This window comes from Jannaschia halovivens, assembly GCF_046452375.1.
Taxonomy (GTDB): Bacteria; Pseudomonadota; Alphaproteobacteria; order Rhodobacterales; family Rhodobacteraceae; genus Jannaschia; species Jannaschia halovivens.
The window spans coordinates 1,826,864-1,878,899 of the sequence record NZ_JBKFDJ010000001.1; the positions used below are offsets into that span (position 1 = coordinate 1,826,864).

The following is a 52,036-nucleotide window of genomic DNA, read 5'->3' on the forward strand; positions in this document are numbered from 1 at the left end:
CATGGGCTTCATCCACGCGCTGCGGAAGATCGCGGCCAAGCTGACCGGGCCGCGCCAGACGCTGCTCTTCTCGGCGACGATGCCCAAGGACATGGAAGCGCTGGCGGCGACCTATCTCGACCGGCCCGTCCGCGTGCAGGTCGCCACGAGCGGCCAGACCGCCGACAAGATCGACCAGTCGATCCACTTCATCGCCAAGGCCGAGAAGCCGGGCCTGCTGCTCGATCTGCTGCGCGCCCATGAGGGCGAGGCCGCGCTGATCTTCGCGCGCACCAAGCACGGCTCGGACCGGCTGGCCAAGCAGCTGACGAACGCGGGCGTGAAGGCCGTGGCGATCCACGGCAACCGCAGCCAGGGCCAGCGGATGCGCGCGCTGGAAGCCTTCACCGACGGGTCCGCCAAGGTGATGGTCGCGACCGACGTGGCGGCCCGCGGTCTCGACATCCCGGTCGTGAAGCACGTCTACAACTACGAACTGCCCAACGTCCCCGAAACCTATGTGCACCGCATCGGGCGGACGGCCCGCGCGGGTCGCGAAGGGGCGGCGATCTCGCTGTGCGCGCCCGACGAGATGAGCGAACTGAAGGATATCGAGAAGGTCATCAAGGGGCAGATCCCGATCGCTTCGGGTCGCCGCTGGATGCCCTCGGAAGAGGAGGCCAAGCCCAAGCAGCAGCGCGGCGGGGGCGGTCGTCGCGGCGGCGGCGGTGGCCGGCCCGGCGGGCGTGCCGGGGGCGGACGTCCCCAGGGGGCCAAGCCGCAGGGCGCCAAGCCGCAGGGCGCCAAGCCCGGCGGCGGCAACCGGCGCAGGCGCCCGCGCAAGCCTGCGTGACAAACGGCGGCGCGGCCTGCGGGCCGCATTGCCCCAACGCCGCCGGTCTGGCATGATTCGCCGCAAAACAAGACCGGAGGCAGAGCAGACATGACCCCGATCAAGATCATCATCGCCGTGACGGCGTTCGCGGGCCTGTCGGCCTGCGGCGGCGGGGGCGGCGGCGGCACCGTTTCGGTGCAGCGCAGCTACGCGACGGGTCCGATCCAGACCGCGTGCCTCCGGGCCGACCGCAAGGCGGCCAGCCGGTCGCTCTGCGGCTGCGTGCAGGCGGCGGCGAACCGCGAGTTGTCGTCGCGCGACCGGGCCCGCGCCGTGAAATTCTTCCGCGACCCGCACCACGCCCAAGAGGTCCGACAATCGGATCGCGGCGCGGACGAGGCGTTCTGGAAGCGCTACAAGAATTTCGTCTCGGTGGCCGAACGCTCCTGCGCCTGAAGGGGGCCGCGCCCCGATGGGGCGCGGCAACCGGTTCAATGCGGGAAGCGGCGCTCCCAGTTGCCGCGACGCAGCCGCTCCTCGTCCTGACGACGGAGGTGCTCGATCAGCATCGTCTCGTGCGTCATCATGGGCGGCTCGACGGGTCCGAGACGGGTGGGACGTGCGAGGCGGCGCAGCATGTTTTTAAGTCCGTTTGCCATGATCCATCTCCTGGTTACGGTGGCGATGTCTCTTTATGCTCTGTATTGTAGCTCTCGAGCAAAGAAATACGCCGACCTAGAATATAGGTGAGCTAAAGATATGGATTGGACCCGCATCCCCTCGCTTGCCGCGTTGCGCGCCTTCGAGGCGGCGGCCCGGCTGCGCGGCTTCACCCCGGCGGCGGGCGAGCTCAACGTCACGCCGGCGGCCATCGCGCATCACGTCCGCGCGCTCGAGGCCGATCTCGGAACCACGCTTCTGACGCGGGCGGGGCGCGGGCTGGCCGTAACGGCGCAGGGACGCCTTCTGGCCGACGGGCTGTCCGACGGGTTCGGCGCCATCGCCGACGTCATCGCGATCGTACGTGAGACCGAGGCGACGCGGCCGCTGACCCTTGCGGTGACGCCCGCCTTCGCGTCGAACTGGCTGATGCCGCGGATCGGCGACTTCTGGCAGCGCCATCCCGACCTGCCGCTCGCCATCCAGCCGGGGATCGAGTTGGTGGATCTCAAGCGCGACGGCGTCGACATGGCGATCCGCTATGGCGACGGCGACTGGGCGGGCCTGCAGACGGAGCTTCTGACCGACGGCCAGTTCTGGGTCGTCGCCCATCCCGACCTTCTGGCCGGTCGGGCCGCGGATTGCGTGGCTGACCTCGCCGATCTGCCATGGCTGATGGAGCATTACGTCATGGCGCGGCGCGACATGGTCGAGGGCGCGGGCCTCTCGCTCGACGGCGTGGCGATCCGGCCGATGAGTTCGAACACGCTGGCGCTTTCGGCGGCGGAGGCTGGGCTGGGCGTCACGGTGCAACCCGCCTCGCTGGTCGAGCGTCAGGTCGCGGCGGGGGCCCTCGTGAAGGTCTGCGAGTTGCGCCAGGAGCCGCTGGGCTACTACATCGTGACCCTGCCGGGTCCGCTGCCGCCGCGCGTGACGACCTTGCGGACGTGGCTCCGGCGGCAGGCGGCTCAGTAGCTCCAGGCGCGGTCGCGCATCATCGCGTAATGCGCGGCGATCGACGGGATGAACAGGAGGGCGTAGCCCGAGGTCAGCCACGCCCCGATCATCGCGGGCACCCAGAGCACCGCGAGCACAAGGCCGACCGCCCCGGTAATCCGCGTGGCGCGCCCCGCGTCGAGCACGCGGCCCAGCCCAAGATGCAGAAGCTTGCCGCCATCGAGTGGCTGCACCGGCACGAGGTTCAGCGCGAAGAGCACGAGGTTGGTCGTCGCGAAGAGTTCGACATACCAGCCGATATACCACGCGGCCTCGGCGCCCGTGGCGTAGTAGAGGTCGACGATCGCGCCCCCGATCAGGGATCCTGCGGCCCAGAGTGCGAGGTTGGTCAGGGGCCCCATCGCGATGATCAGTTCGGTCTCGCGGGGGGTCGCGGCCCGGTGCCGCTCGCAGAAGCCGCCCCCGCCCCAGAGGACGATCCGCCGGACGGACCGTCCCTGGACCAGTGCGCCCCACGCGTGCCCAAGCTCGTGCAGGAGGATCGAGACGGCGACGATACCGAAGAAGATCAGTCCGTGCTGGCTGGGGGCGACGCCGACGAAGATGAGCGCCAGCAGAAGGAAGCTGGGCGCGATCTCGATGGGCACGCCCCACGGGCCGCGAACGGTCAGGAGCGGGGTTTCGGTGCGGTTGAACATCGGCGGACTCCGATCGGGAATATCGCACCGAACCTGCCCGGCCAGGGCGGCGGGTCCATGGCCGGGTTCGGGCGATTTCAGGACCGCCGGGGGTCAATCGTAGGCCACCACCTCGATCTCGACGCCGTCGGGGCCGTCGAAATAGAACCGTCGTCCGGGCTCGTAATCGGCGTGGTTATGCGGCGTGAACCCGGCCTCGCGCACGCGCGTCTCGGCCTGCGCGATATCGTCCACGACGACGCCGATATGGTTCAGCGCCCCGGGCGTGACGTAGCTGTCCGGTGCCGTCCCGACGCCCGCGCCGGGCGTGTAGAGCGCGAGGTAGTCGTCGGGGCCGCCGACATGGACGCTGCGCCCGGCCCCGCCCAGCACCGGGCCGGACCAGCGGACGGTCCAGTCGAAGAGACGCCCCAGAAGTGCGGCGAAGGCATCGGCGTCGGAGACGGTCAGGTTGAGATGTTCCAGTCGGGCCATGGCGTGTCCTTTCACGGTTGACCCGCCCCCTATCGGAGCTCAACCATGGTCGAGGTCAAGGGGAGATCGGGATGAAACGCGAACTCACCATCGGCGAGGTGTCCGCCCGTTCGGGGCTGAGCGTCAGCGCGCTGCGATACTACGAGGGCAAGGGACTGATCGCACCGCCCCGCACGAGCGGCGGCCAGCGGCGCTATCCGCGCGCGGAGCTGCGACGGCTGGCCTTCATCCGCGTGGCCCAGCGACTGGGCCTCAGCCTCCGGCGCATCCGCGAGGCGCTGGCCGAGGTGCCGGACGGGCGCGCCCCGACGCCCGCCGACTGGAGCGCGATCGCCGCCGGGATGCAGGACGAGCTGACCGAGCGGATCGAGACGATGACCCGGCTGCGCGACAATCTCGATGGCTGCATCGGCTGCGGATGCCTGTCGATGTCGGCCTGCCCGCTCTGGAACCCCGACGACGCGAAGGGGGCCGAGGGGCCCGGGGCGCGGCTGGTCGAGGCCCGGACATGAAAAAGGCCCCACCGGGGGGCCTTCGTCGGTCGCCGTCGGGGGCGAATCAGGCTTCGAGCGCGGCCGGGGCGTCGGAGGACTTGGCGATGTCCTTCTTGATCTTCAGCGCGCGGGCCGAGAGATCGGCGTCCTTCGCCTTGGCGAGGAACGCGTCGAGCCCGCCACGGTGGTCGACGGTCCGCAGCGCGGCGGCCGAGATGCGCAGCTTGAACGCACGGCCCAGCGCTTCGGATTGCAGCGTGGTGTCGTTCAGGTTGGGCAGGAAACGGCGGCGGGTCTTGTTGTTGGCGTGGCTGACATTGTTGCCAGTCATCGGGCCCTTGCCGGTGAGTTCGCAGACGCGAGACATGATGGCCACTCCGGGGTCAGAAGGGTTGAAAACAGGTGCAGGGCCGAAAACGGCCCCGCGGTCGGGGTCCATTAGGGGAGGTGCGCGGTGGCGTCAAGCGGCGCGCGGCATCCGCGATGTGGTTCCGGCACGACGTCACGCCCCGAGGCGGGCCAGCATCTCGCGGGCGGCGGCGCGGACCGCCCGGTCCCCGGACGCCACCTCGCGCGAGAGCTCGGCCATCCGCGCGCGGGTCTCGGGCTCCGCCAATCGTGCCAGCAGACCGGCCCGCACCTCGTCGGCGAACCAGTGCGCGGCCTGTTCGGCGCGGGTGCGCTCCCAGTGCCCTTCGGCGCGCCGCCATTCGGCCAGGGCCGTCATCTCGTCCCACGCGCCGCCGAGGCCCGCGCCCTCGACGGCCGAGACCGGCAGCGCCTTCGGGAACCCGTCGGGATCGGTCGGCCGCCTGCGCAGCAGCCGCAGCGCGCCCGCGTAATCGGCCACCGTCCGGGTCGCCGTGCTCTTCAGGTCGCCATCGGCCTTGTTCACAAGGATCAGGTCCGCGATCTCCATGATGCCGCGCTTGACGCCCTGCAGCTCGTCGCCCCCCGCCGGGGCCAGCAGCAGCACGAAGAGGTCGCACATCTGCGCGACCATGGTCTCGGACTGGCCGACGCCCACCGTCTCGATCAGCACGACGTCGTATCCCGCCGCCTCGCAGAGCGCGACCGCCTCCCGCGAGCGGCGCGCCACGCCGCCCAGATGCGTGGCCGAAGGCGAAGGCCGGATGAAGGCGTTCGGGTCGCGCGCCAGCCTGTCCATCCGCGTCTTGTCCCCGAGGATCGAGCCGCCCGTGCGCGCACTCGACGGATCGACGGCGAGGACCGCGACGCGGTGCCCCTGCCCGGTCAGCATCGTTCCGAACGCCTCGATGAAAGTCGATTTGCCGACCCCCGGCGTGCCCGACAGCCCGATCCGAAGCGCCTCGCGTCCGGTCGGCAACGCGTCGAGCAAGGCGGCGGCGCGGTTCTGGTGGTCGGGTCGCGTGCTCTCGACCAGCGTGATCGCACGGGCCAGCGCGCGGCGGTCGCCATCCTGCAACGGATCGAGAAGGGGGTCGGTCATGGCCCGGTTGATGGCGGAGGCGGCGGGCCCGTGCAAGCGCGCCGCGTTCGCGCTAGATCAGGGACATGCTCCGACCGCTCGCCCTCCTCCTCGTGATCGCGTCGCCCGCGGGGGCCGAGACCATCCGCTTCGACCTCGTGCTGCGCGGCGTGACCGGCGGGCAGGTGGCGCTGGCCGCCGATGTCGCGGGCGGGCGCTACGCCGTCACGGGCCGCGCGCAAGGGACAGGCATGGTCGGCACGCTCGTGCGCTACAGCTACGAGGGGAGCGCCACGGGGGAACTCGTCGCCGGGACGCCCCGCACCATGCGGTATGTCGAGGTCGAGACCGGGCGCAGGGGTCGGTCCGAGACGACCACGACGTTCACCGGCGGACGCGTGGTCTCGGCGACCGTCGCGCCGACGCCCGAGCGCGACCCGTGGGATATCGACCCGGTCGGACAGCGCGGGATCGACCCGCTGAGCGCGCTCTGGGACCTGACGCGCACCGTGCCCGCCGACGGGGTCTGTACGCGCGGCTGGGATCTCTTCGATGGCCAACGGCTTTCGCGGCTCAAGCTTTCCGGCTGGCGCGTCGTGGACGGGAACAGCATCTGCGACGCAACCTACACCCGGATCGCGGGCTATTCCCCGGACGAGCTGTCGCGCCGCGACGGGACCCGCTTCACCATCACCTATGCCCCCGTACGCGACGGCATGGTGCGCGCGATCGAGATGCGTGCCGACACGCGGCTCGGCCCCGCGGTGATGCGCCTCAGATGACGCCGCTGCGCATCGACGACGCGTTGCCCGAACTCGTCGCGGCGGTGGCTACGCATGGGCTCACCGTCCTGCAGGCGCCGCCGGGCGCTGGCAAGACGACCCGCGTGCCGCTGGCCCTCCTGCCGGTGATCGAAGGCCGTATCGTGATGCTGGAGCCGCGTCGGCTGGCCACCCGCGCCGCCGCCGCGCGCATGGCCGAGACGCTGGGCGAGCCGGTGGGCCGGACGGTCGGCTACCGGATGCGCGGGGCCTTCGAGGTTTCGGACGCCACCCGGATCGAGGTCGTGACCGAAGGCATCCTCACGCGCATGATTCAGGCCGACCCCGAGCTGCCGGGCATCGGCTGCGTCATCTTCGACGAGTTCCACGAACGCTCCCTCAACGCCGATCTTGGGCTCGCGCTGGCGGTCGAGGCGCGGCAGGTGCTCCGCCCCGATCTGGCGCTTGTCGTGATGTCCGCGACGCTCGATGCAGGCCCCGTGGCCGAGATGCTGGGCGCGCCGGTCATCACCTCCGAAGGACGCAGCTTCCCGGTGGAGCGGCGCTGGCGCGACCGGCCGCCCCCGGAGGGCCAGCGGATCGAGGCGCAAGTCGCAGCGCTCGTAGTCGACGCGCTGGAGGCGGTCGAGGGCGACGTCCTGGCCTTCCTGCCCGGCGAGGGCGAGATCCGGCGCTGTGCGGGGCTCCTCGGGGGTGTCGCGGCGGACGTGCGCCCGCTCTACGGCGCCCTGCCCTTCGCCGAGCAGCGCGCCGCCATCGCGCCGGGGCCGCGCCGCAAGGTCGTGCTGGCCACGTCCATCGCCGAGACCTCGCTGACGATCGAGGGCGTGCGCGCCGTGATTGATGGCGGGCTGGCCCGGCGGGCGCGGTTCGACGCGGGCTCGGGCATGTCGCGGCTGGTGACCGAACGGGTCACGCGCGCCGAGGCCACGCAGCGGGCGGGCCGCGCGGGCCGGGTCGCGCCGGGCGTGGCCTTCGCCAACTGGATGCAGGGACAAGAGGGCGCGCTCGCCACCTTCCCGCCCCCCGAGATCGCGCGCGCCGATCTCACGGGGCTGGCCTTGGAACTCGCCGTCTGGGGTTCGGACGCGCTGGCCTTCCTGACGCCGCCGCCCGAAGGCGCGTTGGCCGAAGCGCGCGCGCTGCTGGCATCGCTGGGCGCGCTCGCGGACGGGGCCGTCACCGACCATGGACGCGCGCTGGCGCGGTTGCCCCTCCACCCGAGACTGGCCCATATGGTGACGACCGGCGGGCGCGGCGCGGCGGCGCTGGCGGGTGTGCTCGCGGTGCGGTCGGGACCCGGCCCCGTCGATCTGGGCGAGGTGCTGCGCGCGCCCACCTCCGAAGCCCGCGCGGAGACCAAGCGGCTGCGCCGGTTCGAAGCGGGGCCGCCCCGCTCGGACGCGCAGCGCCTCGCGCTCGCCTACCCGGACCGGGTCGGCCTGCGCCGCGATGGCGAGGCGCCGCGCTGGCTCCTGTCCGGCGGCAAGGGCGCAAAAATGGAGAAGGGCGATACGCTCGCCGGGGCGCGCCTGATCGTGGCCAGCGATCTCGATGGCGACCGCACCGAAGCGCGGGTCCGGAAGGCCCTCGCGATCACCGAAGCCGAGCTGCGCGAGGTTCATGGCCCGGCGATGGTCTGGGTCGAAACTTGCGCGTGGTCCGAGCGCCATCGCCGGGTCGAGGCGCGGCGGCGCGAGATGTTCGGGGCCATCGCGCTCGACGACCGCCCGTGGCCCGATGCCCCGCCCGAGCGGATCGCGGCGGCCCTTCTAGACGGCGTGCGATCCCTCGGGGTGGACGCGCTCGGTTGGTCCAAGCGCGCGCGTCTGCTGCGCGCCCGGATCGCGGCGGCCGAGTTGCGGGATGTGAGCGACGCGGGGCTGCTCGCGGCGTTGGACGAGTGGTTGGCCCCCTGGCTCGACGGGATCCGGGACGCGGGCGGGCTCGGGCGGCTCGATCCGACGGAGGCGCTGGTGGCGTGGCTCGGTTGGGAAGACGGCCAGCGGCTGGACCGGCTGGCCCCGGCGTCCTACCGCTCGCCGCTCGGCAACGGCGTCCCCATCGACTACGCGCCGGAGATCCCGACCATCTCGGTGCGCGTGCAGGAGATGTTCGGCGAGACGCGGCACCCGGTCGTGGGCCGCACCCCGCTTCGGATCGAGCTTCTGTCGCCCGCGCGCCGCCCCGTCGCGATCACGCAGGACCTGCCGGGCTTCTGGGTCGGTGCCTGGGCGGACGTCCGGCGCGACATGCGCGGTCGCTATCCGCGCCACCCCTGGCCCGAAGACCCGACCGTCGCCGACCCGACCCTTCGGGCCAAGCCGCGCGGCTAGGCGAGGATGTCGCGCATCAGCGGCGAGGCGGGGTCGCGCAGCGCGTCGATGACGTCGAAATGGTGGCGGTCGGGTGTGCGGTGGACGGGCACGTCCCATGCCGCCCCCAAGGCGTCGGCCTGCCAGAGAAAGCTCGGCCGCTCCTCGGCACCGACATGCACCGCAATCCCCGGCCCCGCGACCGGCTGACCCAGCGCCGGGCTTTCCGCCGCGGCCTCGGCGGCATCGGGGCGGAGGTCGGCATTCATGCTTTGTGGCACCAGCGGGCGCAGGTCAGCGACCGGACTGATCGGCACGCAGATCGCGATCCGCGCGACGCAGGCGGGCGCGGCGTCGGCCATAACCATTCGTGCGACGAGGTGCCCGCCCGCACTGTGCCCGGTCAGCCGGATCGGGCCGGACACCTCCTCGGCCGCGCGATCCACGGCGCGCGCGATGCAGGCGGTGATCTCGGCGACGCGGGCGCCGGGGGCGAGCGGATAGCCCGGCATCGCGACCGCGTATCCGGCGCTCAGCGCGCCTTCAGCGAAGTGCGACCAGTCCGAGCGGCCGAACCGCCGCCAGTAGCCGCCATGGACGAACACCACGAGACCGCGCGACGCACCGTCCGGCCGGAAGAGGTCGAGCGCCTCGGCCTCGCCCGGCCCATAGGAGATGGTGCTGACATCGCTGCGGGCGCGGAAGTCCGCGGCCTCGGCCGCCCAGCGGGGCGGATAGGCCGCCGCGTCGGCGATATGGTCGGCATTGGCATAGGCATCGTCCAATGCCGCGCGATCCATGTCCTGCCAAGACTCCATCCCGGTCCCCTCCCCTGTCCTGTCGCGCAAGGTGCCCGAGCCTGTCCCGAAACGCGATGCCCCAAACGCAGACGGGGCGCCCCGAAGGACGCCCCGACCCGGTACGTGTGCGACGCGGGGTCAGTGTAGCTTGGCGGATACCGTTTCGATCGACTGGTCGATCAGCGTGTCGGCATCGGAGGCGGTGAGCTGCTTGGCGACGACCTCGCCCGCCGCGGCGGTCGCGACGGCGATGGCCCGGTCCCGGACCTCCTTGACGGCGGCGTTGCGCGCACTGTCGATCTGGTCGATCGCGGCGGCGAGGCGACGCTGTACGGACGCATCGAGGTCGACGCGCGCCTGGTCGGCGGTGGCCTGCGCCTCGGCGCGGGCGGTGGCCACGATCTCGTCGGCCTGGGTCTGGGCTTCGCGGGTCTTGCGCTCGTAGGAGGCCAGCAGCGTCTGCGCCTCTTCGCGCAGTGCGCGGGCCTCGTCGAGATCCTTCTGGATGCCGGCCGCGCGGGTGTCGAGCATCCCCATCAGCTTGGAGGGCACCTTGAAGTAGAGGATGATGCCCACGAAGATCAGGAAGCCGATCGTGACGACGAAATCGGTGTTCCCGAGGCTGAAGAACGGGCCGGAGGCGGCCAGCGCGGGTGTCGCGGCCAGGGCGGCGGCTGTGGTCAGGAAGATGCGCATCGGATCAGGCCCCCTTCACGCGGCTGTCGACGGCGGCGTCGATCGCGGACCGGTCGGCCTTGCCGCCCAGCGCCTCGACGATCTCGGCGGCCACGTCGCGCGCGACCTCGGTCACGGACGCGGCGGCACCGGCGCGGATCTCGGAGATCTGCGCCTCGCTTTCGGCGGTCTTTTCGGCGATCTGCTCGTCCGCCTTTGCGATGGCGGCGTCGAGGTCGTCCTTGATCTCGGCGCGGGCCTCGGCCGAGATGCGCTGCGCTTCGGCACGGGCATCGGCCAGCGCCTGCTCATAGGCGGTCTCGGCATCGCGGGCCTGCCGGTTGAGGTCTTCGGCTGCGGCGAGGTCGTTGGATATGGTGCCCGACCGTTCCGCCAGCACGGCGCCGAGGCGCGGCAGGGCGATCTTGGTCAGGATCAGGTAGATGGCCACGAGCGTGACGATCAGCCAGAAGATCTGGTTGCCGAACCACTCGGTGCAGAGCTGCGGCATGCCGATGGCATTGCCGACGCTGTTGACGCAGAGGCCCGCGAGTTCGAGGTCGATGGGTTCGGTGGCCATGTCGGAATCCGTCCGGTCTGGGGTGGCGCGGGCTGGCGAGGGGCGTCAGAGCCCCCCGCCTGCTCGTAAGGATCGTGTCGTCGCCGGTCTTAGACGGCGAACATCAGCAGCAGCGACACCAGGAAGGCGAAGATGCCGAGGGCTTCGGCGAACGCGATGCCGATGAAGAGCGTGGCGGTCTGTCCGCCCGCGGCGGAGGGGTTGCGCAGGGCGCCGGCGAGAAAGTTGCCGGCCACGTTGCCCACACCGATGGCGGCGGCGCCGGAGCCGATCGCGGCCAGGCCTGCGCCGATGAATTTGCCGGTGTCGGCCAGAACGATGATGTCGCCTTCCATGGGGGTATCTCCTTACGATGGGAAGTTTAGGCGTTTCGTAGGGCGCCGCGCGGCGGCACCGTTACCTCAGTGATGGGGATGCAGCGCGTCCTTCAGGTACACGCAGGTCAGGATCGTGAAGACGTAGGCCTGGATCGCGGAGACCAGCACCTCGAGCCCGTAGATCGCGACGATCCCGAAGAGCGAGAGCGGCGCGACCGCGACGAGGGCGGCAAAGGTCGCGAAGACCTTCAGCACCGCGTGGCCCGCCATGATGTTGCCCGCCAGACGAATGGAGTGGCTGACCGGACGCACGAAATACGAGATGATCTCGATCACGGCGAGGATCGGGCGCAGCGCCAGCGGCGCGGACGAGACCCAGAAGAGCGACAGGAACGAGGCACCATTCTTGACGAAGCCGAGGATCGTCACCGCGAAGAATACGCCGAAGCCCAGCACCGCCGTCACGGCGATCTGGCTGGTCGGCGAGAACGACATCGGGATCAGCGCGAGGAAGTTCGAGAAGAGGATGAAGAGGAACAGCGTGAAGATGTAGGGGAAGTACTTCACCGCGTCCTTGCCGGTCACGTCCTCGATCATCTTGTAGACGAAGCCGTAGGCCAGTTCGGCGATCGACTGGATGCGGCTCGGGACGATGCCGCGGCCGCGGGTGCCCAGCACCAGCAGGAGCAGCACGCAGACCACCGTCAGCGCCATCCAGAACGTCGCGTTGGTGATCGTGTACCACGCCACGGGATCGCCCGCCTCGCCGAAAAGCGGCTTGACGATGAACTGGTCCATCGGGTGGAAGGACAGCCCGCCTTCGGTCGGTTCAGCCATGATCGCCCTCGTCCTTGGGCGCGCCGGCGCCCGGTTCCTTCAACGCCGCCGAAACCGACAGCTTGCCCTGCATCTCCTGCGCCGAGGAGATCATCGTCTTCACCCCGGCCGCGAAGCCCAGGAGCGTGAACACGACCATCAGCCAGGGCTGGGTTCCCAGCAGGGCGTCGAGGCCGTATCCGATGCCGAAGCCGATCCCGAGACCGGCGACGAGTTCGATCACCATCCGCCACGCCAACTGCGCCTGGGAGTAGTGCTCCTCCATGTGGTCCTTCTCCTCGGGCGGACGCTTGGCGGCCAGCTTGGCCTCGAGAGCCTTCAGGCGATCGGCGTCGTCGTCGGACATGGAAACCCCACGGATGTCGAGCTGGTGGATAGGATGGGGGGCGACCCGAGTCAACGCGGCCTCCGGGCGTTCGATTATCGTTACGTATCCGTATTTTGCAGGTAGTCCTCGGAGACCCTGCCGACCTCGCCGCGATCCCCCGACATTCAACGCCGCGGTTGAACGTTCTTGACGCCACGCACCCGTCCCGTCACCCAGCCCTCCATGACGGACACCCTCTCCCCGGTCTTCGCGGCGCTCGCCGATCCCACGCGACGGCGCATCCTTGCGATGCTGCTCGAGGACGACATGGCGGTAACGGACGTGGCCGCCGGGTTCGATATCTCGCTTGCGGCGGTGTCAAAGCACCTGGGCGCGCTGGCCCGCGCCGGGCTCATCGCGCAGGAACGACGCGGCCGCGTCGTCTGGTGCAAGCTGGAGCCGGACGCGCTGCGCGCCGCGAGTGTCTGGATGCAGGGCTTCGGGCAGTTCGACGGCCCCGATCTCGACGCGCTGGAGACGCTTCTGGACCGCCTCGACCCGCCGGACACCGAAGACCTTCTGGACGACCTTCTGGCAGCGGAGCGCGGCGTCTGGGACGCGCTCGTCGCGGGGGACGCGGCGGCGGATCGCGCGGCGCTCGATCCCGCGTTCCTCGGGGTCTATCCCGAAGGCCCCTCGGGCTGGGACGGCCATGTCGGAAAACTCGCCGACGGGCCGACCGTCGCCGCCTACGCGCTGACCGAGGCGCGGGTGGTGCCGCTCGGCGGAGACGTCGCCCTCCTGACCTACCGCGCGACCTTCGCACGACCGGGTGCGGCCTCCGAGGCGATGTGGGTCTCCTCGATCTGGCGGCGCGCAAGCGGCGGATGGACCAACATCTTCAGCCAAGACACCCCGGCGACCTGAGGCTCAGCCCGCAGCGATGATCTCGCGGTAGCGGCGCGCCAGATCGACGGCCTTGGCCGGCCAAAGCCCGTCGCGCAGCACCTGCGCCCGCGCCGCCTGCCCCAGCCGCGCGCGCGCCTCGGGATCGGCTGCAAGCCTGCCGATTGCCGCCGCGATGTCGCCCGCGAACCGGTCGGGATCGGTCACCGGCACCTTGATCGCCGCGTCGTCACCGAGAAACGCACCCGGCCCCCCGGCATCCGCGACGATCATCGGCAGGCCCCAGCGCATCGCCTCGTATACGACATTGCCCGCAGGCTCGCGGAAGCTCGGGAAGACGAAGATATCGGCCTCGGCATAGAGCGTCTCGACCTCGGCGCGGGGGATCAGCCCGTGGAACGTCACCCGGTCCGCGATCCCCAGGCGATCGGCCTCGGCGCGGCATTCGGGCAGCTCCGGCCCGTCCCCGGCCGAGATCAGCCGCAGGCGCGGGTCGTCCACGCGCGCCATCGCCCGGACGGCATCGCGCAGGCCCTTGGTCCGCACGCCACGTCCGACATGCAGGAGCCGGATTTCGCCGTCTCCTCGCGCGATCCGGGGCGGCGCCACGTCGTCGATCCCCAGTTCCAGCACGTCCGCATAGGCGCGCGGCGCGATCCCGGCCGCTTCCAGCGCGTCCCGCACATATGGCGCGACCCCGAGGATCAGCGCCGCCTCGCGATAGCTCGCCCGCAGAGTCGAATCATGGCGCAGGCGCAGCCCGTCCAGCGCGCGGAGACGGGCGAACCAACCGGGCGGCGCGACCTCGTGGGCGAAGGCCGGCGGGGTCGGCAGCGAGCCGCCCAGCGGACCCACCACGAAGGGCGCGCGCCCATGGCGCAGCGGCACGGCATAGCGCATCCCCTGGGGCATGATCTGATGGGTCAGGTCGTATTCTGCCCCCGCCAGATGCCGCCGGACATGCCGCGCGAAGACCGGCCATTCGGGCTTCAGCATCGCGCCCAGCCGCGTGTGCCGCCGCAACGCGCGCGGCAGGACCCAGGTCACCGCCCGCGCACCGGGCAGCTGGGCGGCCAGCGGCCTGTGGCCGGGGCTCTCGAAGGCGGCGACGGTCAGGTCGACCAGCGGGGCCAGCGCCTCGGCCCAGCGGAAGGCGATGAAGGCCTCACCCGTGGCCTCGCCCGACATGAAGGGCGAGATCAGGAGGATGTGGGGCTTTCGGTCGGGCATGGGCGCGCCTCGGGAACGGGTCGCACCCTTCCACCACGAACGTCGCGCCGGGGGAATCCCCGTCAGGCCTTCAGGCGCACCCGCAGCTCGGCGGTCAGGACATCCATGTCCTCGCCCGTGCTCTCGGCCAAGCGCATCAGGCCGAACTGCACGCGCGCCACCTCCTGGTAGTAGGAGGTGTAGATGTAGTTCGTCGCGGCCCCGGCGGCGGCCCCGATGACGGGCACGGCCTGCGCGGCGAGCTTCTGGCCGAGCGGAATGGCGAGGCGCGGGGCGACCTTTGCGATCAGGCCGTGGATCGCGCTGCCGGTTACCGTCAGGCGCATGGTCAGAAAGCTCAGATCCGTCCCGTCGTCATCGTCGAGCGGGCCGGCGGCGGCGAAGACCCGCAGGCAGGCGGCGCGGATCTCGGGACGCGCGGGATCGAAACCGTGCTCGTCCGCGATGGACTGGATCGCGCGCAGGATCAGCGTGGTGGTCACGGGAAGCTCGGCCAGCGCCGAGGGCAGACCACCGAATCCCCCCGCAGCACCCGTGCCCACCGTGATCGCCCGGGTCAGCCAGTCCGACCCGTCCGCGATCCGGCCGCGCGACGCCGCGGCGGCGGAAAACGACTGCTCCAGCGCGGCGGCGGTGGCCTTTTCCAACCCGGAGCGGACCGATTGCGGCAGCATGTCGATCATGCTCTCGGCCTGCGTCCCGATCAGCGACAGCAGTTGCAGGCCGACGCCGGAGGCCCCGCGCATGGCGGCGGCGAGACGGTCGAGCTCGGCCTCGCGGTCGAGCGGCGGAAAAATCTGTTCGGTCTGCGGCTTCATCATGCCACAGGATGTGGGGGCGCCGGGCGTCAGGGCAAGGCCCGTACGACCTCGCCCGTCACGCCGTCCCAATCCCAGCAGCCCAGCACCCGCGCCGGGTTCGTCGGCGGCGGCATGGTCACGCCCGCCAGCGGCGCGAAGCCGAACCGCCCGTAATAGGGCACATCCCCGACCAGCAGGACCCGGTCGACGCCCGCCACCGCCGCGCGGTCCAGACCCGATTGGATGAGATAGGCGCCCAGCCCCTCGCCCTGCCGCGTCGGATGGATCGCGACCGGTCCCAGGAGCATCGCGTCATGCGCCCCCACCCGCACCGGCCAGAAGCGGATCGCGCCCGCGACCTCGCCCGCCGCCCCCCGCGCCACGAGGCAGAGGTCGCGTGCCGCCGCGACGCCGTCGCGCAGCCGGTAGGACGAGAGCGCCGTCCGGCCCGGCGCGAAGCACAGGTCGAGAAGCGCCTCGACCTCCCATTCGTCCTCGGGTGTCTCGCGGCAGAGTTCCATGGCGCCGGTTGTGGCGTCTGTCGCGCGGCTCGGCTAGTCCTTCGCGCGACGCCAAGGAGACCCGCGATGTTCTACCGCCCCGAGGACGGCCACGGCCTGCCCCACAACCCGTTCAACGCCGTCGTCTCGCCGCGCCCCATCGGCTGGATCGGAACGCGCGGCGCGCTGGGCGACAACCTGGCGCCCTACAGCTTCTTCAACGCGGTGGCCTACGTGCCGCCGCAGGTGATGTTCGCCTCGACCAGCGCCAAGGACGACCGGGACGGCACCAAGGACAGCGTGGCGCAGATCCGCGAGAGCGGCGTCTTCTCGGTCAATATCGTGGAATACGCGTCGCGCGACCGCATGAACGTCTCGTCGGGGGCGCATCCCGCCGGCACCGACGAATTCGCGGTCGCGGGCGTGCCCAAGGCGGAATGCGATACGATCGACGCGCCGCGCGTGGCCGACGCGCCCGCGACGCTCGAATGCAAGCTGACGCAGATCGTGACCCTGCCCGGCGCGGCGAATTTCGCGGTGTTCGGTGAAGTCACCGGCATCCATCTGCGCGACGACTGCATCGTCGAGGGCCGGTTCGACGTGACGACCTTCGCGCCGCTCGCCCGGCTCGGGTATCGCGACTACACCAAGGTCGGCGATCTCTTCTCGCTCCAGCGGCCGGACGACTAGGCGCCCAGCACCAGCCAGCGGGTGATGCCGTAGACGTAGAGCGCGGTGAAGAGCAGGTTGATCAGCTTGAGCTGCCGCTCGCCGTGCAGCCAGGCATAGAAGATCCAGATCGTGCAGAAGGGCAGCCCCAGGATCATGGGCCACGGATGCCAGTTCTGGACGATGGCGATGGTGCTCGCGATGCCCAGCGCCAGCGCGAACCATTTTGCCCGCTGTTCTTGGGCGGCGAGCCAGTGGATCAGGCGGTCGGAGGACGACATGGGCGCACGCATTCGCGCAGCTTCCTTTCGGGACGGGTGACGATGTGGGGAGACGGGTCATCTCTGCCACCCGTCCCGGCCCGGATATCCGCGTTGCCCTGCCGGCACAAGTCCGGGCGCGACCTGTCATGTCGCGAACCGGCGCCCCTCCCCTGCGAGACACGCGCCCTCCCGCGCCGCCGCAAGAGTTTTCACCGAAAACTCTTTCCCAAGATCTTCGTCGAAGATCTTAGGCTCCCGGCGTCAGTGACCGCCTTCGAGAATCCCGGTCCGCACGCCGTAATTGGCGGCGATCGCGTAATCGGGGTCGTCATCGCTGTCGACCATCAAGTGCCCGGCCTTCGTCAGCAGGCGATGGCAGTCGCGGCTGAGGTGGCGCAGCTCGATCCGCTTGCCCGCCGCCTCGTACTTCGCGGCAACCGCCTCGATGGCCTGCAACGCGGACTGGTCGGCGACCCGGCTTTCGGCGAAGTCCACGATGACGACCGACGGGTCCGCCTCGGGATCGAAGAGCTCGACGAAGCCCGTGGCCGACCCGAAGAAGAGCGGGCCGTTCACCTGGTAGACGCGCGCGCCTTCTGGGGTCTCGTAGGTCGAGGCCCGGATACGGCGCGCGTTCTCCCAGGCATAGGCCAGCGCCGAGACGATGACGCCCACGACCACCGCGATGGCGAGGTCGGTCAGCACCGTCACGATGGTCACGAGGATGATGACGACGGCGTCGATGCGCGGCACGCGGGTCAGGATCTTGATCGAATTCCACGCGAAGGTCCCGATTACGACCATGAACATCACGCCCACCAGCGCGGCCAGCGGGATACGTTCGATCAGCGGCGCAGCCACGAGGATGAACGCCAGCAGGAACAGCGCCGCCGAGATACCCGAGATCCGCGTCCGTCCGCCGGATTTCACGTTGATCATCGACTGGCCGATCATGGCGCAGCCGCCCATCCCGCCGAAGAACCCGGTCACCGTGTTGGCCGCGCCTTGCGCGATGCATTCCTGCGACGCGCCGCCCCGCTGGCCCGTGATCTCTCCCACGAGATTCAGCGTCAGCAGGCTCTCGATCAGGCCGATCGCCGCGAGGATCAGCGCGTAAGGCAGGATGATCGTCAGCGTCTCGTAGTTGAGCGGCACCATCGGGATGTGGAAGGCCGGAAGCCCGCCCGCGATGGAGGCCATATCGCCCACCGTCGGCGTGCTCAGCCCCAGTCCGATCACCAGCGCCGCGGTGACGCCGATCCCGGCCAGCGGTGCGGGGATCAGGTTCGTCACCTTCGGCAAGCCCCAGATCACCGCCATCGTCACCGCGATCAGACCCAGCATCAGGAGGATGTCGCCCGCGGGCAGCCACGCGCCGTCGGGCGTGCGGAACTGCGTCAGCTGCGCAAGGAAGATGACGATGGCCAGGCCGTTGACGAAGCCCAACATGACGGGATGCGGCACGAGACGGATGAACTTGCCCCAGCGCATCACCCCCGCGAAAATCTGCAAGAGCCCCATGAGCACGACCGTCGCGAAAAGGTATTCCACCCCGTGTACCGCCACGAGGCTGACCATCACGACGGCCAGCGCGCCCGTCGCGCCCGAGATCATCCCCGGCCGCCCGCCGATCAGCGCGGTGATCAGACCCACGATGAACGCGGCATAGAGCCCGACCAACGGGTTCACACCGGCGACGAAGGCGAAGGCCACTGCCTCGGGGACGAGGGCGAGGGCCACGGTCAGCCCGGCCAGCACTTCGACGCGCAGCACGGGCAGGGAGAGGACGGAGGTCGGTGCGACGCGCAGGTCGGGGCCGTCGTAGCGGTCGGCGAGGCGCGCCAGAAGGGATCGGCTCATACGTCGGACTTTCGGGGGATGGGGTTGGGGCGGCCTTAGCAGGCGAGGACACGATGCAACAGGGGGCCCTGCGCGCGCGTTGCGATTCCGTTGCGTGCGGGGCAGTCTCGGGCGCGGGCCAGCGGAGAGGCACCATGGCGGACATCACCATCGGGATCATCGGCGGCTCGGGTCTCTATGGCGTGCCGGGTCTGGCGGATGGCGAATGGCGCGCGGCGGACACGCCGTGGGGGCCGCCATCCGACGCGCTCCTGCACGGCGCGCTGGGCGACATGCCGGCAGTTTTCCTGCCCCGCCACGGGCGCGGCCATGTCCACAGCCCGACCTCCGTGCCCTACCGCGCCAATGTCGCGGCGCTGAAAGGGGCGGGCGTCACGCATCTGGTATCGGTCTCGGCCGTGGGATCGTTCCGCGACGCGATAGCGCCGGGCGATTTCGTCGTCGTGGACCAGTTCGTCGACCGCACCTTCGCCCGCGACAAGAGCTTCTTCGGCCCCGGCCTCGTCGCCCATGTCAGCGCGGCGCACCCGGTCTGCGCGGCACTGTCCTCGGCATGCGCGGCGGCCGCGCGGGCGGGCGGCGCGACGGTCCACGAGGGCGGCACCTATCTGGCCATGGAAGGTCCGCAATTCTCGACCCTAGCCGAATCACGGCTCTATCGAGACTGGGGCTGCGACGTGATAGGGATGACCAACATGCCCGAAGCCAAGCTCGCCCGCGAGGCTGAACTGCATTACGCCTCGATCGCGATGGTCACCGATTACGACAGCTGGCATCCCGACCATGGCTCGGTCCAGATCACCGATATAATCGAGACGCTGCACGGCAACGTGGACCGGGCCGCCGCGATGGTCGCGGCCCTGCCGGAGCATTTGCGCGCAGGCTGCGACACCGGCTGCGACCGGGCGCTGAACCACGCGATCATGACCGCGCCCGAGGCGCGCGATCCGGACATGATCGACCGGCTTCGCATGGTGGCGGGGCGCGTCTTGTGATCCGCCGAGCCGTTCTGGCCTGCTGTCTCGCCCTGCCCGCGGGCGCGCAGGAATTCGTTACCGCACCCGGGCCGATGACCGACACGGAATTCTACCGCGCCGTGGCTTGCGCCGCCGCGCCGGGGGGCGAGTGCCGCAAGCCCTTCCTCCGTTGGCCCGAGGCCAAGCGCGGCGGGGTCACGATCGCGCTCGCCTCGGTGCCGCCCGGCCTGCCCTCCTGGCGCCTGGCCCTCTTCAACCAGGGGCTCGAGGCGGCGATCGCCCAGATCAACGGTTTGGGCATCGGCCTGCGGTTGGCGCGGGCCGATGCCGGGCCCGCGGATATCGACATCCACATCGTCCTTACGCCGCCGGGCGAGGTGATGCGCGACACCGGCGTCCCCGCGCTCGACGGCGCGACGCTGCCCTTGGGCCGGGTGGCGCTTCGCGCGAAGGGGGGCGAGATCCGCGACGCGCTGATCGCCGTTTCGGCCGAGGCGCGCCGCCGCGAGATCGCATCCGTCCTCCTCGAAGAGATCACGCAGGGCCTCGGCCTGATGACGGATATCAGCGGGCCCGCCTATGGCCGCTCGCTCTTTTCCGAAGACAGCAATTCCGTCGTGCGCCTCGAAGGCCAGGACGCCATGGCGCTGCGCCGCCACTATCCGCCCGCGGGCACCGACACGTCGGAAGGAAGCTGAATGCCAGACCAGAAGACCGTCCGGGACTACATCCGGACCATCCCCGACTTCCCGCACGAGGGGATCATGTTCCGCGACGTGACGACCCTGTTCGCGGATGCGCGGGGAATGCGGCTCTGCGTCGACCAGATGCTGGCGCCCTATGCGGGCACGCGGATCGACGCCGTTGCCGGGCTCGAGGCGCGCGGCTTCATCCTCGGCGGCGCGGTGGCGCATCAGCTCGGGACCGGGTTCGTGCCGATCCGCAAGAAGGGCAAGCTGCCGGGACCGGTCTTCGCGCAGGACTACACGCTGGAATACGGGCAGGCGACGGTCGAGGTGCATCAGGACGCGCTGCCCGCGGGGGCGCGGGTCCTTCTGGTGGACGATCTCCTCGCGACCGGGGGGACCGCGCGGGCGGGCATCGCCTTGCTGGAGAAGCTGGGATGCGAGGTGGTCGGATGCGCTTTCGTGATCGACCTGCCCGATCTGGGCGGGCGCGCCGTACTGGAAGGCATGGGCATGGACCTGCACACGCTCTGCAATTTCGACGGCGAATAGCCACATTCGCGCCGCGAAGCGTAAACCTTTTGGTAACCTTTGGCTGTCTATATTCGGGTGTGGTCTTAGCAGACGGCCACCCATTCCCCCAGCGCCTCGCCTCCCCCAGGGCGAGGCGTACTTCGTTCTGGGGGCGCGATCCTCGCGTCTAGCGGGCGCGTAACACCGCGCCGGGGTTCATAATTCCCGCCGGATCCAGCGCGTCCTTGATCGCGCGCATCGCCGCCAGCTTCACCGGATCGACGTAGCGCTCGAGGTCGTCGACCTTCAGCCGACCGACGCCGTGCTCGGCGCTGACCGATCCGCCGAATCGATGGACCAGGTCGTGGACGGCGCGCTTGATGTCGTCGCGCTGGTGCTCGTGATCCGCCCGGCTGCGCCCGGGCTGCGGGAACACGTTGTAGTGCAGGTTGCCGTCGCCGACATGCCCGAAGCAGTTGATGCGGAAGTCGCCGATCGCGGCCAGGACGCCGGGCCCCTCGGCGATGAAGGCGGGGATCGCGGCGATGGGCACGCTGATATCGTGGCTGCTGACGGCACCCACGGCGCGGTTCGCCTGCGGGATCGTCTCGCGCAGATGCCAGAAATCGGCGCGCTGCCCTTCGGACTGCGCGATGGTGCCGTCGGTCGCGAGCCCCGCCTCGGCCGCCGCCTCGAACAGCCCTTCCAGCGCGGCCTGCGGATCGCCGGCGGTGCCCAGTCCGAGATCGATCAGGACCGACCAGTCCGGCTCACCCATCGGGCGGCGCACATCCGGCATGTGCTCGGCCACGAAGCGCAGTCCCTCGCCGCCCAGAAGTTCGAAGGCCGAGACCCCCTCGCCGATCCGGTCCCGCGCGAGGTTTAGAAGCGCGATGGCCGCGTCGGGATCCGGCACGACGATAATCGCGGCCCCCGTCTGGACCGGGCGCGGCAGGAGTTTGAGGGAGGCGGCGGTGATGATGCCCAGCGTCCCCTCGGCCCCGATCAGCAGGTGGCGCAGATCGTAGCCGGTGTTGTTCTTCCGCAGGGGCGACAGCCCGTTCAGGATCGAGCCGTCCGGGAGCACCGCCTCGATCCCGAGGCAGAGATCGCGCGCGTTGCCGTAACGCAGGACATTCACCCCGCCCGCATTGGTCGAGAGTATGCCGCCGATCCGGGCCGAGCCCTGCGATGCGATCGAGAGGGGGAACAGGCGGTCCACGCCCTCGGCGGCCTCCTGGACGTGCTGCAGGATCGCGCCGGCCTCGACCACCGCGACGTTCTCAGACGGATCGACCGACCGGATTTCTGACAGTCGTTCCAGTGACAGGATCACCGGGTCGGGCAGATCCTCGGAGACCTGTCCCCCAACGAGGCCGGTGCCGCCGCCATAGGGGACAATACCGACGCGGGCGGCCTGAGCGGCGGCGACGATGGTCGCGACCTCGGCGGTGGATGAGGGCGCGAGAAGCAGGCCGCCGCGGCCGACATAGCGACCCCGCGGCTCCTCGATGTAGCGGGGTTCGAGATCGCGGAAGACAGCGGCCGGAAGGCGCGCGCGCAGGTCGTCGGCGAAGGCGCCGGTCGCGGGGCCCGGATCGGCCGGTCTGGGTGTCATTCGGGCTCCGACAAGAAGGCGGGGCGCAGAACGACGATGGTTGGCCGCGACGGCAAGCTGCGGAGCGATACCTCCATATAAGAGGTGGGCCGCACCTCGACGTCGAAGCTGTCGGACATGTCCGATAGGAACCGGTCGAGCGACCCTTGCCCCCACCAATGCATCGGGATCACGACCGAGGACCTGAGCCGGTCGAGCACCCGCTTGAGCGTCGGCCGGTCCAGCGTCAGCCCGCCATCGACGGGGGCCATCACCACGTCGAGCCGCCCCAGCGCGGCATAGGTTTCCGCATCGGGTTCATGATGCAAATGCCCCAGATGCCCGATGCAGAGCCCGCCGACCTCGAATACGAAGATCGAATTGCCGTTCTCCTCGAACCCTCCGGCGCGGCCGCGGATATCGGTCGAGACGGAGCGGACCAGCATCTCGCCGAGATCGAGGTGATGGCCCACCGGCTCGCCCACGCGATCGGACCAGCCGGGCAGGACATGGGGGATCGCGGGGTCGGGATCGGGCGTCCAATGGGTGATGTGGGCGCGGTTCATGGTCACGATGTCGGGCGTGTCGATGGCCCCGGCGAAACCCGAATAGTCAGTGATCGCGCGCAGACCGCCCGCCGTCTCGATCAGGAACATCGCGTGATCGACATAGTTCAGCCGGACGGTGAATTCGTCGGGCAACGGTGCCCGGTAGGACGCGCGGTGAAGATACTCCACGCCCGGCGCTTCGGCCACGGCGATGCAGTGGCTGGCCCGCCTGTCCTGGGCCTGGGCCAGCGTCGGCAGAAGGAAAAGGAGCACGAGAAGGCGGCGCATGGCGAAAAGGGTAGCACGCAGGCGCGCGGTGCCCAATGCGGCGCGATGACGGGGCCGAAGCCGGGGGCGCCGCCCCCTGGACCCCCGGCATATTTCGGGAACATCGATGGGGGGTCAGCCCTCGACCTTGCCCCGCCGGTCCGAGCGCAGCATCGCGTAGAGCACATGGTTGCGCCATCGGCCCGCGATCTGGAGATAGCTCTGCGCGACGCCCTCGTATTTGAACCCCGCCTTTTCCAGCAGGCCACGCGAGGCCGCGTTTTCCTCGAGACAGGCGGCCTCGAGGCGGCTGAGGTCGAGGCGGCGGAACGCGTGATGCGACAGCGCCACGATGGCCTCGCGCATGTAGCCTTGCCGCGCGTGGGGCTGGCCGATCCAGTAGCCGAGCGTCGCCGATTGCGAGGGTCCGCGCCGGATGTTGTCGAGCGTGATCGCGCCCAGAAGCTGCCCGTCCGTCTTGCGCGTCACGAAGAGCGCCAGCGCGGTGCCCTGCGACTGGCTGCGCTGCGCCCAGTAGACGCGGTTGGTGAAGGATTTCCGGCTCAGGTGATCCGACGCCCAAGCGGGCTCCCACGGTTGCAGGAACGCCGCCGAGCCGTCGCGCAGACCCACCCAGGCGCGGTAGTCGCCATGCTGGGGCAGGCGCATGATCAGGCGGTCGGTTTCGATCCGGGGCTTGCGGAACGACCCGAACATCACGCCGCGAGCCTGCGCGCCAGCGTGCCCGCATCGGGCGCGCGTTCGACCGGGCCATAGAGCGCCAGCGCCGGGGCCTGCGTCGTCAGGGCGGCGGCATGGGCGCGGACGGCGGCGACATCCACCGCGTCGATCCGTCCGATCGCCTCGGACAGCGGCGGCACGCGGTCCCAGACGGCGACGACGCGGGCGAGCCGTTCGGCCCGGCTCGACGGCGACTCGAGCCCCATCAGCATCCCCGACTTCATCTGGGCGCGCGCGCGCGCGATCTCGGCATCGGTCATGTCGTCGGCGGCGCGTTTGAGCTCGTCCATCGTGAGGTGCGCCAGTTCGGCCAAGTCGTCCTCGCCGGTGCCAGCATAGACGGTCAGCAGGCCGGTATCGGAATAGGCGCCGACGCTGGCGAAGATCGTGTAGCAGAGGCCCCGCTTCTCGCGCGCCTCCTGGAACAGCCGCGAGGACATGCCGCCGCCCATCGCGCCCGCAAAGATCTGCGCGGTGTAGATGTCGTCGTCGCGGTAGCCCGGCTGCGCGAAGCCCAGCGCGATATGCGCCTGCTCGAGGTCGCGGACATGCCGCGCCTCGCCGCCGGTGAAGCGCGCGATCTCGACCGCGCCGGGCCGCGTGGGTTCGAGGTGACCGAACAGATCCTCGGCCATCCGCACCAGCGCGTCGTGATCGACCGCCCCCGCCGCCGACAGGATCATCTGCTCGGGGCCGTAATGCTGCGCCGTGAAGCGCTCCAGGTCGGCGCGGTCGAAGGCCGAGACCCGTTCGGTCGGGCCGAGGATCGTGCGGCCGATGGGCTGCTCGGGATAGGCCGCTTCCTGCAGCCAGTCGAAGATGATGTCGTCGGGCGTATCCAGCGCCTGACCGATTTCCTGCAGGATGACGCCGCGCTCGGTCTCGATCTCGCCGGCGTCGAAGATCGGGTTCAGCACGATATCCGCGATCAGGTCCACGGCGAGCGGTACGTCGCTTGCCAGCACCCGCGCGTAATAGGCCGTCACCTCGCGCGAGGTGTAGGCGTTGATGTAGCCGCCCACGTCCTCGATCTCCTCGGCGATCTGCAAGGCCGAACGCCGGGACGTGCCCTTGAACGCCATGTGCTCGAGGAAATGCGCGATGCCGTTCTGCTCGGGGGTCTCGTGGCGACCGCCCGCCCCGACCCAGATACCGACGCTGGCAGATTGTAGGCCGGGCATGTGCTCGGTGACGACGCGGACGCCGTTGGGCAGGCGGTGCAGGCGGGCGGTCATGCGGCGCGGCGCTCCTCGATCACGGCCTCGACGGCGGCGAGGTCGTTCTCGACGCGGGTGACGCGCTCGTCGCGCTCGAAGAGATCACCCATCCGCGGCGGCAGGGCGGGCCGGATGCCCGTCGCCGCCTCGACGGCGTCGGGGAACTTGGCCGGGTGCGCCGTGGCAAGCGTGACCATCGGGGCGGGGCCGAGGTGATCTTCGGCGACCACGACGCCGACGGCGGTGTGCGGACAAAGGAGTTCGCCCGTCCGTGCGAGGGTGTCCGAAATGGCGCGCGAGGTCTCGGCCTCGGAGACGCGGCCCGACACATAGGTTTCGCGCAGCGCCTCGAGCGCGCCCTGGCTGACCGAGAACCCGCCATCCTTCAACTCGTTCATGAGCTGCGCGATGGCCGCACCGTCGCCGCCATAGGCGACGTGCAACGCGCGTTCAAAATTGCTGCTGACCTGGATGTCCATCGAGGGCGAGATCGACGGCTCGACCGTGCCGGGGCGATATTCCCCGGTCGTCAGGCAGCGGTGCAGGATGTCGTTCTGGTTCGTCGCCACGACCAGCTGCTCGATCGGCAGGCCCATCCGCTTGGCGATATGACCCGCGAAGATATCGCCGAAATTGCCCGTGGGCACGGTGAAAGACACCGGGCGGTGCGGCGCGCCCAGCGCCGTGGCGGCGGTGAAGTAGTAGACGACCTGCGCCAGCACGCGGGCGAAGTTGATCGAGTTGACCCCGGCCAGCGCGACCCGGTCGCGGAACGGAAAGTCGTTGAACATGTCCTTCACGCGCGCCTGGCAGTCGTCGAAATGCCCCGTCAGCGCCAGCGCGTGGACGTTGCCCTCGGTCGGCGTGGTCATCTGGCGGCGCTGCACCTCCGAGACGCGGCCATGGGGGTACATGATGAAGACGTCCACCGCGTCGAGGCCGCGGAACGCCTCGATCGCCGCGGATCCCGTGTCGCCGCTCGTGGCGCCCACGATGGTGACGCGGTCGCCCCGGTGGGTCAGCGTATGCTCGAACATCTGGCCGATGAGCTGCATCGCGAAGTCCTTGAAGGCCAGCGTCGGCCCGTGGAACAACTCCAGCAGGTGATGGTTCGGCCCCAGCTGAACCAGCGGCGCGCGGGCGTCGTGGCCGAACCCCGCATAGGCGCGGCTGATCATGTCGGCGAAGTCATCCTCGGCGAACGCCTCGGAGACGAAGGGCCACATGATCCGGTGCGCGACCTCCTCGTAGGACTGGCCCGCCAGCGCGGCGATGTCGCCCTGGGACAGCACCGGCAGGTCTTCGGGCACGTATAGACCGCCGTCGCGGGCGAGCCCGGTCAGCATGGTATCCTCGAAGCCCAGAACGGGGGCCTCGCCACGGGTGGAGACATAGCGCATCGGTGGCTCTCTCAGTCGGTGCGGCGCGTGATACGCCACAGCAGGAACGCTGTCATCCCCAGCCAGACGAGCGCCAAGCCGAACCATTGGATCGCGTATCCGAGATGGTTGTCGGGGATGCCTTCGGATGAGACGGGGATCGGTGTGAAGGCGGTCGCGGGCGTGACGCTCCGGGCGACGATCAGGGGCGTCGAAATCGCCGCGCGTTCGTCCTCGGGCCAGTCGAGATTGCCTTCGACCACAAGCCGCGTGCCGGTGGCAGGCACTTCGGCGGCGGCGTCCTGGGGGTCGGTGCCGGGCGCCCAGGTCCGCGCGCCCAGATCGACGGGGATCGACGCCGCGCCGACCCGCAACCGCACGACCGCCCGCACCCCCGCCCCGAAGCCGCGCCAGGTGTCGAAGACCACGAGCGCGGGCCCGTCCACGACGCCTTCGACCGCCACGGGCAGGTAGAGGTCAGCCGGGCTGCGCGGCGCAATCGGCAGGGCTACGGGCGCCTCGGTGAGCCGCGTCTCGATGGCGGCGATGGTCGCGGCCTTCTCCTCGGCGCGGTTGAGCTGCCAGACGCCCAGCGCCACCAGCACGGCGCCGCCGATGAGCCCGAGCGCAAGGGGAAAGATCAGACGCATGTCGAGGTCTCCAACGAAAGGCGGCGCGGGAGAACCCGCGCCGCGCATGGCCAGACGTGGCGGAGGCTCAGCCGCCCCAGACGTAGACTGCCGCGAAGAGGAAGAGCCAGACGACGTCGACGAAGTGCCAGTACCAGGCCGCCGCCTCGAAGCCGATATGCTTGGCCGGGGTGAAATGCCCCTGCTGGAGCCGCAGGAGGCACACGGCGAGGAAGATCGTTCCGATCAGGACGTGCACCCCGTGGAAGCCCGTCGCCATGAAGAAGTTGGCGCCGTAGATATTGCCCGAGAACCCGAAGGCCGCGTGGCTGTACTCGTAGATCTGGAAGCCCGTGAAGAGCGCGCCCAGTGCGATGGCGAGGATCAGGCCCCACTTCATGTCCTGGCGGTTGTTCTCGTGGACCAAGGCGTGGTGCGCCCAGGTCGCCGCGGCCCCCGAGCAGAGCAGGATCAGCGTGTTGATCAGGGGCAGGTGCCAGGGGTCGAAGGTCTCGATCCCCACGGGCGGCCAGACGCCGTCGATGCCGGGGCTTTCGGGGCCCATCGGGTAGATCGCGTGCTTGAAGAACGACCAAAACCATGCCGCGAAGAACATCACTTCGGACATGATGAAGAAGATGAAGCCGTAGCGCAGGCCGATGCGGACGACCGGCGTGTGATCGCCCGCGTTCGATTCCTTCACCACGTCGGACCACCAGGCGAACATCACGCCGAGGACGCCGACGAACCCGGCCGCGAAAAGCCACGGGCCCGAGCCCTTCATCCACAGCACCGCGCCGATGAGCATGAAGAAGCCCGAGACGGCGCCGATTAAAGGCCAGATCGAGGGCGGCAGGATGTGGTAGTCGTGGTTTTTGGCGTGGGCCATGGTCGTCCCTCTAGTTGGTCGTTCGCACCGCGTCGTCGTCCTGCAACGCGGCGTATTCATCTGGCAAGTCCGTGACGTGGAACGTGTAGGACAGCGTGATCTCCGGGATACCCTTCGCCTCCGGGTCGTCCACGATCGCCGGATCGACATAGAAGGTCACGGGCATCGAGATCGTCTCGCCCGGCATCAGCACCTGCTCCTCGAAGCAGAAGCAGTCGATCTTCACGAAGTGCAACCCCGCAGCATAGGGCGCCACGTTGTAGCTGGCCGTGCCGGCCACCGGAGCATCGGTCGGGTTCGTCGCCTCGTAGAACGCCAGGTGCGTCTCGCCGATGCGGACCTCCATCGAGGTCTGCTCGGGACGGAAATCCCACGGCATGTCCCGCTCGCGCGAGGCGTCGAAGCGCACGAGGACCGTCTGGTCCAGCACCACGTCCGACCCGGCCTCGGCCCGCGCGGTCGTGCCGCCATAGCCCGTAACCCGGCAGAACAGATCGTAGAGCGGCACCGCCGCCCAGCCGAGCGACCCCATCCCGATCACCGTCGCCAGCGTCAGCGCCACGACGCGGCCATTCGCCGTCAGGTCCCGCCACCAGCGCATCATTCCGACGCCTCCGCCTGGCCGGGCACCAGCTGCGGGCGCGCGACATGGTCGAAGCCTTCGCTGAAGCCGCCGGTCTGGATCTTGGCCACGGTGATGCCGAAGACGATCACGATGAACGCGAGGAGCACGCCGAGGATGCCGAAATTGCTCGTCCGCTTGCGCTTGTGGACCTCGTGCTCGACCTGCATCACCAGCCTCCGAAGGGCAGCGCGGCCTCGGCCACGAACACGGCGAAATGCACGAAGAGATAGACGAGCGACCACTTGAAGAGGCGCTTCTCGGCGGCGTGGCCATCGGCCTCGCTATTTGCGTCTGTCCGACGCCAGACCGCGAACGCGTATCGCAGGAACACCGCGTTCAGCCCCAGCGCCACCGCCAGCGTCAGCGGACCGCCAACGCCCGTCGTGGCCGTGAACACCGACACCACGGCAAGACCGAGCGCCCAGAACCAGGTCTGACGGCGCGTCTCGGTCCGGCCGTGGGTCACGGTCAGCATCGGGATGCGCGCGGCGTGGTAGTCGAGCTTCACGAAAAGCGCGAGCGCCCAGAAATGCGGCGGCGTCCACATGAAGATCAGCGCCACCAGCAGCCACGCCTCAAGCGGCGTCGAACCCGTCGCCGCGGCCCAGCCGATCATCGGGGGGAAGGCACCGGCCAGCCCGCCGATCACGGTGTTCCACGACGTCGTGCGCTTGAGCCACATCGAGTAGATCACCGCGTAGAAGAAGATCGTGAAGGCCAGCCAGCCCGCCGCGACCCAGTTCGCCGTCAGGCCCAGCATGACCGCCGACACGCCTGTCAGGAACAGGCCCAGCGCCAGCGCGTCGCCGGGGCTGACCCGGCCCGAGGGGATAGGGCGCTTGCGCGTCCGCTTCATCACCCGGTCGATATCGGCATCGAACCACATGTTGAGCGCGGCCGACGCGCCCGCCCCGATCGCGATCCAGAGGATCGAGGTCGCGCCCAGCACGGGATGCACGCTGCCCGGTGCCACGAGCAGGCCCACCAGCGCGGTGAAGACCGACAGCGACATCAGGCGCGGCTTCAGAAGCTGCCAATAGTCGCGCAGACCCGCCTCGTCGGAGGCGGGCCGCGGGGTCGCGATATGGAGGCTGGCGTCGGTCAAGCGCTTACCAGGTGACCAGCTCGTCGGCCTTCATCGCCGTAAGCCACGCCTGATACGCCTCGTCCGAGACGACCTTCACCGTGATGGGCATGTAGGCATGCGCGATACCGCAGAGCTCCGAGCACTGGCCGAAATAGACGCCCTCCTGCTCGGCGCGGAACCACAGCTGTGCGAGGCGGCCGGGAATGCCGTCCTGCTTCACGCCGAAGGACGGGATCGTCCAGGAGTGGATGACGTCGCCGCCGGTGACCTGCATCACGACCGTCGCACCCACGGGCACGACGACCGACGTGTCGGTGGCCAGCAGGAACTGGTCGTCCGAGTAACCGGCCTCCTGCAGCTGGGCCGAGACCTCCTCGGTCATCATGTTCCCGGAATCCGCGCCGATCATGTAGCTGGAGAACTGGATGCCGTCCTCTTCGGGGTATTCGTAATCCCAGTACCACTGGTAGCCCGTGACCTTCACGACCACATCGCCCTCGGGAATGCGCTGCTGGTCGAACAGCACCGGGAGGGAGAAGGCGCCGATGACCACGAGGATCACGATCGGCACCACCGTCCATGTCACCTCGAGCGGCGAGTTGTGCGTGAAGCGCGCGGGCTCGGGGTTGGACTTGCGGTTGTAGCGGATGACGACCCAAGCCAGCAGGCCCGTCACGAAGAGCGCGATCACCGTGATGATCACCAGAAGGAAAGCGTCTAGCCAGTGGATCTCGGCGGCCAGCGACGTGGTGGCGGGTTGAAAGCCGATGCCGCCCTCCTGCGGGGTGCCGATGATCGGCAAGTCGCCGAGGAAGCCCTGCGCGGCGGCGGGAATGGCGGTGAGCGCGAGCGTGACGGCGGCGAGCGCGGCCTTCGGGGCGTGGATCATTCTCTTACGTCCTGTCTGTCGGAATCGGGGCGGTTCGGATTTCGCCCCCCTGCGTCCTAGGCCGGGGTAAGACCATATCGGACGGGTCGGATGCAAGGCCCCGGTGGCCCTGTGTCGCACCCGCGACACGCCGGGCGGACCGGCCTTCAGGTGCCCCCGTGGCGCCGCCCCGATGCGGGCCGCCGATCCGCCGAACCGCGCCCGCGATCCGGTCCGATCCGCCTTGTGCCCGTCGGGCCTCAACCGCGCCCGGACACCACGTGCACCGCGTCGGCATAAGTCATCCGGTCGCCCTCGATATGGTCGGCCATCGCTGCCGCGACGCTCGCCACCAACGCGGCCCGCCTGTCCTCGGGCAGGGCCAGAAAGGCCCCGGCGATCGGCATCGACTGCAGATGCTGTGGCACGAAGGTCTCGGGCGCGGGGACGTCGATCTCCAGCTTCTGCCGCGTGACCAACACCGCTTCGAATCCCGCATCGCGCACCGCGCGCTCCAGGGCCTCGGCGGTCGGGGTCTCGCGCTGGGCGCGCTGCATCGCCGCGGCCTCGGCCGAGATATGCGTGGCGACGGCATCGCAGAGCGCCTCGGTATAGGCGCTGTGCCCCGCCCAGATCGAGAACACCATCGCACCGCCGGGCGAAAGCAGCCGCCGAAACTCGCGCAGGGCGGCGGGCTTGTCGGGGAAGTAGTGATAGCCGTGCTGCGACAGGATCACGTCGAAGCTTCCCGAGGGCAGCCCGCTGCCCGTGACGTCGGCGTGGATCCAGCGGATGTCGCGTCCCTCGGCCAGCTCCGCCGCCGTGACCAGCATCCCTTCATTGTTGTCGAGCCCGACGACGTGCCCCTCGGGGCCCAGCGCGTCATGGACCATCCGCGTCGTGACGCCGGTGCCGCAGGCGATGTCGAGCACCCGCGCATCCGCCGCGAGGTCGAGCGTCCCGACCAGCGCCTCGGCCCAGCGCCCGAACCAGAGCGGCACCAGCACCGTCTCGTAGATCTGCGGTCCTTCGCCCTGAAGCTGAAAGCTCATCGCCGTCTCCCCCATCCTCTCCCGCGCCCGAGCCTAGCGGCGAAACCCGCCTCTGGCGACCACGGCACAAGGGCGGTGCGCGCACCCGCCGCGCCCAAACTGGCGACAGCGTCTGGGGTCCGGCGCGCCGACGTCCTATCTATGCGGGAACCGTGACCGGAGACGCCCCATGACCGATGCCCCTTTCCGCCCCTTCGAGACCCTGCTCGATCGCGAGGCCGCACTGGCCACCTTGCGCGCCGCCACTGCCGGTGCCGATGACGGCGAGCTCTTTCTCGAGCGGCGGCGCTCCGAGGTGGTGGTGTTCGATGACGGCCGGGTGAAGACGGCCAGCTACGACGCCTCCGAGGGGTTTGGCCTGCGCGCGGTGCGGGGTGAGACGGCCGGCTACGCCCATTCGACCGAAATCTCCGAAGAGGCGCTGACCCGCGCCTCCGAGACCGTGCGCCTCGCCGTGGGCGACGGCGGCGGCACGCTTGCGGACGCGCCCGCGCGTACCAACCGGCGGCTCTATGGCGACGACGACCCGATCGCGGGCGCGGCCTTCGCCGTAAAGCTCGACACCCTGCGCGAGATCGACGCCTTCGCCCGCGCGCTCGACCCCCGCGTCGTGCAGGTCAGCGCTTCCATGGCCGCCTCGCATCAGGAGGTGGAGATCCTTCGCCCCGAGGGCCTGTCGGTCACGGATGTGCGCCCGATGGTTCGCCTCAACGTCTCGATCATTGTCGAGGAGGGGGGCCGCCGCGAAAGCGGCTCGGCCGGGGGCGGCGGGCGCATCGGGCTGACCGGGCTGATGACCCGCGACCATTGGGAGGGCGTCGCGCGCGAAGCGCTGCGGATCGCCGTCGTGAACCTCTCGGCCATCCCCGCCCCCGCGGGCGTGATGGACGTCGCCCTCGGCGCGGGCTGGCCCGGCATCCTTCTGCACGAGGCGGTGGGCCACGGGCTGGAAGGCGACTTCAACCGCAAGGGCCAGTCGGCCTTCGCGGGCCTGATGGGGCAGCGCGTCGCGTCGCCGGGCGTCACCGTGCTCGACGACGGCACGATCCCCGACCGGCGCGGGTCCATCAGCGTCGACGACGAGGGGACGCCCTCGGGGAAGAACACCCTGATCGAGGACGGCATCCTCGTGGGCTACATGCAGGACCGCCAGAGCGCGCGGCTGATGGGTGTGGCCCCGACCGGGAACGGACGGCGCGAAAGCTATGCCCATGCGCCGATGACGCGGATGACCAACACCTACATGCTGGGCGGCAACGCCGATCCGGCTGGGATCGTGGGCGATGTGAAGGACGGCATCTATGCCGTGGGCTTCGGCGGCGGTCAGGTCGACATCACCAACGGCAAGTTCGTCTTCTCCTGCACCGAGGCCTACCGCGTGACGAACGGCGTCGTCGGCGCCCCGGTCAAGGGCGCGACCCTGATCGGCGACGGCGCGACGGCGCTCAAGGGCATCCGTGCCATCGGCAACGACATGGCGCTGGACCCGGGGATGGGGAATTGCGGCAAGGCGGGTCAATGGGTGCCGGTGGGCGTGGGCCAGCCGACACTGCTGATCGGCGGCCTGACGGTGGGCGGCTCGGCAGCCTGACGCGCGAGATCGCGCCGCGTTAACCGTTTGGCAACGCCCCCGCGGCGATGCTCGGGGCCATGGATGACGCGATTCCCGACCTGCTGGACGCGGCCCGCGGCTTCTCCGAGGCGCCGCTGCCGCTTTTCGATGCGCCCCCGCCGCAGGACGAACTCTTCGCACGGCTCCGGCTGGCGCGATCGCGGCGGGTCGGCCCGGCCACCTTCCGACGCCTGATCGCCGCGCATGGCGATGCCGTCGCCGCGCTGGCGGCCCTTCCGGCTCTGGCCGCGGCGGCGGGCGACACGTCCTACGCCCCCGCGACCGAGGCCGAGATCCGTCGCGAGATCCGGGCCGCCAAGGCCGCGGGCGCGCGGCTCCTGACCCTGGGCGCGCCGGGCTTTCCCCATCGCCTGGCGCAGGTGGGCGACGCGCCGCCGGTGCTCTGGTGCCAGGGCGACCCGAAGCTTCTGACCCGGCGCAGCGTCGCGGTCGTCGGCACGCGGAACGCCTCGTCCCTGGCGCTCCGTATGGCCCGCGCATTGGGCCGCGCCCTGTCCGAGGCGGGCGTGACCGTGGTCTCGGGGCTTGCGCGCGGCGTCGACACCGCCGCCCACACCGCCGCGCTGGACGGCGGGACGGTTGCCGTCCACGCAGGCGGGCTCGACCGGGTGTACCCCGCCGAGAATTCCGAGCTCGCGTCCGCGATCGCCGCGGCGGGCTGCGCGCTCTCCGAGCGACCCTTCGGCCTGCACCCGACGGCGCGCGACTTCCCGCGCCGCAACCGCATCGTGTCGGGCGTGGCGCAGGCCGTCGTCGTGGTCGAGGCGGCGGCACGCTCGGGCTCAATGATTACGGCGCGCGACGCGCTCGACCAGGGGCGCGAGGTGATGGCCGTGCCCGGCCACCCATTCGACACCCGTGCGTCCGGCTGCAACCTTCTGCTGCGCGACGGTGCGACGCTGGTGCGCGGGGCCGAGGACGTGCTGGACCTGCTCGATGGGCTGATGCGTGATGCACCCCGGCGCCCCGCGCCGGCATCCGACACCCAGCCGGCCGTACCCGCCGCGACCGCTGGCGACGCGACAGCGCTGCGCGCCCGCATCCTGTCGCTCCTGTCGCCGGTTCCCGTGGCCGAGGATCAGCTTCGCCGCGACCTCGCGCCGGGCGGCGAGGCCGACGCGCGGGCGGTCGCGGCACAGCTCTCGGAGCTGGAACTCGCAGGCGAGATCGCGCGCCGGCCCGGCGGGTCGCTCGTCCGCCTCTAGCCGGTCCAGAACCGCGACGGCAGGGGCCGTGCCCGCCCGCATGGCGCACCCCGGCGAAGGCGCCCGACCCCGGTCCGATCGGTCGGTGCCCGGGCCGAAATCCCGCATTCCAGCGCCCCGTCTCGCGGACGCGCGCGGCGTCCGATCGCCCGACCGGCCCTCCCATTGACAATCCGCCGGGACCCCCCACATGGTCCGCCGCCCAAGGGGGATCGCCACCGCGTACCCCGTCCGACCCCAGCCCGAGGTTCCGCCCCATGCCCGTCGTCGTCGTCGAATCCCCGGCCAAGGCCAAGACCATCAACGGCTATCTGGGGTCCGATTACACGGTGCTGGCCAGCTACGGCCACGTCCGCGATCTTGTGGGCAAGGACGGGTCGGTCGATACCGACGACTGGGGCATGACCTGGGAGGTGCCTGCGGATTCGAAGAAGCGGATCAAGGATATCGCGGACGCACTGGCCGACGATCCGAACCTGATCCTCGCCACCGACCCCGACCGCGAGGGCGAGGCCATCTCCTGGCACCTGCAGGAGGCGCTGCTGAACCGGCGCGGCATCAAGAAGGACATGCCCGTCAGCCGGGTCGCCTTCAACGCCATCACCAAGACCGCCGTGCAGGAGGCCATCGCCAACCCGCGCGAGATCGACACCCCGCTCGTCCACGCCTACCTGGCGCGCCGCGCGCTCGACTACCTCGTGGGGTTCAACCTGAGCCCGGTGCTCTGGCGCAAGCTGCCCGGTGCCAAGTCGGCGGGCCGCGTCCAGTCGGTCAGCCTGCGCCTGATCGTCGAGCGCGAGATGGAGATCGAGGCCTTCGATCCGCGCGAATACTGGTCCGTCCGCGCCATGCTCGAGACGCCGCGCGGCCAGACCTTCGAGGCACGGCTGGTGGCGCTCGCGGGCAAGAAGCTCGACCGGTTCGACCTCGCCGACGCGACCCAGGCCGAGCTGGCCGTGCAGGCCGTCGAGAGCCGCGATCTTTCGGTCACGAGCGTCGAGGCCAAGCCCGGCACCCGCAACCCCAGCCCGCCCTTCATGACCTCGACCCTGCAACAGGAAGCCAGCCGCAAGTTCGGCATGGGCGCCAAGGCGGCGATGTCCACCGCGCAGCGGCTCTATGAAGCGGGGCACATCACCTACATGCGGACCGACGGCATCGACATGGCCTCGGAGGCCGTCCACGCCGCTCGCGACGCCATCGCCGACCGCTACGGCAAGGACTACGTGCCGGGCAGCCCCCGCATGTACAAGAACAAGGCCAAGAACGCGCAGGAAGCGCATGAGTGTATCCGTCCCACCGACATGACCAAGGCCGCGGGCGACCTGCGGCTCGAGGCGGACCAGAAGAAGCTTTACGACCTGATCTGGAAGCGCACGCTCGCCAGCCAGATGGAGGCCGCGCGGCTGGAGCGGACGACCGTGACGATCGCCGACCGCGACGAACAGGTGGAGCTGCGTGCGACGGGGCAGGTCGTGGCCTTCGAGGGATTCATGAAGGTCTATACCGAAGGGCGCGACGACGAGACCGAGGCGTCGGAGGACGACAAGCGCCTGCCCGCCATCCACGAGGGCGACGCGGCCAGGAAGGTCGCGGCCTACGCGGACGAGACTTCGGACAACCAGCTCGTGAAGGCGCCGTCGAACGCGGTCCTCGGACAGCAGAGTTTCACCCAGCCGCCGCCCCGCTACACCGAGGCGACGCTGGTCAAGAAGATGGAGGAGCTCGGCATCGGGCGACCCTCGACCTATGCCAGCATCCTCGGGACGATCGTCGACCGCGGCTATGTCCGCAAGGAGGGCAACCGGCTCTTCCCCGAGGATCAGGGGCGGCTCGTCACCGCGTTCCTGTCGAACTACTTCCGGCGCTACGTGGGCTACGACTTCACTGCCGGCCTCGAGGACGAACTCGACCAGGTTTCGGCGGGGGACGCGAATTACAAGGACGTGCTCGGGAGGTTCTGGCGCGACTTCAAGGCCGCGGTGGACGAGACGGCGGAGCTGCGGATCACCGACGTGCTGGAGAAGATCAACGAGGTGCTCGAGCCGCATCTCTTCCCCGACAAGGGCGACGGCACCGATCCGCGTCTCTGCCCGCGCTGCGAAGAGGGGCGCCTGTCGATGCGCACGGCCCGTTCGGGCGGCGCGTTCATCGGCTGCGGCCGCTATCCCGAGTGCAAGTACACCCGCCCCTTCGGCCCGCCGGGCATGGAGGGCGAGCAGACGGGCGAGGACCGGATGCTAGGGGTCGAGCCCGAGAGCGGGCTGGAAGTCTGGCTGAAGTCGGGCCGCTTCGGGCCCTACGTCCAGCTGGGCGAGAAGACCGACGAGAATCCCAAGCCCAAGCGTTCCAGCCTGCCCAAGATGTGGGCGCCCGAGGCGCTGGACCTCGACCGGGGCCTGCAGCTCCTGTCGCTGCCCCGGCAGGTCGGCATGCATCCCGAGGACGGCCAGCCCATCGAGACCAATCTCGGCCGCTACGGGCCCTACGTGATGCACAAGCGCCCCGAGGACGCCAAGCCCGTCTACGCCAACCTCGCCGACGAGGAGGAGGTCTTCACCATCGGCATGAACCGCGCCGTCGAGGTGCTAGCCGAGAAGCGCGCCAATCCGCGCGGCGCGGGGCGACAGGCGGCCAAGGCGCTGCGCGACCTGGGCGAGCATCCCGAGAACGGCGGCGCGATGGCCGTGATGGAAGGCCGGTTCGGGCCGTACGTGAAGTGGGAAAAGGTGAACGCGACGCTCCCGAAGGACGTCTCGCCCGAGGAGTTGACGGTGGCGCAAGCGGTCGAACTGATCGACGCGAAGGCCGCCAAGAAGAAGCCTGCCCGGAAGGGTGCGGCGAAGAAGCCCGCCGCCAAGAAAAAGCCGGCGGCCAAGAAGGCGGGCTGACGGCCGGTCGAAGCGCGGACATCGTCTCGCGCAGTCGGCCGTCGGTCTCGCACGGGACCGCATGTGCCTGCGCCGCCGGAACGGGCCATCCGCGCACAGCGCCTGCGCGCTTGAAACCGGCGCGCGCGGGGCTGACATAGCGACCATGACGCACAGCATTCCCCCACTCGCTCCCAATGCCGAGGCCACCGCCTTCCTCGCGGCCCGCCGCTCCCGTCCGGCCAAGACGCTTGCGGCCCCCGCGCCCGATCGTGCCGCCTTGTCAGCCATCCTCGAAACCGCGCTTCGCGTGCCCGATCACGGCAAGCTCGAACCCTGGCGGCTGGTGGTGCTGTCGGGCGCGGCGCTCGACCGGCTCGCGGCCCTGACCGAGCGGCTGGGCCGCGCGCGCGGTCTCGATCCCGAGCACACGGCAAAGGCCCGTGCCATGTTCGACGCGGCCCCCGGCATGGTGGGCGTGATCTCGGACCCCCTGCCGTCCGGGAAGATCCCGCAGGTCGAACAGATCCTCAGCGCCGGGGCGCTCTGCCACAACCTCGTCTGCGCGGCGCAGGCGGCGGGCTGGGGGGCCAACTGGCTTTCGGGCTGGATGGCCACGGATACCGATTTCCTGCGCGACGGCTTCGACATCGAACCGCCCGCCTTCCTCGCCGGGCTGATCGTTCTGGGGACCGAGACGGTCGTGCCGCCCGAACGGCCCCGCCCCGATCCGCAGGCCAAGATCGCCTGGGTCGACGCATGATCCGCAACCTGACGCTGGCCCTCGGCCAACTGACCGATCCGCGCTTTCGCGGCGTGCTGCTGGCCGGGATCGGCCTGTCGGCGGTGCTCCTGATCGGCTTCTCGGTGCTTCTCGTGTGGGGGGCGCAATGGCTGGTCGGGCCGACCGTGACGCTGCCGTGGCTGGGCGAGGTGACCTGGCTCGATAACGCGGCGGGCTGGGCGGTCGTACCCTTCACGCTGATCGCGTCGGTCTTCTTGATGGTGCCCGTGGCCTCGGCCTTCACGGGCCTTTTCCTCGACCGGATCGCGCAGGCTGTCGAGGACCGGCACTATCCCGGCCTGCCCCCCGCCCGCGCGCAGGGCTGGCTCGAAATGGCGCGCGAGAGTGCGGGGTTTCTCGGTCTCGTCATCGGGGCGAACATCCTCGCGCTGATCGCCTATCTCGTACTGGCGCCCTTCGCGCTCCTGATCTTCTGGGGGGTCAACGGGTTCCTGCTCGGCCGCGAATACGCGCAGCTCGTCGCGCTCCGCCATCTCAGCCGGGACGAGGCCGCGGCCTTCCGCACCCGCCACCGCGCGCAGATCTGGGCCACGGGCATCCTCATGGCCATCCCGCTTTCGGTTCCGATCCTGAACCTTCTGGTACCGGTGGTGGGGGCCGCGACCTTCACCCACCTCTTTCACCGCATCAATCGCGGATCGGCCGCCCCGTCACGGCGCGAATCCCGTCGATCGTGATGTGCCCCGAGGTGATTAGCCAGATCATCGGCACCCAGATCGCCAGGGCGATCGCCGTCGCCCAGGCCATCCGGCGATAGACCCCGATCGGACGTTCGGGGGTCGAGGCGTGGGTGCCGCGCGTGACCTCGCCCGCGTCGCCCTGGGTGCGCTGGCCGACCTGAAGCCCGATCATGAAGACCATCGCCCAGATCATCGCGAAGACCACGAAAGCCGAGAAGATGGACATCAGACGGCCTCCGCCGCGGGCACCTGCTCCAGCTCGACCAGCGTGCCCGTGAAATCCTTCGGATGCAGGAACAGAACCGGGTTGCCATGCGCCCCGATCTTCGGCTCGCCGGTCCCGAGGACGCGCGCGCCGGACGCCGTCAACGCGTCGCGCGCCGCAAGGATATCCTCGACCTCGTAGCAGATGTGATGGATGCCGCCCGAGGGGTTCTTCTCGAGAAAACCCGCGATAGGCGAGCCGTCGCCCAGCGGATGCAGAAGCTCGATCTTGGTGTTCGGCAGCTCGATGAAGACCACCGTCACGCCGTGATCCGGCTCGTCCTGCGGCGGGTTCACATGGGCGCCCAGCGTGTCGCGGTACTGCGCCGCAGCCGCGTCCAGGTCCGGCACCGCGATGGCCACGTGGTTCAGTCGTCCGATCATCGCAGCGCCCCCTTGGTCCGCATTCGGGGGGCGTTATGGGCAGGACGGCGCGGCGCCGCAAGCCGCGCCGCGGACATGTTCACGCTTTGTTAGGACTGACGGCGCAATTCTGGCGGGGAGCAGACATCTCAGGAATCGGAGAAGACGACGATGGATGAAATCGCCCTCATGGCCCGCCCCGTTCCCACGCCCGCGCGACCCCTGTTCGGCCAGACGGTCCTTCTGGTCGAGGACAGCCGCTTCGCCTCCGAAGCGGTGCGCCTTCTGGCGCTTCGGTCCGGGGCGCGCATCCGCCGCGCCGATAGTCTCGCCGCCGCCGAGCGTCATCTCAACACCTACCGCGCCGGTATCGTGATCGTCGATCTGGGGCTGCCGGACGGCGACGGGCTCGACCTGATCGCCCGCCTGCGGACGGCGGCGCAGCGCCCCGACGTGGTGCTTGCCACCTCGGGCCGCGACGCCTCCGAGGTCGAGGCGGCGGCGCTCGACGCCGGGGCGGACGCGTTCCTTCCCAAGCCGATCGAGAGCCTGGCCGCCTTCCAGTCCGTCATCCTGGGCGCACTGCCCGACGACCAGCGCCCCAAGGGCCTGCGCGTGGTCGGCGCCGAAACGGTCGAGCCCGACCGCCTCGCGCTGTCCGAAGACCTGCTGCACGCCGAACGCCTGCTGGGCGACGGCTCGGTGCCGCCGGGCTTCGTCGCCGATTTCCTGCGCGGCGTCGCCCGTACGGGCCATGATGCGGCCCTGCTGTCGCAATCCGACAAGCTGGCCCGGCGCGCGGTCGACGACATTCGCCCCGCGCTTCACGCCCTCATCACCGAACGTCTGGCCGAGCCGCGGGTGGTCTAGGCGACGGTGGCGCCCGCCGCCTCGGCGACCATCACCGACAGCGACCGGGCCTGCCGGCCCTCGGCATCGAAATTATCGGCGTCGAGCCAGGCACGGTGCACGTCGCGGATGCGCGGCCAGTCGCCGTCGAGGATAGCGAACCACGCCGTATCGCGGTTGCGCCCCTTCACGACCATGTGCTGCCGGAACGTCCCGTCATAGCCGAACCCGTAGCGGCGCCCCGCCGCGAGGCTGGGGCCGTTCGCGGCGTCGCATTTCCATTCCACCCGCCGGAACCCCGCCGCGAAGGCCTGTTCGATCATCAGGTGAACCGCCTCGCTCGCCGCCCGCGTCCGCTGGAGCGCCGCCGACATCGCGATATGGCCGATCTCGATCACGCCGTTCGCGCGGTCCACGCGCAGGTAGGAGGCCACCCCCGCCCAGCCATCATCGCCCCGGATGGCATAGAAGACCGGATCGCTCGACGCGGCCGCCTCCGCCACCCAGTCCCGATAGGTGCCCGGATCGGCGAACGGTCCATAGGGCAGATAGGCCCACATCGCGTCATCGGCGCGGTTCGCCGCATCCAGCGCATCGGCATGGTCGACCGACAACCGCTCGAGCCGCGTCGCGGCCCCTTCCAGCACGGGCGCGGGCTCGAAGGTCAGCGGGGTCCAGTCGGCCAGCGTCATCGCGGCGTCATCCGGATCGCGCCGTCCAGCCGGATGACCTCGCCGTTGAGCATCGGGTTGCGCGCGATCTCGGCCACGAGCGACGCGAATTCCGAGGGCTGGCCCAGCCGCGACGGATACGGGACCTGCGCCCCGAGACTGTCCTGCACCTCCTGCGGCAGGCCCTGCAGCATCGGCGTCAGGAAGAGGCCCGGTGCCACCGCGACCACGCGGACGCCCCGCGACGCCAGGTCCCGCGCCATCGGCAGCGTCAGCGAAGCCACCCCGCCCTTGGACGCCGCATAGGCTGCCTGCCCGATCTGCCCCTCGTATGCCGCGACCGACGCGGTGTTCACGATCACCCCGCGCTCCCCGTCGGGGCCTTGCCCGTCCTGTGAAGACATGATCGCGGCGGCGGCCGAGGCACAGTTGAAAGTGCCGATCAGGTTGATCGCGATGACGCGCGCGAAAAGCTCCGGGTCATGCACGCCGTCCCGCCCGACGGTCTTGGCGGCGGGCGCGATGCCGGCGCAGTTGACCATCAGGTCCAGCCGTCCCGCGCCCGCGACCTCGGCCAGCACGGCGGCACAGGCCGCGGTATCCGTCACGTCGAGCGCGAAGAACCGGCCGCCGATCTCCTCGGCCAGCGCCGCGCCACCCGCATCGCGGTCGAGGATCGCGACCGATCCGCCCGCGGCCGCCACGTGCCGCGCGACCGCAGCGCCCAGCCCGCCGGCCCCGCCGGTGATCGCCGCCACGCATCCCTTCAACTCCATGCCGTCCCCTCCGATGCTTCGGCCCGAACGGTAGCGGAGGCGGGGACGGGCGCAAGTCGCGCACCCCGCGCGACGGCCACGATTAGCTGTGGAGAAGGCGAAACCCGCTCTTTACAGACCGTGCGCCCCGCTCCACCATATCTTGTGTGGGACGGGACGATCCAATCATAAGGCTCGCCCCCCACCCCAGACCTAGCGGCCAGAGCGGAAGGCTTCGACCATGCTCCATCAACGCGATCAGTTCTCCGAAACAGGCGACCTCCACCCCATCGACCTCGTCGAGACCGTGGCCGAGACCCATGAATGGGATTTCGACCGCGTCGGCGAGGATCAGATCGCCATGGTGGTCGAGGGCCAGTGGCGCAGCTATTCGGTTACCCTCGCCTGGTCCGAGACCGACGAGACGCTACGTCTGATCTGCTGCTTCGAGATGGAGCCGCCCGCCGACAGTCTGCCGCGTCTCTACGAGACGCTGAACCTCGCCAATGACCAGTGCTGGGCGGGGGCGTTCAGCTACTGGCTGGAACAGAAGATGATGGTCTATCGCTACGGCCTGGTGCTGGCGGGGGGCGCTTGCGCACAGGTCGAGCAGATCAACCAGATGGTCGCCGAGGCGATCCTCGCGGGCGAGCGCTACTACCCGGCGTTCCAACTGGTGTGCTGGGGCGGTCGCCGCCCGTCGGACGCGATGCAGATCGCGATGGCCGAAGCCTACGGCCACGCCTGACTTGCGCGCGGCCCCGGCGCGGCTAGGCTCGCGCCCCGGAGGTGGGACGATGGATTTCGAGGACGTCAACGCGCGCGGGCTGGTTCTCCTGGGCTGCGGCAAGATGGGGTCGGCGATGCTGGCCGGATGGCTGGAGCGGGGGCTGTCGGCTGCCGCCGTCACGGTGATCGATCCGGCGCCCTCGGCCTGGCTCCGGGGTACGGGTGTGGCGCTGAATACCGCCCTGCCCGATGCGCCCGCCCTCGCCCTGATCGCCGTCAAGCCGCAGATGATGGACGCGGCCCTGCCCGCCCTCCGGGCGCTGACGAACACGCTCTTCGTGACAGTCGCGGCAGGAACGCCCATCGCCGCCTACGAGGCCGCGCTGGGCGACATCCGCCTCGTTCGCGCCATGCCCAACACACCCGCCGCCGTCGGCCGGGGCATCACCGCGATCGTCGGGAACGCCGCCGCCACCGCCGCCGATCTCGACACCGCCGAAACCTTCCTCGCGGCGGTCGGAGAGGTCGTGCGGCTGGACCACGAGGACCAGATGGACGCGGTGACGGGCCTGTCGGGATCGGGCCCGGCCTATGTCTTCCACATGATTGAGGCGATGGCCGCGGCGGGTGAAGCGCAGGGCCTGGCCCCCGACCTCGCACTGCGGCTGGCACGCGCGACGGTCGCGGGCGCGGGCAAGCTGGCCATGACGGGCGAGGATCCGGCCCAGCTTCGGGTGAACGTCACCTCTCCGGGCGGCACGACGCAGGCCGGTCTCGAGGTGCTGATGCCTGCCCTGCCCGACCTGATGGCGCAAACGGTCGCCGCCGCCGCCGACCGCTCGCGGGAGTTGCGCGCATGACCGACATCACCTTCGACGACTTCCTGAAGGTCGATATCCGCGTCGGGCGCGTCACCCGCGCCGAGCCCTTTCCCGAGGCCCGCAAGCCCGCAATCAAGATGTGGGTCGATTTCGGCGCCGAGCTGGGCGAACGCAAGACCTCGGCGCAGGTGACGCGGCACTACACGCCCGAGGCGCTGGTCGGGCGGCAGGTCGTGGCCGTCGTGAACTTCCCGCCCCGCCAGATCGGACCCTTCATGTCCGAGGTGCTGGTGCTCGGTCTTCCCGACGCCGAGGGCGAGGTCGTCCTCCTGAGCCCGGACCAGGCGGTCCCCGATGGCGGGCGGATGCACTGATGGCCGAACGTCCCGCCCTCCTCGTCTCCCGCGCGCTGCCCGACAGCATCATGGCAGCCGCGCGCGACCGCTTCGACCTCACCGTGCGCGATACGACGCAACCGATGGACGCGGACGAATGCCGCGCGGCGCTGGCCGGGTATGATGTCGTCCTGCCGACGCTCGGCGACGCCTTTTCAGGCGTGTTCGACGGCGCGATCCGGGCGAAGGGCCTCGCGAATTTCGGCGTCGGCTACAACCATATCGACGTGGCCGGGGCACGCGGCGCGGGCCTCGTCGTGACCAACACGCCGGGTGCCGTCACCGACGCGACCGCCGACACGGCCATGACGCTGATCCTGATGACGGCGCGCCGTGCGGGCGAGGGCGAACGGCTCGTGCGCGCGGGCGACTGGCGCGGTTGGCATCCAGTGCAGATGCTGGGGATGCACGTCACCGGCAAGACCGTGGGCATCGTCGGGATGGGCCGGATCGGCCAAGCCATCGCAGAGCGGTGCCGTCTTGGCTTCGGGATGGATGTGGTGTTCTACAACCGCTCCGAGAAGACGGTCGAGGGCGCGCGGCAACTGGGCTCCGTCGCCGAGGTCTGCGTCGCCGCGGACATCGTGGTCACAGCCGCCGCCGCCACGCCCGAAACACGGCATATCATCGGGCCGGATGCGCTTGCGGCGATGCGGCCCCATGCGATCTTCGTGAACATCGCGCGCGGCGATCTCGTGGACGAGGCGGCGCTGATCGAGACGCTGCAGGCGGGTCGCATCGCGGGCGCCGGGCTCGACGTCTACGAAGACGAACCCCACGTCCCCGCCGCACTCCGCGCGCTGGAAAACGCGATCCTCTTGCCGCACCTCGGAACGGCGGCGCTGGAAGTGCGCGAGGCAATGGGCCGGATGGCGCTCGAAAACGCGATCGCCATCGCCGAAGGACGCGACCCGCCGAACCCGGTGTGATGGGCACGCGCACACCGCTCGACACGCCGCTCGGCCAGCTGCATCTCGTGGCCGACGGCGGCGCGCTGGCCGCGATCCACTGGTCCGACGCGCCCCCGGACCTGCCGCTCGACCCGGACGTGTTGCCCGAGGCCCGAGGCCAGATCGCCGCGTATTTCGACGGGCGCCTGACGCGCTTCGACCTCGCGCTGGCGCCCGGAGGCACGCCCTTTCAGCAGGAGGTCTGGCGCGCGCTCCGCCACATCCCGCAGGGCCAGACCCGCAGCTATGGCGAGATCGCCGCCGCCATCGGCCGCCCGAAAGGCGCGCAGGCCGTGGGGCAGGCCAACGGCGCCAACCCGATCCCCATCGTCATTCCCTGCCACCGCGTCGTCGCCAATGACGGCGGCATCGGCGGGTTCTCGGGCGGGCTCGACATCAAGCGACGGCTTCTGGCCCATGAGGGTGCGCCGTTCGAGCCCGAGCAGCCCCGGCTTCTCTAGGGCGCGACCACCGGGCCGTCTGACGGCCCGGCCGCCTGCGTCAGATTCCGTCCACGCAGACGTATTTCGTCTCGAGGTAGTCCTCCAAGCCTTGGCTGCCGCCTTCCTTGCCGAGCCCGCTTTCCTTCACGCCGCCGAACGGCGCCTCGACGGTGGTGATGAGGCCCGAATTGATCCCGATCATCCCGTATTGCAGCCCCTCGTTGAGCCGGAACGCGCGACCCAGATCGGCGGTATAGGCATAGCAGGCGAGTCCATAGACCGTGTCGTTGGCCATCTCGATCGCCTCCTCTTCGGTCTCGAAGCGGAAGATCGGGGCCAGCGGGCCGAAGATCTCCTCGCTGGCGAAGCGCATCGCCTGGGTCGCGCCGGTCATCACCGTCGGCTCGAAGAAGGTGCCGCCTTTGCCGTGCCGCCCGCCGCCCGTCACGACCTCGGCCCCCTTCGACGTGGCGTCCTCGACGAAGGCCTCGACCTTCTCCACCGCGTCCATGTCGATCATCGGTCCCTGCTCGACGCCCTTTTCCCGACCGTCGCCGACCTTCATCGCGCGGGTCTTCTCGACCAGCCGTTCGACGAAGGCGTCGTGGATGCCCGACTGGACGTAGATGCGGTTGGCGCAGACGCAGGTCTGGCCCGCATTGCGGAACTTCGAGACCATCGCACCCTCGACCGCGCGGTCCAGATCGGCATCGTCGAACACGAGAAACGGCGCGTTGCCGCCCAGCTCCATCGAGACCTTCTTCACGGTATCCGCCGACTGCCGGATCAACTCCTTGCCGACCTCCGTGGACCCGGTGAACGTCACCTTACGGACCCGTGCGTCGTCCATGATCGCGCCCGCGATCTCGCGCGCCGATCCGGTCACGACGTTCACCACGCCCGCCGGATAGCCGACCTCCTCGGCCAGGGCGCCCCAGGCCAGGCCGCTATAGGGCGTGGCCGTCGCGGGCTTGGCCACCACCGTGCAACCGACGGCCAGCGCGGGCGCAACCTTCCGGGCCAGCATCGAGCTGGGGAAGTTCCAAGGCGTGATCATGCCCACCACCCCGATGGCATGTTTGGTAACGAGGATGCGGCGGCCGTTCACGCCCGCGGGCACGATCTCGCCCTTGGCGCGGCGGGCTTCTTCGGCGAACCAGCGGACATATTGCGCGCCGATGGCGATTTCGCCCATCGCTTCGGCCAAGGGCTTGCCCATCTCGACGGTCAGAAGCTCGGCCAGGTCCTTCTGATGGTCCATCAGCGCGTCGTGCAGCTTCCAGAGAAGGCCGCACCGCTCCATCAGAGATATGTCACGGAACGCCGGGAAGGCCGCCGCCGCCGCATCGATGGCGCGCGCGGTCTCGGCGCGGCCCCCCTTCGGGACCGTACCGATCACCGACCCGTCCACCGGGTTCGTCACGTCGATGGTCTCGCCCCCGTCCGCGCCGACCCAGTCGCCGCCGATCAGGTTCGCCTGCTTCATCCAATCCTGGAACGCCATCGTCCTCACCTCCTCGAAAATCGAAATTCCGTCGTTTGCTCATAGGTCTCGCCCGGGCGGAGCACCGCGCTGGGGAAGCCCGCATGGTTGGGCGCATCGGGCCAGACCTGCGGCTCGAGCGCGACGCCGGCATGGGCGCGGTAGACGCGCCCCTCCAGCCCCGGCACCTGCGTGTTCAGCTTGGCGCCGTCATAGACCTGCAGGCCCGGTTCGGTCGTAGCCACCGCCATCTCGAGCCCGCCCGTACGCAGCCACGCCGCCTCGCGCAGCGGCACGCGGGCGTCCGACAGGCAGAGATTGTGGTCCAGAAGCCCCGCCGCCGGCAGGGCCCGCCCGGACCGGAAGTCGAATTCGGTCCCGTCCACGGGCGCGACACCCGTCGGGATCAGGTCGTCATCCACGGGCACGTAGCGATCCGCCGCGACGGTCAGGACATGGTCGGCGACCGTCGCCGCCCCGTCGAGATTCCAATACGTATGATGCGCCAGGTTGCAGAGCGTCGGCGCATCGCAGGTCGCACGATAGGTCACCCGCAGAACCGCGCCGGGTGCACAGACGTAACGCGCCTCGATCCGCATCCCGCCGGGAAACCCCATCTCGCCATCCGCGAGGTCGATGGCGAAGGTGATCGCGTCATCTCCGTGGCCCGTCACGTCCCAGACCCGCTTGCCGATCCCGGCCGATCCGCCATGCAGCGTATGGCGTTCCTTGAAGTTGGGATCGGTCCGGTGCGCCACCCCGTCGAGCTCGAACCGTGCCTCCCCGATCCGGTTCGCCATCCGCCCGGCCGTCGCACCCATGTAGTTCGAGTGCTCCGGATAGTGATCCAGATCCGCCAGCCCCAGCACCAACGGATGATCGATCCCGTCGAGCCGGAGGTCGTGCAGGACCGCGCCCAGATCGGTGAACACCGCGGTTAGGCCATGGCCCCGGATGGTGAAGGCCGGCCGGCTCATCCGAGGCCCAGATGATCGGCCACGGCGCGCGCCGTCATCTCCGAGACGCGCGTGTTCGCCTCGGCGGTCACGCCGCCGATATGCGGCGTCAGGATCAGGTTCGGCACCTCCGCGAAGGAATGCGCCGCGTCCAGCGGTTCGGCCGCGAAGGTATCGAGCGCCGCCCCCGCGAGATGCCCGGACCGGAGCGCATCGCAGACCGCCGCCTCGTCCACGATCCCGCCCCGCGCCGCGTTGACCAGCACCGCGCCCGGCTTCATTGCCGCCAGCGCGTCCGCGTTCACCATGTCGCGCGTCTCGTCGGTCAGTGGCACGTGCAGCGAGACGACATCCGCCACGGCCAGCACCTCGGCCACGCTCGCCTCCCGCGCGCCCTCGAAATCCGTCGCATAGGGGTCGGCCGCCACGACCTCCATCCCGAGCGCGCGCCCCAGCGCGCCCGTCTTCCGCGCGATCTCGCCGTAGCCGACCAGACCCAGCACCTTGCCCGCGATCTCGCGCCCCTGTCCCGCGACCCCGCGCGGCCAGTCCCCGGCCTCCATCGCCGGGCGCATCATGTAGGCGCCGCGCAAGAGGATCGCCGCCGTCGTCACCACGTACTCCGCGACCGAAAGCGTGTTGGCCCCCGTCGCCGGGAACACGGCGATTCCCTTCGCCGCACAGCCGTCGAGGTCGATATTGTCGAGGCCGACACCCAGCCGCCCGACGCAAGCGAACCCGGCATCCAGAAGCGCCCCTCGCACCTGCGTCCGGTTACGCACGATCAGCCCCTGTACCCCATCCGCCAGCCGCGCCAGATCGTCCGGCCGGTCGGGCAGATCCGGCTCGTAGACCACCTCGGCCCGCGCCCGCAGCCAGTCGACCCAGGCCTCGTCCATGAATTCGGTGATCAGGATCATCGGCCCATCGTCCCTTCACGTCCCATTAAGGTTAACGCGCGCCCGCCCGATCCTCTGGCCCGAAATACCTCGGGGGGCCGCCGAAGGCGGCGGGGGCAGCGCCCCCTCCCCGCGCGGGGTCCACTCACGGACCCCGCCCCAGAAGCGAGATCGCCTCGCCCGAGCGCGCGGATTCCTCGGCCGCCTCGCCCACCAGCACGGACCAGTAGCCGTCCTCCAGCGTCACCTCGGGCACGTTCCCGCCCCGGCGCACCAGCTCCAGGAACCGCTGGTGCTGGTAGAAGGTCGAGCCATGGTGGTCGCCCGCGATCAGAAGCTCGGGCGGTGTGTGGATCACCTCGCGCACCTCTTCCTTCAGGGCGCGGACGCTGGTGACGAACTCGGCCTCGCGCGGTGCGCCGTCCGGCGCGAAGCGCGCAGGTCCGGGGATCAGCGCGTCGCAGCGGGCCTTCGGGCCGGTGACCGCGACGAATTCCTGCCAGTGCGAGCCTTCCGCGAACATGCACAGGTCCAGCATCCCGCGTGTCCCGTTGGCGAAATCGACGATGACATAGGCGTTGTCCACGATGTCGGGCACGCCGCCCGCATAGCGCTCGTCGCGATGGTTCACATCGACGCCGCCGCTGGCATACACGCGCACCGGGTCGGATTGCACGATCAGCCGCATCAGGTCCCAGAAATGGCAGCATTTCTCGACCAGCGTGCCGCCGGTGCGCGCATTGAAGCGGTTCCAGTCGTCGACCTTGGGCAGGAACGGGAAGCGATGCTCGCGGATCGAGACCATGCGCGGGTCGCCCACCGCGCCCTGTTCGACCGCCTGCAACAGCCTCTGGATCGGCGGCATGTATCGGTATTCCATCGCCACCCAGATGGGCGCGCGGCGGCCCTTGGCCATGTTGAGAAGATCGCGACAGGCAGCGCTGGTCGTCGCCAGCGGCTTTTCGACGAGGATCGGCTTGTCCGTCGCCATCAGCCGCTGCAGCAACCCGGCATGGAGGTCGTTGGGCGCGGCCACCAGATAGACGTCGCACTCGCCCTCCGCGATCAGGTCGTCGGCCGTCAGGAAACCCTTGGCGCTTTCGGCGGTGGCCATGGAAAGGCGGCGCATCGCCTCGTCGGGATCGGCCACGGCGGTCACGCGCGCGTCGCCCAGAAGGTTGATGTTGCGGATATGCTCCTGCCCCATCATGCCCGCGCCGATCAGGCCGTATCGGATCATCGCGCGGCCTCCCGCGCCGCGCCGAGTTCCAGCACCGGAACGCCCAGGCCCGCCGCGACCCCTGCCAGCGCGTCCGCGTAGTCGCCATAGGCCAGCGCCATGTGGTGCTCCAGACCGCTGGCCATCACGTCGCGGCAGACCGCGTCCGCGCCCCGGTCGAACCGCACCGTCCCGCTGGTGCCCGTGAAGGCCATCGGCGCGTCCGTCACTTCGCCCGTGGCGATGACCACCTGCGCGCGCCCATGGGCCTGACTCAGCCGGAAGAGCGTCACGCGCCCCGGTTTCAATGCGAATTCCATCAGAAGCGCCTGCTTGCGGTTGGTATGGACCGTGGCACCCCGCGCGCCCGCCGCCATTGATGCGGGCGCCTGCCCGCAATGCCAGACGACGCCGGTCTCGCCGTCCATGTCCACCAGATCGGCAAGGAAAACCGGGGCGTCCGCCACGTCCTGCAGGATCGCTTGCGTCACGGCGCCGTAGACATCCGCCTCGCAGGCGCAGGGCGTGCGCGCCTCGCCCAGCATCGAGACGGGGCCACAGACCGCGCCGCCGTATTCGGTGAAGGTCTCTGGCCAGCAGCGGATGGCCATGGCGTCGAAACGATGCTCGGCCCGCAGATCGTCCAGCGCGCCGGCCAGCCGCAGCGACCGGTCGAGCTCACCCGCGTCCAATTCCGCCACACCGCCCAGCGCCTCGGCCTGCGCGACATGCTCGGGCCGGGCGGGCGTGGCGCGCGCGCGGTCGAAGAGGTCCGGCAGGGTCAGTTCGGTCACTTCAGCGCCGGTCAGGCCCCGAAGTGCCGCGGCATCGTAGGCGCAGGTGTCGAACCCCTCGGGCCGCTCGCCGATGCGCGCGATCTTCAGGTCGCGGCGGATGGCGCGTGGGGCCGCATCCGTCGCCACACCAAGGACCGGTGCCACCTCGGGCCCGCTCAGCAGCGCGTCGAGATCGACCGTGTCGCCGTAAGCCCAGGCGAAGCGCCGATTGTTGAGGCCGAGCGCGTGGCTCAGGAGGTTGAGGCCGCAGAACGCGTTCAGCCGCAGCCGCCCGCCGACCCGCGGCTCGGGCACGGCCCAGATCGCGACGCGGCCCGCGAACCCCGTCGCGGCGCGCGTGGCGAAAGCCGCATCGGTGAAGGTGACCTGCAGGATCAGGAGCACGTCCGCCCCGGACACGGCGTCGAGCGCGCCCTCGTCCGGCCCCATCAGGAGCGCGCGCGACCCGACCACCTCGTGCCCGCTCGCGTCGAGGGCCGCCAGCATCGCGGCCAGCTTCTCCTCGGCGAAGGCGACGTCGAAGGTCGGGCGCGCCAGGGGCAGGATGCCGATCTTCACGAAATGTCTCCGTAGCTCCGGCGGAAGGTCTCGGTCGGGTCACAGAACGCGAGGCCCTTGCCGCCGTAGACGTCGTGGCGATGCCAGGGCGTCGCCTTCTCATCGGTCAGGACGTTGAGCTCTTCCATGTAGGGAACCGAGTCGCGGACGAGCCCCTCGCCCATCGCGTCCCAGTCGGGATAGGACCTGAACGCGTCGAGCCAGATCGCCCGCCCGGCGAGGTAGCCCGACGCCCCGGCGGCATAGGCGTAGTCGAGGACCGTCTTGAAATCGGGCTTGTCGGCCCCCGCCGACAGCATCACCCATGGGCGTCCCGCCGCGCGACCCAGCTCGCCGAAGAGCGCCTGCACACCCGTGTCGCCCGGCGTGATGCCCTTTGCGGGCACCGGGCTTTCCAGCTTGAAGACATCGACGCCGTAATCGTCGCCCGCGAAGGCCTCGACCGATTTCAGGACGTGATCGGAATGCTTCGTCGCCATCTCGGTGTAGTCGGAGGTCTGTTCGGCATCGCTCTCGATCGGGTGGACCAGCAGCTCGAAGAGGAACGGGATGTCGAACCGCGCGCAGGCCTCGCCGATGCGCTTGACGAAATCGTGCTGCGCCTGCGCGACCTCCTCGGAGATGTCGGGCCGATACCACGCCAGCACCTTCACGGCGTCGCCGCCCATCCGCTTGATCTTGCCCACCGACCAATCGTCGATCTCGGCCGACCGGCGGCCTTGGCCGGTCTCGACGAAGAGACTGTCCTCCAGCGTCACGATCAGACCCTTCCTGGGGTCGAACACCTCCCAGCCGTGGGGGATCGCGAAATGCGGGTCGAGCAGCATCGCCGTCGACGAGGGCTGCAACGCCTCCAGCAGCATCGTCTTGACGCGCGCCACGTCCTCCCACGGCGCCTCGCCGCCATGATGCTCCGCGATCGGGCCCTTGATCGGCGGGCGTTGGTCGACGGCGGTCATTTTGAAGAGACCGGCGGCGTCGGACATGCGGCGGAAGCCCAGCTGTTTGCCGGGGGTGAGCGTGATGGTCATGAACCCTCCAGGTCGCGCGCCACGGGATAGACCTCCCACCCCCCGGCGCGCGTGCATTTGATCGCCGCCGCACGGTTGGCGAAATCCGACGCGGCGTCCAGTGCTTCCCCGCGTCCGAGCGCCAACGCAAACGCCCCGTGCCACAGATCGCCCGCCCCGAGCGTGTCGACCGCATCGACCTCGCGCGCCGGCACATG

60 protein-coding genes and 2 pseudogenes (2 of these 62 cut by a window edge) are annotated in these 52,036 nt (G+C 70.1%); 23 read left to right on the top strand and 39 right to left on the bottom strand.

Translation table 11 applies throughout. The annotated features are described in order from the left end of the window. Both ACK8OR_RS09260 and ACK8OR_RS09265 read left to right on the top strand, forming a co-directional pair. Positions 1 to 832 carry the 3' portion of a DEAD/DEAH box helicase gene (locus ACK8OR_RS09260; RefSeq protein WP_410189117.1) on the top strand. It extends 485 nt beyond the left edge of the window, so only the last 832 of its 1,317 coding nucleotides appear in the window; its start codon lies off the left edge, out of view; the stop codon is at positions 830 to 832. A 90-nt stretch (positions 833 to 922) separates the two neighbouring features. Next, a complete protein-coding gene (locus tag ACK8OR_RS09265) occupies positions 923 to 1,270 on the top strand; it encodes a hypothetical protein (RefSeq protein ID WP_298435991.1) in 348 nt (115 codons plus the stop codon). A gap of 35 nt (positions 1,271 to 1,305) precedes the next feature. Here ACK8OR_RS09265 and ACK8OR_RS09270 read toward each other — a convergent pair whose 3' ends face one another. Further along, the gene (locus ACK8OR_RS09270) at positions 1,306 to 1,473 is read right to left on the bottom strand and encodes a hypothetical protein (protein WP_410189118.1); all 168 of its coding nucleotides are present in this window, start codon (positions 1,471 to 1,473) and stop codon (positions 1,306 to 1,308) included. Between the two features lie 100 nt (positions 1,474 to 1,573). Here ACK8OR_RS09270 and ACK8OR_RS09275 point away from each other — a divergent pair, with 100 nt between their 5' ends. Continuing rightward, on the top strand, positions 1,574 to 2,449 hold the full coding sequence (locus ACK8OR_RS09275; RefSeq protein ID WP_410189119.1) for a LysR family transcriptional regulator: 876 nt from the start codon (positions 1,574 to 1,576) through the stop codon (positions 2,447 to 2,449). Here the strand turns inward: ACK8OR_RS09275 and ACK8OR_RS09280 are convergent. Further along, positions 2,443 to 3,129, bottom strand: a complete 687-nt coding sequence (locus ACK8OR_RS09280; protein ID WP_410189120.1) for a site-2 protease family protein — start codon at positions 3,127 to 3,129, stop codon at positions 2,443 to 2,445. The genes ACK8OR_RS09275 and ACK8OR_RS09280 overlap by 7 nt on opposite strands. A 93-nt stretch (positions 3,130 to 3,222) precedes the next feature. Continuing rightward, positions 3,223 to 3,603 (bottom strand): VOC family protein, encoded by a 381-nt coding sequence (locus ACK8OR_RS09285; RefSeq protein WP_410189121.1) that lies wholly within the window; start codon positions 3,601 to 3,603, stop codon positions 3,223 to 3,225. A 71-nt stretch (positions 3,604 to 3,674) separates the two neighbouring features. Here ACK8OR_RS09285 and soxR point away from each other — a divergent pair, with 71 nt between their 5' ends. After that, entirely contained in the window at positions 3,675 to 4,115 is a 441-nt protein-coding gene (gene soxR, locus ACK8OR_RS09290) for a redox-sensitive transcriptional activator SoxR (protein ID WP_410189122.1), read from the top strand. A gap of 46 nt (positions 4,116 to 4,161) precedes the next feature. On the opposite strand, the gene rpmB is transcribed toward soxR, so the two are convergent. Both rpmB and meaB read right to left on the bottom strand, forming a co-directional pair. Beyond that, positions 4,162 to 4,464: a 50S ribosomal protein L28 gene (gene rpmB / locus ACK8OR_RS09295; RefSeq protein WP_410189123.1), complete on the bottom strand. Its 303-nt coding sequence runs from the start codon at positions 4,462 to 4,464 to the stop codon at positions 4,162 to 4,164. A gap of 135 nt (positions 4,465 to 4,599) precedes the next feature. Then, the gene (meaB, locus tag ACK8OR_RS09300) at positions 4,600 to 5,568 is read right to left on the bottom strand and encodes a methylmalonyl Co-A mutase-associated GTPase MeaB (RefSeq protein WP_410189124.1); all 969 of its coding nucleotides are present in this window, start codon (positions 5,566 to 5,568) and stop codon (positions 4,600 to 4,602) included. A 65-nt stretch (positions 5,569 to 5,633) separates the two neighbouring features. On the opposite strand from meaB, the gene ACK8OR_RS09305 reads away from it, so the two are divergent. Together ACK8OR_RS09305 and hrpB are read left to right on the top strand one after the other, a co-directional pair. Beyond that, complete coding sequence (locus ACK8OR_RS09305) at positions 5,634 to 6,329, top strand: DUF3108 domain-containing protein (RefSeq protein WP_410189125.1); 696 nt, start codon at positions 5,634 to 5,636, stop codon at positions 6,327 to 6,329. Further along, positions 6,326 to 8,665: an ATP-dependent helicase HrpB gene (gene hrpB / locus ACK8OR_RS09310; protein WP_410189126.1), complete on the top strand. Its 2,340-nt coding sequence runs from the start codon at positions 6,326 to 6,328 to the stop codon at positions 8,663 to 8,665. Before ACK8OR_RS09305 ends, hrpB begins: the two co-directional genes overlap by 4 nt. Here hrpB and ACK8OR_RS09315 read toward each other — a convergent pair. The 6 genes from ACK8OR_RS09315 to ACK8OR_RS09340 form a co-directional block, all read right to left on the bottom strand. After that, entirely contained in the window at positions 8,662 to 9,462 is an 801-nt protein-coding gene (locus tag ACK8OR_RS09315) for an alpha/beta hydrolase (RefSeq protein ID WP_410189127.1), read from the bottom strand. The genes hrpB and ACK8OR_RS09315 overlap by 4 nt on opposite strands. Before the next feature lie 120 nt (positions 9,463 to 9,582). Beyond that, a complete protein-coding gene (locus ACK8OR_RS09320) occupies positions 9,583 to 10,140 on the bottom strand; it encodes a F0F1 ATP synthase subunit B (protein ID WP_410189128.1) in 558 nt (185 codons plus the stop codon). Positions 10,141 to 10,144: 4 nt separating this feature from the next. Further along, positions 10,145 to 10,699, bottom strand: a complete 555-nt coding sequence (locus ACK8OR_RS09325; protein ID WP_410189129.1) for a F0F1 ATP synthase subunit B' — start codon at positions 10,697 to 10,699, stop codon at positions 10,145 to 10,147. A gap of 89 nt (positions 10,700 to 10,788) precedes the next feature. Continuing rightward, positions 10,789 to 11,034, bottom strand: coding sequence for a F0F1 ATP synthase subunit C (locus ACK8OR_RS09330; RefSeq protein ID WP_298436031.1), 246 nt, complete (start codon positions 11,032 to 11,034; stop codon positions 10,789 to 10,791). A 66-nt stretch (positions 11,035 to 11,100) separates the two neighbouring features. Continuing rightward, the gene (locus tag ACK8OR_RS09335; RefSeq protein ID WP_410189130.1) at positions 11,101 to 11,853 is read right to left on the bottom strand and encodes a F0F1 ATP synthase subunit A; all 753 of its coding nucleotides are present in this window, start codon (positions 11,851 to 11,853) and stop codon (positions 11,101 to 11,103) included. Further along, on the bottom strand, positions 11,846 to 12,199 hold the full coding sequence (locus ACK8OR_RS09340; protein ID WP_410189131.1) for an AtpZ/AtpI family protein: 354 nt from the start codon (positions 12,197 to 12,199) through the stop codon (positions 11,846 to 11,848). Before ACK8OR_RS09340 ends, ACK8OR_RS09335 begins: the two co-directional genes overlap by 8 nt. Positions 12,200 to 12,403: 204 nt before the next feature. On the opposite strand from ACK8OR_RS09340, the pseudogene ACK8OR_RS09345 reads away from it, so the two are divergent. Then, positions 12,404 to 12,709 (top strand): annotated as a pseudogene (locus tag ACK8OR_RS09345) (ArsR/SmtB family transcription factor); the annotation flags it as partial. A 51-nt stretch (positions 12,710 to 12,760) separates the two neighbouring features. After that, positions 12,761 to 13,087: pseudogene (locus ACK8OR_RS09350) on the top strand (DUF4440 domain-containing protein); the annotation flags it as partial. A 3-nt stretch (positions 13,088 to 13,090) separates the two neighbouring features. Here ACK8OR_RS09350 and ACK8OR_RS09355 read toward each other — a convergent pair. The 3 genes from ACK8OR_RS09355 to ACK8OR_RS09365 form a co-directional block, all read right to left on the bottom strand. Then, the gene (locus tag ACK8OR_RS09355; RefSeq protein ID WP_410189132.1) at positions 13,091 to 14,296 is read right to left on the bottom strand and encodes a glycosyltransferase family 4 protein; all 1,206 of its coding nucleotides are present in this window, start codon (positions 14,294 to 14,296) and stop codon (positions 13,091 to 13,093) included. A gap of 62 nt (positions 14,297 to 14,358) precedes the next feature. Next, a complete protein-coding gene (locus ACK8OR_RS09360) occupies positions 14,359 to 15,117 on the bottom strand; it encodes an EcsC family protein (protein WP_410189133.1) in 759 nt (252 codons plus the stop codon). 26 nt (positions 15,118 to 15,143) lie between these two features. After that, positions 15,144 to 15,617, bottom strand: coding sequence for a GNAT family N-acetyltransferase (locus ACK8OR_RS09365; protein ID WP_410189134.1), 474 nt, complete (start codon positions 15,615 to 15,617; stop codon positions 15,144 to 15,146). 66 nt (positions 15,618 to 15,683) lie between these two features. Here ACK8OR_RS09365 and ACK8OR_RS09370 point away from each other — a divergent pair, with 66 nt between their 5' ends. Continuing rightward, a complete protein-coding gene (locus ACK8OR_RS09370) occupies positions 15,684 to 16,286 on the top strand; it encodes a flavin reductase family protein (protein WP_410189135.1) in 603 nt (200 codons plus the stop codon). Here the strand turns inward: ACK8OR_RS09370 and ACK8OR_RS09375 are convergent. Then, positions 16,283 to 16,558 carry a peptidase gene (locus ACK8OR_RS09375; RefSeq protein WP_410189136.1) on the bottom strand — a complete coding sequence of 92 codons (276 nt, stop codon included), beginning with the start codon at positions 16,556 to 16,558 and terminating at the stop codon, positions 16,283 to 16,285. The two genes, ACK8OR_RS09370 and ACK8OR_RS09375, sit on opposite strands and share 4 nt — an antisense overlap. A gap of 231 nt (positions 16,559 to 16,789) precedes the next feature. Then, positions 16,790 to 18,388: a SulP family inorganic anion transporter gene (locus tag ACK8OR_RS09380; protein WP_410189137.1), complete on the bottom strand. Its 1,599-nt coding sequence runs from the start codon at positions 18,386 to 18,388 to the stop codon at positions 16,790 to 16,792. Positions 18,389 to 18,522: 134 nt separating this feature from the next. Here ACK8OR_RS09380 and ACK8OR_RS09385 point away from each other — a divergent pair, with 134 nt between their 5' ends. Genes ACK8OR_RS09385 through ACK8OR_RS09395 form a run of 3 tightly spaced genes read left to right on the top strand, consistent with a single transcriptional unit; the run spans position 18,523 to position 20,603 of the window. Continuing rightward, on the top strand, positions 18,523 to 19,383 hold the full coding sequence (locus tag ACK8OR_RS09385) for an S-methyl-5'-thioadenosine phosphorylase (protein ID WP_410189138.1): 861 nt from the start codon (positions 18,523 to 18,525) through the stop codon (positions 19,381 to 19,383). Further along, positions 19,380 to 20,063, top strand: coding sequence for a DUF2927 domain-containing protein (locus ACK8OR_RS09390; RefSeq protein WP_410189139.1), 684 nt, complete (start codon positions 19,380 to 19,382; stop codon positions 20,061 to 20,063). Before ACK8OR_RS09385 ends, ACK8OR_RS09390 begins: the two co-directional genes overlap by 4 nt. After that, positions 20,064 to 20,603, top strand: a complete 540-nt coding sequence (locus ACK8OR_RS09395) for an adenine phosphoribosyltransferase (RefSeq protein ID WP_298436064.1) — start codon at positions 20,064 to 20,066, stop codon at positions 20,601 to 20,603. A gap of 148 nt (positions 20,604 to 20,751) precedes the next feature. Here ACK8OR_RS09395 and ACK8OR_RS09400 read toward each other — a convergent pair whose 3' ends face one another. The 12 genes from ACK8OR_RS09400 to ACK8OR_RS09455 all read right to left on the bottom strand — a co-directional run bounded on the left by ACK8OR_RS09400 (position 20,752) and on the right by ACK8OR_RS09455 (position 31,463). Beyond that, positions 20,752 to 22,182, bottom strand: coding sequence for an FAD-binding oxidoreductase (locus ACK8OR_RS09400; RefSeq protein WP_410189140.1), 1,431 nt, complete (start codon positions 22,180 to 22,182; stop codon positions 20,752 to 20,754). Continuing rightward, entirely contained in the window at positions 22,179 to 22,997 is an 819-nt protein-coding gene (locus ACK8OR_RS09405) for an MBL fold metallo-hydrolase (RefSeq protein ID WP_410189141.1), read from the bottom strand. The genes ACK8OR_RS09400 and ACK8OR_RS09405 overlap by 4 nt, the downstream gene beginning before the upstream one ends. Before the next feature lie 114 nt (positions 22,998 to 23,111). Then, positions 23,112 to 23,693, bottom strand: a complete 582-nt coding sequence (locus tag ACK8OR_RS09410; RefSeq protein WP_298436072.1) for a GNAT family N-acetyltransferase — start codon at positions 23,691 to 23,693, stop codon at positions 23,112 to 23,114. Continuing rightward, positions 23,693 to 24,952, bottom strand: a complete 1,260-nt coding sequence (locus ACK8OR_RS09415; protein WP_410189142.1) for a M16 family metallopeptidase — start codon at positions 24,950 to 24,952, stop codon at positions 23,693 to 23,695. The genes ACK8OR_RS09410 and ACK8OR_RS09415 overlap by 1 nt, the downstream gene beginning before the upstream one ends. After that, positions 24,949 to 26,334 carry a threonine synthase gene (gene thrC, locus ACK8OR_RS09420; RefSeq protein ID WP_410189143.1) on the bottom strand — a complete coding sequence of 462 codons (1,386 nt, stop codon included), beginning with the start codon at positions 26,332 to 26,334 and terminating at the stop codon, positions 24,949 to 24,951. Before thrC ends, ACK8OR_RS09415 begins: the two co-directional genes overlap by 4 nt. An 11-nt stretch (positions 26,335 to 26,345) precedes the next feature. Then, positions 26,346 to 26,963, bottom strand: coding sequence for an SURF1 family protein (locus ACK8OR_RS09425; RefSeq protein ID WP_410189144.1), 618 nt, complete (start codon positions 26,961 to 26,963; stop codon positions 26,346 to 26,348). A 67-nt stretch (positions 26,964 to 27,030) separates the two neighbouring features. After that, a complete protein-coding gene (locus ACK8OR_RS09430) occupies positions 27,031 to 27,831 on the bottom strand; it encodes a cytochrome c oxidase subunit 3 (protein ID WP_410189145.1) in 801 nt (266 codons plus the stop codon). Between the two features lie 10 nt (positions 27,832 to 27,841). Next, on the bottom strand, positions 27,842 to 28,432 hold the full coding sequence (locus tag ACK8OR_RS09435; protein ID WP_410189887.1) for a cytochrome c oxidase assembly protein: 591 nt from the start codon (positions 28,430 to 28,432) through the stop codon (positions 27,842 to 27,844). Beyond that, complete coding sequence (locus tag ACK8OR_RS09440; RefSeq protein WP_410189146.1) at positions 28,432 to 28,623, bottom strand: hypothetical protein; 192 nt, start codon at positions 28,621 to 28,623, stop codon at positions 28,432 to 28,434. The genes ACK8OR_RS09435 and ACK8OR_RS09440 overlap by 1 nt, the downstream gene beginning before the upstream one ends. Next, a complete protein-coding gene (gene cyoE / locus ACK8OR_RS09445; RefSeq protein WP_410189147.1) occupies positions 28,623 to 29,561 on the bottom strand; it encodes a heme o synthase in 939 nt (312 codons plus the stop codon). The genes ACK8OR_RS09440 and cyoE overlap by 1 nt, the downstream gene beginning before the upstream one ends. Before the next feature lie 4 nt (positions 29,562 to 29,565). Beyond that, positions 29,566 to 30,432 carry a cytochrome c oxidase subunit II gene (coxB, locus tag ACK8OR_RS09450; protein WP_410189148.1) on the bottom strand — a complete coding sequence of 289 codons (867 nt, stop codon included), beginning with the start codon at positions 30,430 to 30,432 and terminating at the stop codon, positions 29,566 to 29,568. 239 nt (positions 30,433 to 30,671) lie between these two features. Next, complete coding sequence (locus tag ACK8OR_RS09455) at positions 30,672 to 31,463, bottom strand: class I SAM-dependent methyltransferase (RefSeq protein ID WP_410189149.1); 792 nt, start codon at positions 31,461 to 31,463, stop codon at positions 30,672 to 30,674. A 169-nt stretch (positions 31,464 to 31,632) separates the two neighbouring features. Between ACK8OR_RS09455 and tldD the strand changes: the two genes are divergently transcribed. The 5 genes from tldD to ACK8OR_RS09480 all read left to right on the top strand — a co-directional run bounded on the left by tldD (position 31,633) and on the right by ACK8OR_RS09480 (position 38,653). Next, complete coding sequence (tldD, locus tag ACK8OR_RS09460) at positions 31,633 to 33,054, top strand: metalloprotease TldD (protein WP_410189150.1); 1,422 nt, start codon at positions 31,633 to 31,635, stop codon at positions 33,052 to 33,054. A 59-nt stretch (positions 33,055 to 33,113) separates the two neighbouring features. Then, positions 33,114 to 34,301: a DNA-processing protein DprA gene (dprA, locus tag ACK8OR_RS09465; protein ID WP_410189151.1), complete on the top strand. Its 1,188-nt coding sequence runs from the start codon at positions 33,114 to 33,116 to the stop codon at positions 34,299 to 34,301. Between the two features lie 257 nt (positions 34,302 to 34,558). Further along, on the top strand, positions 34,559 to 37,192 hold the full coding sequence (gene topA / locus ACK8OR_RS09470) for a type I DNA topoisomerase (protein WP_410189152.1): 2,634 nt from the start codon (positions 34,559 to 34,561) through the stop codon (positions 37,190 to 37,192). 145 nt (positions 37,193 to 37,337) lie between these two features. Then, complete coding sequence (locus ACK8OR_RS09475) at positions 37,338 to 37,934, top strand: nitroreductase family protein (protein WP_410189153.1); 597 nt, start codon at positions 37,338 to 37,340, stop codon at positions 37,932 to 37,934. Beyond that, the gene (locus tag ACK8OR_RS09480; protein WP_410189154.1) at positions 37,931 to 38,653 is read left to right on the top strand and encodes an EI24 domain-containing protein; all 723 of its coding nucleotides are present in this window, start codon (positions 37,931 to 37,933) and stop codon (positions 38,651 to 38,653) included. The genes ACK8OR_RS09475 and ACK8OR_RS09480 overlap by 4 nt, the downstream gene beginning before the upstream one ends. On the opposite strand, the gene ACK8OR_RS09485 is transcribed toward ACK8OR_RS09480, so the two are convergent. Then, positions 38,604 to 38,882 (bottom strand): DUF1467 family protein, encoded by a 279-nt coding sequence (locus ACK8OR_RS09485; RefSeq protein WP_410189155.1) that lies wholly within the window; start codon positions 38,880 to 38,882, stop codon positions 38,604 to 38,606. The two genes, ACK8OR_RS09480 and ACK8OR_RS09485, sit on opposite strands and share 50 nt — an antisense overlap. Continuing rightward, the gene (gene mce, locus ACK8OR_RS09490) at positions 38,882 to 39,304 is read right to left on the bottom strand and encodes a methylmalonyl-CoA epimerase (RefSeq protein ID WP_410189156.1); all 423 of its coding nucleotides are present in this window, start codon (positions 39,302 to 39,304) and stop codon (positions 38,882 to 38,884) included. Before mce ends, ACK8OR_RS09485 begins: the two co-directional genes overlap by 1 nt. A gap of 150 nt (positions 39,305 to 39,454) precedes the next feature. Between mce and ACK8OR_RS09495 the strand changes: the two genes are divergently transcribed. After that, on the top strand, positions 39,455 to 40,153 hold the full coding sequence (locus tag ACK8OR_RS09495) for a response regulator (RefSeq protein WP_410189157.1): 699 nt from the start codon (positions 39,455 to 39,457) through the stop codon (positions 40,151 to 40,153). Here the strand turns inward: ACK8OR_RS09495 and ACK8OR_RS09500 are convergent. Then, positions 40,150 to 40,824 carry a GNAT family N-acetyltransferase gene (locus ACK8OR_RS09500; protein WP_410189158.1) on the bottom strand — a complete coding sequence of 225 codons (675 nt, stop codon included), beginning with the start codon at positions 40,822 to 40,824 and terminating at the stop codon, positions 40,150 to 40,152. The genes ACK8OR_RS09495 and ACK8OR_RS09500 overlap by 4 nt on opposite strands. Continuing rightward, entirely contained in the window at positions 40,821 to 41,579 is a 759-nt protein-coding gene (locus tag ACK8OR_RS09505) for an SDR family NAD(P)-dependent oxidoreductase (protein ID WP_410189159.1), read from the bottom strand. The genes ACK8OR_RS09500 and ACK8OR_RS09505 overlap by 4 nt, the downstream gene beginning before the upstream one ends. A gap of 220 nt (positions 41,580 to 41,799) precedes the next feature. On the opposite strand from ACK8OR_RS09505, the gene ACK8OR_RS09510 reads away from it, so the two are divergent. From ACK8OR_RS09510 to ACK8OR_RS09530, 5 genes are read left to right on the top strand one after another with little or no spacing between them, the layout of a single operon-like run. Further along, positions 41,800 to 42,306: a type III secretion system chaperone family protein gene (locus tag ACK8OR_RS09510; protein ID WP_410189160.1), complete on the top strand. Its 507-nt coding sequence runs from the start codon at positions 41,800 to 41,802 to the stop codon at positions 42,304 to 42,306. Between the two features lie 49 nt (positions 42,307 to 42,355). Beyond that, on the top strand, positions 42,356 to 43,147 hold the full coding sequence (gene proC / locus ACK8OR_RS09515; RefSeq protein ID WP_410189161.1) for a pyrroline-5-carboxylate reductase: 792 nt from the start codon (positions 42,356 to 42,358) through the stop codon (positions 43,145 to 43,147). Then, positions 43,144 to 43,482, top strand: a complete 339-nt coding sequence (locus ACK8OR_RS09520; RefSeq protein WP_410189162.1) for a tRNA-binding protein — start codon at positions 43,144 to 43,146, stop codon at positions 43,480 to 43,482. Before proC ends, ACK8OR_RS09520 begins: the two co-directional genes overlap by 4 nt. Continuing rightward, complete coding sequence (locus tag ACK8OR_RS09525; protein WP_410189163.1) at positions 43,482 to 44,432, top strand: 2-hydroxyacid dehydrogenase; 951 nt, start codon at positions 43,482 to 43,484, stop codon at positions 44,430 to 44,432. Before ACK8OR_RS09520 ends, ACK8OR_RS09525 begins: the two co-directional genes overlap by 1 nt. Continuing rightward, positions 44,432 to 44,914 carry a methylated-DNA--[protein]-cysteine S-methyltransferase gene (locus ACK8OR_RS09530; RefSeq protein WP_410189164.1) on the top strand — a complete coding sequence of 161 codons (483 nt, stop codon included), beginning with the start codon at positions 44,432 to 44,434 and terminating at the stop codon, positions 44,912 to 44,914. Before ACK8OR_RS09525 ends, ACK8OR_RS09530 begins: the two co-directional genes overlap by 1 nt. 40 nt (positions 44,915 to 44,954) lie before the next feature. Here ACK8OR_RS09530 and ACK8OR_RS09535 read toward each other — a convergent pair whose 3' ends face one another. The 7 genes from ACK8OR_RS09535 to ACK8OR_RS09565 form a co-directional block, all read right to left on the bottom strand. Continuing rightward, entirely contained in the window at positions 44,955 to 46,400 is a 1,446-nt protein-coding gene (locus ACK8OR_RS09535) for an NAD-dependent succinate-semialdehyde dehydrogenase (protein WP_410189165.1), read from the bottom strand. A gap of 5 nt (positions 46,401 to 46,405) precedes the next feature. Continuing rightward, positions 46,406 to 47,356, bottom strand: coding sequence for an aldose epimerase family protein (locus ACK8OR_RS09540; RefSeq protein WP_410189166.1), 951 nt, complete (start codon positions 47,354 to 47,356; stop codon positions 46,406 to 46,408). Next, positions 47,353 to 48,255 (bottom strand): hydroxyacid dehydrogenase, encoded by a 903-nt coding sequence (locus ACK8OR_RS09545; protein ID WP_410189167.1) that lies wholly within the window; start codon positions 48,253 to 48,255, stop codon positions 47,353 to 47,355. The genes ACK8OR_RS09540 and ACK8OR_RS09545 overlap by 4 nt, the downstream gene beginning before the upstream one ends. Positions 48,256 to 48,379: 124 nt before the next feature. Next, on the bottom strand, positions 48,380 to 49,474 hold the full coding sequence (locus ACK8OR_RS09550; protein WP_410189168.1) for a Gfo/Idh/MocA family protein: 1,095 nt from the start codon (positions 49,472 to 49,474) through the stop codon (positions 48,380 to 48,382). Further along, positions 49,471 to 50,808 (bottom strand): L-fucose/L-arabinose isomerase family protein, encoded by a 1,338-nt coding sequence (locus ACK8OR_RS09555; protein WP_410189169.1) that lies wholly within the window; start codon positions 50,806 to 50,808, stop codon positions 49,471 to 49,473. The genes ACK8OR_RS09550 and ACK8OR_RS09555 overlap by 4 nt, the downstream gene beginning before the upstream one ends. Then, positions 50,805 to 51,839 carry a tagatose 1,6-diphosphate aldolase gene (locus ACK8OR_RS09560; protein WP_410189170.1) on the bottom strand — a complete coding sequence of 345 codons (1,035 nt, stop codon included), beginning with the start codon at positions 51,837 to 51,839 and terminating at the stop codon, positions 50,805 to 50,807. The genes ACK8OR_RS09555 and ACK8OR_RS09560 overlap by 4 nt, the downstream gene beginning before the upstream one ends. After that, positions 51,836 to 52,036 carry the end of a PfkB family carbohydrate kinase gene (locus ACK8OR_RS09565; RefSeq protein ID WP_410189171.1) on the bottom strand. The gene runs 642 nt beyond the window's last position, so only the last 201 of its 843 coding nucleotides appear in the window; the start codon falls outside the window, past its right edge; it ends in the stop codon at positions 51,836 to 51,838. Before ACK8OR_RS09565 ends, ACK8OR_RS09560 begins: the two co-directional genes overlap by 4 nt.

What these genes read in the sequence shown, in the direction of transcription:
- ACK8OR_RS09265 (WP_298435991.1), top strand. Translation starts at nt 923, where the DNA reads ATGACCCCGATCAAGATCATCATCGCCGTGACGGCGTTCGCGGGCCTG.
- ACK8OR_RS09270 (WP_410189118.1), bottom strand. Translation starts at nt 1,473, where the DNA reads ATGGCAAACGGACTTAAAAACATGCTGCGCCGCCTCGCACGTCCCACC.
- ACK8OR_RS09275 (WP_410189119.1), top strand. Translation starts at nt 1,574, where the DNA reads ATGGATTGGACCCGCATCCCCTCGCTTGCCGCGTTGCGCGCCTTCGAG.
- ACK8OR_RS09280 (WP_410189120.1), bottom strand. Translation starts at nt 3,129, where the DNA reads ATGTTCAACCGCACCGAAACCCCGCTCCTGACCGTTCGCGGCCCGTGG.
- ACK8OR_RS09285 (WP_410189121.1), bottom strand. Translation starts at nt 3,603, where the DNA reads ATGGCCCGACTGGAACATCTCAACCTGACCGTCTCCGACGCCGATGCC.
- soxR (WP_410189122.1), top strand. Translation starts at nt 3,675, where the DNA reads ATGAAACGCGAACTCACCATCGGCGAGGTGTCCGCCCGTTCGGGGCTG.
- rpmB (WP_410189123.1), bottom strand. Translation starts at nt 4,464, where the DNA reads ATGTCTCGCGTCTGCGAACTCACCGGCAAGGGCCCGATGACTGGCAAC.
- meaB (WP_410189124.1), bottom strand. Translation starts at nt 5,568, where the DNA reads ATGACCGACCCCCTTCTCGATCCGTTGCAGGATGGCGACCGCCGCGCG.
- ACK8OR_RS09305 (WP_410189125.1), top strand. Translation starts at nt 5,634, where the DNA reads ATGCTCCGACCGCTCGCCCTCCTCCTCGTGATCGCGTCGCCCGCGGGG.
- hrpB (WP_410189126.1), top strand. Translation starts at nt 6,326, where the DNA reads ATGACGCCGCTGCGCATCGACGACGCGTTGCCCGAACTCGTCGCGGCG.
- ACK8OR_RS09315 (WP_410189127.1), bottom strand. Translation starts at nt 9,462, where the DNA reads ATGGAGTCTTGGCAGGACATGGATCGCGCGGCATTGGACGATGCCTAT.
- ACK8OR_RS09320 (WP_410189128.1), bottom strand. Translation starts at nt 10,140, where the DNA reads ATGCGCATCTTCCTGACCACAGCCGCCGCCCTGGCCGCGACACCCGCG.
- ACK8OR_RS09325 (WP_410189129.1), bottom strand. Translation starts at nt 10,699, where the DNA reads ATGGCCACCGAACCCATCGACCTCGAACTCGCGGGCCTCTGCGTCAAC.
- ACK8OR_RS09330 (WP_298436031.1), bottom strand. Translation starts at nt 11,034, where the DNA reads ATGGAAGGCGACATCATCGTTCTGGCCGACACCGGCAAATTCATCGGC.
- ACK8OR_RS09335 (WP_410189130.1), bottom strand. Translation starts at nt 11,853, where the DNA reads ATGGCTGAACCGACCGAAGGCGGGCTGTCCTTCCACCCGATGGACCAG.
- ACK8OR_RS09340 (WP_410189131.1), bottom strand. Translation starts at nt 12,199, where the DNA reads ATGTCCGACGACGACGCCGATCGCCTGAAGGCTCTCGAGGCCAAGCTG.
- ACK8OR_RS09355 (WP_410189132.1), bottom strand. Translation starts at nt 14,296, where the DNA reads ATGCCCGACCGAAAGCCCCACATCCTCCTGATCTCGCCCTTCATGTCG.
- ACK8OR_RS09360 (WP_410189133.1), bottom strand. Translation starts at nt 15,117, where the DNA reads ATGATGAAGCCGCAGACCGAACAGATTTTTCCGCCGCTCGACCGCGAG.
- ACK8OR_RS09365 (WP_410189134.1), bottom strand. Translation starts at nt 15,617, where the DNA reads ATGGAACTCTGCCGCGAGACACCCGAGGACGAATGGGAGGTCGAGGCG.
- ACK8OR_RS09370 (WP_410189135.1), top strand. Translation starts at nt 15,684, where the DNA reads ATGTTCTACCGCCCCGAGGACGGCCACGGCCTGCCCCACAACCCGTTC.
- ACK8OR_RS09375 (WP_410189136.1), bottom strand. Translation starts at nt 16,558, where the DNA reads ATGCGTGCGCCCATGTCGTCCTCCGACCGCCTGATCCACTGGCTCGCC.
- ACK8OR_RS09380 (WP_410189137.1), bottom strand. Translation starts at nt 18,388, where the DNA reads ATGAGCCGATCCCTTCTGGCGCGCCTCGCCGACCGCTACGACGGCCCC.
- ACK8OR_RS09385 (WP_410189138.1), top strand. Translation starts at nt 18,523, where the DNA reads ATGGCGGACATCACCATCGGGATCATCGGCGGCTCGGGTCTCTATGGC.
- ACK8OR_RS09395 (WP_298436064.1), top strand. Translation starts at nt 20,064, where the DNA reads ATGCCAGACCAGAAGACCGTCCGGGACTACATCCGGACCATCCCCGAC.
- ACK8OR_RS09400 (WP_410189140.1), bottom strand. Translation starts at nt 22,182, where the DNA reads ATGACACCCAGACCGGCCGATCCGGGCCCCGCGACCGGCGCCTTCGCC.
- ACK8OR_RS09405 (WP_410189141.1), bottom strand. Translation starts at nt 22,997, where the DNA reads ATGCGCCGCCTTCTCGTGCTCCTTTTCCTTCTGCCGACGCTGGCCCAG.
- ACK8OR_RS09410 (WP_298436072.1), bottom strand. Translation starts at nt 23,693, where the DNA reads ATGTTCGGGTCGTTCCGCAAGCCCCGGATCGAAACCGACCGCCTGATC.
- ACK8OR_RS09415 (WP_410189142.1), bottom strand. Translation starts at nt 24,952, where the DNA reads ATGACCGCCCGCCTGCACCGCCTGCCCAACGGCGTCCGCGTCGTCACC.
- thrC (WP_410189143.1), bottom strand. Translation starts at nt 26,334, where the DNA reads ATGCGCTATGTCTCCACCCGTGGCGAGGCCCCCGTTCTGGGCTTCGAG.
- ACK8OR_RS09425 (WP_410189144.1), bottom strand. Translation starts at nt 26,963, where the DNA reads ATGCGTCTGATCTTTCCCCTTGCGCTCGGGCTCATCGGCGGCGCCGTG.
- ACK8OR_RS09430 (WP_410189145.1), bottom strand. Translation starts at nt 27,831, where the DNA reads ATGGCCCACGCCAAAAACCACGACTACCACATCCTGCCGCCCTCGATC.
- ACK8OR_RS09435 (WP_410189887.1), bottom strand. Translation starts at nt 28,432, where the DNA reads ATGCGCTGGTGGCGGGACCTGACGGCGAATGGCCGCGTCGTGGCGCTG.
- ACK8OR_RS09440 (WP_410189146.1), bottom strand. Translation starts at nt 28,623, where the DNA reads ATGCAGGTCGAGCACGAGGTCCACAAGCGCAAGCGGACGAGCAATTTC.
- coxB (WP_410189148.1), bottom strand. Translation starts at nt 30,432, where the DNA reads ATGATCCACGCCCCGAAGGCCGCGCTCGCCGCCGTCACGCTCGCGCTC.
- ACK8OR_RS09455 (WP_410189149.1), bottom strand. Translation starts at nt 31,463, where the DNA reads ATGAGCTTTCAGCTTCAGGGCGAAGGACCGCAGATCTACGAGACGGTG.
- tldD (WP_410189150.1), top strand. Translation starts at nt 31,633, where the DNA reads ATGACCGATGCCCCTTTCCGCCCCTTCGAGACCCTGCTCGATCGCGAG.
- dprA (WP_410189151.1), top strand. Translation starts at nt 33,114, where the DNA reads ATGGATGACGCGATTCCCGACCTGCTGGACGCGGCCCGCGGCTTCTCC.
- topA (WP_410189152.1), top strand. Translation starts at nt 34,559, where the DNA reads ATGCCCGTCGTCGTCGTCGAATCCCCGGCCAAGGCCAAGACCATCAAC.
- ACK8OR_RS09475 (WP_410189153.1), top strand. Translation starts at nt 37,338, where the DNA reads ATGACGCACAGCATTCCCCCACTCGCTCCCAATGCCGAGGCCACCGCC.
- ACK8OR_RS09480 (WP_410189154.1), top strand. Translation starts at nt 37,931, where the DNA reads ATGATCCGCAACCTGACGCTGGCCCTCGGCCAACTGACCGATCCGCGC.
- ACK8OR_RS09485 (WP_410189155.1), bottom strand. Translation starts at nt 38,882, where the DNA reads ATGTCCATCTTCTCGGCTTTCGTGGTCTTCGCGATGATCTGGGCGATG.
- mce (WP_410189156.1), bottom strand. Translation starts at nt 39,304, where the DNA reads ATGATCGGACGACTGAACCACGTGGCCATCGCGGTGCCGGACCTGGAC.
- ACK8OR_RS09495 (WP_410189157.1), top strand. Translation starts at nt 39,455, where the DNA reads ATGGATGAAATCGCCCTCATGGCCCGCCCCGTTCCCACGCCCGCGCGA.
- ACK8OR_RS09500 (WP_410189158.1), bottom strand. Translation starts at nt 40,824, where the DNA reads ATGACGCTGGCCGACTGGACCCCGCTGACCTTCGAGCCCGCGCCCGTG.
- ACK8OR_RS09505 (WP_410189159.1), bottom strand. Translation starts at nt 41,579, where the DNA reads ATGGAGTTGAAGGGATGCGTGGCGGCGATCACCGGCGGGGCCGGCGGG.
- ACK8OR_RS09510 (WP_410189160.1), top strand. Translation starts at nt 41,800, where the DNA reads ATGCTCCATCAACGCGATCAGTTCTCCGAAACAGGCGACCTCCACCCC.
- proC (WP_410189161.1), top strand. Translation starts at nt 42,356, where the DNA reads ATGGATTTCGAGGACGTCAACGCGCGCGGGCTGGTTCTCCTGGGCTGC.
- ACK8OR_RS09520 (WP_410189162.1), top strand. Translation starts at nt 43,144, where the DNA reads ATGACCGACATCACCTTCGACGACTTCCTGAAGGTCGATATCCGCGTC.
- ACK8OR_RS09525 (WP_410189163.1), top strand. Translation starts at nt 43,482, where the DNA reads ATGGCCGAACGTCCCGCCCTCCTCGTCTCCCGCGCGCTGCCCGACAGC.
- ACK8OR_RS09530 (WP_410189164.1), top strand. Translation starts at nt 44,432, where the DNA reads ATGGGCACGCGCACACCGCTCGACACGCCGCTCGGCCAGCTGCATCTC.
- ACK8OR_RS09535 (WP_410189165.1), bottom strand. Translation starts at nt 46,400, where the DNA reads ATGGCGTTCCAGGATTGGATGAAGCAGGCGAACCTGATCGGCGGCGAC.
- ACK8OR_RS09540 (WP_410189166.1), bottom strand. Translation starts at nt 47,356, where the DNA reads ATGAGCCGGCCGGCCTTCACCATCCGGGGCCATGGCCTAACCGCGGTG.
- ACK8OR_RS09545 (WP_410189167.1), bottom strand. Translation starts at nt 48,255, where the DNA reads ATGATCCTGATCACCGAATTCATGGACGAGGCCTGGGTCGACTGGCTG.
- ACK8OR_RS09550 (WP_410189168.1), bottom strand. Translation starts at nt 49,474, where the DNA reads ATGATCCGATACGGCCTGATCGGCGCGGGCATGATGGGGCAGGAGCAT.
- ACK8OR_RS09560 (WP_410189170.1), bottom strand. Translation starts at nt 51,839, where the DNA reads ATGACCATCACGCTCACCCCCGGCAAACAGCTGGGCTTCCGCCGCATG.